At 69.6% G+C, this 51,830-nt stretch carries 47 protein-coding genes; 20 read left to right on the top strand and 27 right to left on the bottom strand.

Annotated elements, in window-relative coordinates; genetic code table 11:
* Window positions 1-90: 90 nt before the first annotated feature.
* The 3 genes from FOY91_RS07150 to FOY91_RS07140 are packed head-to-tail and all read right to left on the bottom strand — an operon-like array spanning window position 91 to window position 2,535.
* Window positions 91-891 (bottom strand): LysR family transcriptional regulator, encoded by an 801-nt coding sequence (locus FOY91_RS07150; protein ID WP_145149538.1) that lies wholly within the window; start codon window positions 889-891, stop codon window positions 91-93.
* Between the two features lie 25 nt (window positions 892-916).
* A complete protein-coding gene (apaG, locus tag FOY91_RS07145; protein ID WP_145149536.1) occupies window positions 917-1,315 on the bottom strand; it encodes a Co2+/Mg2+ efflux protein ApaG in 399 nt (132 codons plus the stop codon).
* Window positions 1,316-1,326: 11 nt separating this feature from the next.
* Window positions 1,327-2,535, bottom strand: coding sequence for a trans-sulfuration enzyme family protein (locus tag FOY91_RS07140; protein ID WP_145149535.1), 1,209 nt, complete (start codon window positions 2,533-2,535; stop codon window positions 1,327-1,329).
* 124 nt (window positions 2,536-2,659) lie between these two features.
* Between FOY91_RS07140 and FOY91_RS07135 the strand changes: the two genes are divergently transcribed.
* Window positions 2,660-3,211: a glutathione peroxidase gene (locus FOY91_RS07135; RefSeq protein ID WP_145149533.1), complete on the top strand. Its 552-nt coding sequence runs from the start codon at window positions 2,660-2,662 to the stop codon at window positions 3,209-3,211.
* Between the two features lie 157 nt (window positions 3,212-3,368).
* On the opposite strand, the gene leuB is transcribed toward FOY91_RS07135, so the two are convergent.
* Window positions 3,369-4,412 carry a 3-isopropylmalate dehydrogenase gene (gene leuB / locus FOY91_RS07130; RefSeq protein ID WP_145149531.1) on the bottom strand — a complete coding sequence of 348 codons (1,044 nt, stop codon included), beginning with the start codon at window positions 4,410-4,412 and terminating at the stop codon, window positions 3,369-3,371.
* Window positions 4,413-4,465: 53 nt separating this feature from the next.
* Complete coding sequence (gene recO / locus FOY91_RS07125) at window positions 4,466-5,197, bottom strand: DNA repair protein RecO (protein WP_145149529.1); 732 nt, start codon at window positions 5,195-5,197, stop codon at window positions 4,466-4,468.
* 84 nt (window positions 5,198-5,281) lie between these two features.
* Here recO and FOY91_RS07120 point away from each other — a divergent pair, with 84 nt between their 5' ends.
* The gene (locus tag FOY91_RS07120) at window positions 5,282-5,542 is read left to right on the top strand and encodes a SemiSWEET family transporter (RefSeq protein WP_145149527.1); all 261 of its coding nucleotides are present in this window, start codon (window positions 5,282-5,284) and stop codon (window positions 5,540-5,542) included.
* A 6-nt stretch (window positions 5,543-5,548) separates the two neighbouring features.
* On the opposite strand, the gene uvrC is transcribed toward FOY91_RS07120, so the two are convergent.
* Complete coding sequence (gene uvrC, locus FOY91_RS07115; protein WP_145149525.1) at window positions 5,549-7,471, bottom strand: excinuclease ABC subunit UvrC; 1,923 nt, start codon at window positions 7,469-7,471, stop codon at window positions 5,549-5,551.
* Window positions 7,472-7,566: 95 nt separating this feature from the next.
* Here uvrC and FOY91_RS07110 point away from each other — a divergent pair, with 95 nt between their 5' ends.
* The gene (locus FOY91_RS07110; RefSeq protein ID WP_145149523.1) at window positions 7,567-8,118 is read left to right on the top strand and encodes a DUF4337 family protein; all 552 of its coding nucleotides are present in this window, start codon (window positions 7,567-7,569) and stop codon (window positions 8,116-8,118) included.
* A 69-nt stretch (window positions 8,119-8,187) separates the two neighbouring features.
* Here FOY91_RS07110 and FOY91_RS07105 read toward each other — a convergent pair whose 3' ends face one another.
* From FOY91_RS07105 to FOY91_RS07070, 8 genes are all read right to left on the bottom strand, one after another.
* Window positions 8,188-8,808 (bottom strand): F0F1 ATP synthase subunit B family protein, encoded by a 621-nt coding sequence (locus FOY91_RS07105; protein ID WP_145149555.1) that lies wholly within the window; start codon window positions 8,806-8,808, stop codon window positions 8,188-8,190.
* 27 nt (window positions 8,809-8,835) lie between these two features.
* The gene (locus FOY91_RS07100; protein WP_145149521.1) at window positions 8,836-9,333 is read right to left on the bottom strand and encodes a F0F1 ATP synthase subunit B family protein; all 498 of its coding nucleotides are present in this window, start codon (window positions 9,331-9,333) and stop codon (window positions 8,836-8,838) included.
* Window positions 9,334-9,395: 62 nt separating this feature from the next.
* Window positions 9,396-9,623 (bottom strand): F0F1 ATP synthase subunit C, encoded by a 228-nt coding sequence (locus FOY91_RS07095; RefSeq protein ID WP_012050658.1) that lies wholly within the window; start codon window positions 9,621-9,623, stop codon window positions 9,396-9,398.
* 43 nt (window positions 9,624-9,666) lie between these two features.
* Window positions 9,667-10,452 carry a F0F1 ATP synthase subunit A gene (locus FOY91_RS07090; protein ID WP_145149519.1) on the bottom strand — a complete coding sequence of 262 codons (786 nt, stop codon included), beginning with the start codon at window positions 10,450-10,452 and terminating at the stop codon, window positions 9,667-9,669.
* A 38-nt stretch (window positions 10,453-10,490) separates the two neighbouring features.
* Window positions 10,491-10,811 (bottom strand): AtpZ/AtpI family protein, encoded by a 321-nt coding sequence (locus FOY91_RS07085; protein WP_145149517.1) that lies wholly within the window; start codon window positions 10,809-10,811, stop codon window positions 10,491-10,493.
* 136 nt (window positions 10,812-10,947) lie between these two features.
* Window positions 10,948-11,334 (bottom strand): YdbL family probable chaperone protein, encoded by a 387-nt coding sequence (locus tag FOY91_RS07080; RefSeq protein ID WP_145149515.1) that lies wholly within the window; start codon window positions 11,332-11,334, stop codon window positions 10,948-10,950.
* A complete protein-coding gene (locus FOY91_RS07075; protein WP_145149513.1) occupies window positions 11,331-11,516 on the bottom strand; it encodes a YnbE family lipoprotein in 186 nt (61 codons plus the stop codon). The genes FOY91_RS07080 and FOY91_RS07075 overlap by 4 nt, the downstream gene beginning before the upstream one ends.
* 47 nt (window positions 11,517-11,563) lie before the next feature.
* A complete protein-coding gene (locus FOY91_RS07070; RefSeq protein ID WP_145149511.1) occupies window positions 11,564-14,707 on the bottom strand; it encodes an intermembrane phospholipid transport protein YdbH family protein in 3,144 nt (1,047 codons plus the stop codon).
* Between the two features lie 102 nt (window positions 14,708-14,809).
* Here FOY91_RS07070 and radC point away from each other — a divergent pair, with 102 nt between their 5' ends.
* A complete protein-coding gene (gene radC / locus FOY91_RS07065) occupies window positions 14,810-15,532 on the top strand; it encodes a RadC family protein (RefSeq protein ID WP_145149509.1) in 723 nt (240 codons plus the stop codon).
* A 2-nt stretch (window positions 15,533-15,534) separates the two neighbouring features.
* On the opposite strand, the gene FOY91_RS07060 is transcribed toward radC, so the two are convergent.
* The 8 genes from FOY91_RS07060 to FOY91_RS07025 form a co-directional block, all read right to left on the bottom strand.
* Window positions 15,535-16,596 carry an SDR family oxidoreductase gene (locus FOY91_RS07060; RefSeq protein WP_145149553.1) on the bottom strand — a complete coding sequence of 354 codons (1,062 nt, stop codon included), beginning with the start codon at window positions 16,594-16,596 and terminating at the stop codon, window positions 15,535-15,537.
* A gap of 130 nt (window positions 16,597-16,726) precedes the next feature.
* Window positions 16,727-17,851 carry a dihydropteroate synthase gene (gene folP / locus FOY91_RS07055; protein WP_203234514.1) on the bottom strand — a complete coding sequence of 375 codons (1,125 nt, stop codon included), beginning with the start codon at window positions 17,849-17,851 and terminating at the stop codon, window positions 16,727-16,729.
* Window positions 17,852-17,875: 24 nt separating this feature from the next.
* Window positions 17,876-19,030, bottom strand: a complete 1,155-nt coding sequence (locus FOY91_RS07050; protein ID WP_145149507.1) for a site-specific DNA-methyltransferase — start codon at window positions 19,028-19,030, stop codon at window positions 17,876-17,878.
* Window positions 19,031-19,182: 152 nt separating this feature from the next.
* Window positions 19,183-19,821 (bottom strand): ribonuclease HII, encoded by a 639-nt coding sequence (locus FOY91_RS07045; protein WP_145149505.1) that lies wholly within the window; start codon window positions 19,819-19,821, stop codon window positions 19,183-19,185.
* A 44-nt stretch (window positions 19,822-19,865) separates the two neighbouring features.
* Window positions 19,866-23,051, bottom strand: coding sequence for an efflux RND transporter permease subunit (locus FOY91_RS07040; protein WP_145149548.1), 3,186 nt, complete (start codon window positions 23,049-23,051; stop codon window positions 19,866-19,868).
* Window positions 23,052-23,076: 25 nt separating this feature from the next.
* Window positions 23,077-24,270 (bottom strand): efflux RND transporter periplasmic adaptor subunit, encoded by a 1,194-nt coding sequence (locus FOY91_RS07035; protein WP_145149503.1) that lies wholly within the window; start codon window positions 24,268-24,270, stop codon window positions 23,077-23,079.
* Complete coding sequence (locus tag FOY91_RS07030; RefSeq protein WP_145149501.1) at window positions 24,267-25,541, bottom strand: TolC family protein; 1,275 nt, start codon at window positions 25,539-25,541, stop codon at window positions 24,267-24,269. The genes FOY91_RS07035 and FOY91_RS07030 overlap by 4 nt, the downstream gene beginning before the upstream one ends.
* 64 nt (window positions 25,542-25,605) lie before the next feature.
* Window positions 25,606-25,917, bottom strand: a complete 312-nt coding sequence (locus tag FOY91_RS07025; RefSeq protein WP_145149500.1) for a hypothetical protein — start codon at window positions 25,915-25,917, stop codon at window positions 25,606-25,608.
* Between the two features lie 146 nt (window positions 25,918-26,063).
* On the opposite strand from FOY91_RS07025, the gene FOY91_RS07020 reads away from it, so the two are divergent.
* Both FOY91_RS07020 and FOY91_RS07015 read left to right on the top strand, forming a co-directional pair.
* Window positions 26,064-26,975, top strand: a complete 912-nt coding sequence (locus tag FOY91_RS07020) for a tetratricopeptide repeat protein (RefSeq protein WP_420822863.1) — start codon at window positions 26,064-26,066, stop codon at window positions 26,973-26,975.
* A complete protein-coding gene (locus FOY91_RS07015) occupies window positions 26,975-27,601 on the top strand; it encodes an LON peptidase substrate-binding domain-containing protein (protein WP_145149498.1) in 627 nt (208 codons plus the stop codon). Before FOY91_RS07020 ends, FOY91_RS07015 begins: the two co-directional genes overlap by 1 nt.
* 17 nt (window positions 27,602-27,618) lie before the next feature.
* Here FOY91_RS07015 and FOY91_RS07010 read toward each other — a convergent pair whose 3' ends face one another.
* The 3 genes from FOY91_RS07010 to FOY91_RS06995 all read right to left on the bottom strand — a co-directional run bounded on the left by FOY91_RS07010 (window position 27,619) and on the right by FOY91_RS06995 (window position 30,715).
* Window positions 27,619-28,851 (bottom strand): S1 family peptidase, encoded by a 1,233-nt coding sequence (locus FOY91_RS07010; RefSeq protein WP_238995290.1) that lies wholly within the window; start codon window positions 28,849-28,851, stop codon window positions 27,619-27,621.
* Between the two features lie 14 nt (window positions 28,852-28,865).
* The gene (locus FOY91_RS07000; protein ID WP_145149496.1) at window positions 28,866-29,990 is read right to left on the bottom strand and encodes a zinc-binding dehydrogenase; all 1,125 of its coding nucleotides are present in this window, start codon (window positions 29,988-29,990) and stop codon (window positions 28,866-28,868) included.
* A 101-nt stretch (window positions 29,991-30,091) separates the two neighbouring features.
* The gene (locus tag FOY91_RS06995; protein WP_145149494.1) at window positions 30,092-30,715 is read right to left on the bottom strand and encodes a hypothetical protein; all 624 of its coding nucleotides are present in this window, start codon (window positions 30,713-30,715) and stop codon (window positions 30,092-30,094) included.
* Between the two features lie 152 nt (window positions 30,716-30,867).
* On the opposite strand from FOY91_RS06995, the gene FOY91_RS06990 reads away from it, so the two are divergent.
* Both FOY91_RS06990 and FOY91_RS06985 read left to right on the top strand, forming a co-directional pair.
* Window positions 30,868-31,875, top strand: a complete 1,008-nt coding sequence (locus FOY91_RS06990) for a zinc-dependent alcohol dehydrogenase family protein (protein WP_145149492.1) — start codon at window positions 30,868-30,870, stop codon at window positions 31,873-31,875.
* Window positions 31,876-32,144: 269 nt separating this feature from the next.
* Window positions 32,145-34,010 (top strand): phosphoenolpyruvate carboxykinase (GTP), encoded by a 1,866-nt coding sequence (locus FOY91_RS06985; protein ID WP_145149489.1) that lies wholly within the window; start codon window positions 32,145-32,147, stop codon window positions 34,008-34,010.
* Window positions 34,011-34,099: 89 nt separating this feature from the next.
* On the opposite strand, the gene FOY91_RS06980 is transcribed toward FOY91_RS06985, so the two are convergent.
* Both FOY91_RS06980 and FOY91_RS06975 read right to left on the bottom strand, forming a co-directional pair.
* Complete coding sequence (locus FOY91_RS06980) at window positions 34,100-36,499, bottom strand: TonB-dependent receptor (protein ID WP_238995289.1); 2,400 nt, start codon at window positions 36,497-36,499, stop codon at window positions 34,100-34,102.
* A gap of 180 nt (window positions 36,500-36,679) precedes the next feature.
* Entirely contained in the window at window positions 36,680-36,937 is a 258-nt protein-coding gene (locus FOY91_RS06975; RefSeq protein ID WP_145149487.1) for a hypothetical protein, read from the bottom strand.
* Window positions 36,938-37,345: 408 nt separating this feature from the next.
* Here FOY91_RS06975 and FOY91_RS06970 point away from each other — a divergent pair, with 408 nt between their 5' ends.
* The 12 genes from FOY91_RS06970 to FOY91_RS06915 all read left to right on the top strand — a co-directional run.
* Complete coding sequence (locus tag FOY91_RS06970) at window positions 37,346-38,503, top strand: epoxide hydrolase family protein (RefSeq protein WP_145149485.1); 1,158 nt, start codon at window positions 37,346-37,348, stop codon at window positions 38,501-38,503.
* Between the two features lie 94 nt (window positions 38,504-38,597).
* Complete coding sequence (locus FOY91_RS06965; protein WP_162527168.1) at window positions 38,598-39,251, top strand: TetR/AcrR family transcriptional regulator; 654 nt, start codon at window positions 38,598-38,600, stop codon at window positions 39,249-39,251.
* 44 nt (window positions 39,252-39,295) lie between these two features.
* Window positions 39,296-41,002 carry a flavin-containing monooxygenase gene (locus FOY91_RS06960; protein ID WP_238995288.1) on the top strand — a complete coding sequence of 569 codons (1,707 nt, stop codon included), beginning with the start codon at window positions 39,296-39,298 and terminating at the stop codon, window positions 41,000-41,002.
* Entirely contained in the window at window positions 41,002-41,928 is a 927-nt protein-coding gene (locus FOY91_RS06955; protein ID WP_145149482.1) for an SDR family NAD(P)-dependent oxidoreductase, read from the top strand. The genes FOY91_RS06960 and FOY91_RS06955 overlap by 1 nt, the downstream gene beginning before the upstream one ends.
* 13 nt (window positions 41,929-41,941) lie before the next feature.
* The gene (locus FOY91_RS06950; protein WP_145149480.1) at window positions 41,942-43,693 is read left to right on the top strand and encodes an N-acyl-D-amino-acid deacylase family protein; all 1,752 of its coding nucleotides are present in this window, start codon (window positions 41,942-41,944) and stop codon (window positions 43,691-43,693) included.
* Between the two features lie 25 nt (window positions 43,694-43,718).
* Window positions 43,719-44,804 carry a Zn-dependent alcohol dehydrogenase gene (locus tag FOY91_RS06945; protein WP_145149478.1) on the top strand — a complete coding sequence of 362 codons (1,086 nt, stop codon included), beginning with the start codon at window positions 43,719-43,721 and terminating at the stop codon, window positions 44,802-44,804.
* 78 nt (window positions 44,805-44,882) lie between these two features.
* Window positions 44,883-46,367, top strand: a complete 1,485-nt coding sequence (locus FOY91_RS06940; protein WP_145149476.1) for an aldehyde dehydrogenase — start codon at window positions 44,883-44,885, stop codon at window positions 46,365-46,367.
* An 82-nt stretch (window positions 46,368-46,449) separates the two neighbouring features.
* Window positions 46,450-47,580: an acyl-CoA dehydrogenase family protein gene (locus tag FOY91_RS06935; RefSeq protein ID WP_145149474.1), complete on the top strand. Its 1,131-nt coding sequence runs from the start codon at window positions 46,450-46,452 to the stop codon at window positions 47,578-47,580.
* Window positions 47,577-48,830, top strand: a complete 1,254-nt coding sequence (locus tag FOY91_RS06930) for an acyl-CoA dehydrogenase family protein (protein WP_145149472.1) — start codon at window positions 47,577-47,579, stop codon at window positions 48,828-48,830. Before FOY91_RS06935 ends, FOY91_RS06930 begins: the two co-directional genes overlap by 4 nt.
* Before the next feature lie 151 nt (window positions 48,831-48,981).
* Window positions 48,982-49,770, top strand: coding sequence for a FadR/GntR family transcriptional regulator (locus tag FOY91_RS06925; RefSeq protein WP_420822864.1), 789 nt, complete (start codon window positions 48,982-48,984; stop codon window positions 49,768-49,770).
* Between the two features lie 201 nt (window positions 49,771-49,971).
* A complete protein-coding gene (locus FOY91_RS06920; protein WP_145149468.1) occupies window positions 49,972-51,117 on the top strand; it encodes an aldose epimerase family protein in 1,146 nt (381 codons plus the stop codon).
* Between the two features lie 10 nt (window positions 51,118-51,127).
* Window positions 51,128-51,830, top strand: a 703-nt coding sequence (locus tag FOY91_RS06915) for a dihydroxy-acid dehydratase domain-containing protein (protein WP_203234513.1), incomplete at its 3' end; no start/stop codon positions are given.

Raw genomic sequence — 51,830 nt, 5'->3', positions numbered from 1 at the left:
GGTCAGGGGGCGGGACAAGAGATCGGCGGCTCCTTGCTGGTCATGTCCTCGTGCCAGCAACAAGTTAACATTTGAGGCAGTCGCAAGGACTTAGCTGGTAATCCCAGCCCCCAGTGCCGCCACCAGCGCCCGCACCTTCTTTTGCCGCCACTGCGGCAGGGGCGCGATCAGCCAGTAGCCGAGCGCGGACGGGTGGCACCCGCCCAGATCGACCACGCGCCCCGCCGCGATATCGGCCTCCGCCAGCAGCGCGGGCACGCAGGCGCGGCCGAAGCCGGCGGCGGCGGCATCGATCGCCAGCCCCGCATCGGCGACGGTCAGGATCGGTGCCGCGTCCTCGTCGGGAAAGCCGGGCCAGCCGATCGTCGCATCCGGCGCATCCGGCCCGGCCACCATCACATGGCCGCCCGCGCCCAGCGCCACGCCCTCATGCTCACCCGGTCCGTCCGCCATGCGGATCGCCAGATCGAGGTTGGCCTGGGTGAAATCCAGTTCGTCGTCCCCGCCAAGCAGCACGAAGCGCAGTTCCGGATCGGTGCGACCGTAGGCCGCCAGGCGTGGCCCGAGCCATTTGGCGGTGAAGTCGCGCGGGGCGGCAATGGTCAGCGTCTTGGAGGACTGGCCCGCCTGCATGGCCCGCACTGCCTCCTCGAACTGGAGGAAGCCGGCCCGCAGCGCATCGAGCCCGGCGCCGCCCTCCGGCGTCAGTTCCAGCCCCTTGGCGGTGCGGCGGAACAGCACGACGCCCAGCGTATCCTCGAGCGCACGAATCTGCTGGCCGACCGCCGCCGGCGTCACGGCCAGTTCGTCCGCTGCGCGGGTGAAGGACAGGTGGCGCGCGGCGGCATCGAGCACGCGCAGCCCGTTGAGCGGCAGGTGGGTGCGCTTCATGCCCGCGCCGCCGCTGCCACGCGCCTCATCGCGCCACCGCCGGTCCGATCAGCGAGAAGCGCGGGATCTGCGCCTCGAAGCTGGATCCGTCCTCGCTCACCATCACGTAGCTGCCCTCCATCACCCCGGTGGGCGTCTGCAGCGGGCAGCCGGAGACGTAATCGTAGCTGGCACCCGGCTCGATCACCGGCTGCTCGCCCACCACGCCCTCGCCGCGTACCTCGTGCCGGGCGCCGCGCCCGTCGGTGATCGTCCACTGGCGATGGAGCAACTGCACCGCCGCCGCCCCCGTGTTCTCCAGCCGGATATGGTAGGCCCAGAACCAGCGGCCCTTCCCCGGCTCGGACTGCTCGGGCAGGAAGCTGACTGATACCCGCACCGTCACCCCGCGCGTGGTGGCGGCGTGCGGGAACAGCATCTTCATCACCGCATCGGTCACAGCCCGGCCGCTTTCAGCGCGCGGTCGAAATCGTCGATCACGTCCTGCGGATCTTCCAGCCCCACGTTCAGCCGCAGCATCCCCTCTTCCACACCCATCTCGGCACGGACCTCGGCAGAGAGGCCGGCGTGGGTGGTGGAAGCCGGGTGCGTCATCAGCGAGCGCGAATCGCCGATGTTGTTCGAGATGTCGACCAGCTCCAGCGCGTCCAGCAACGCGTGCGCCTGCGCCCTGCCGCCATCGAGGAACAGCGACATGATCGTGCCGCCCGCGCGCATCTGCTGCATCGCCAGCGCATGCTGCGGGTGGCTTTTCAGGCCGGGATACAGCAGCCGGGGCACGCGACGGTCGAGGAAGGACGCCACCTTCAGCGCATTCTCGCTCTGCCGCATGATCCGCAGGTCCAGCGTCTCCAGCCCCTTCAGCACCACCCAGGCATTGAACGGGGAGAGCGTGGGGCCGGTGTTGCGGGTGAAGGCCAGCAGCGTCTCGTCGATGAACTTGCTCGTGCCGCACACCGCGCCCGCCAGTACGCGGCCCTGCCCGTCCATCATCTTCGTGGCGGAATAGGCGACCACGTCGGCGCCGTAATCCATCGGCCGTTGCAGCAGTGGCGTGGCGAAGGCGTTGTCCACCACGCTGGTGACGCCGTTCTCCCGCGCGATGGCGCACACCGCGGCGATATCGACGATGTCGAGCGTGGGGTTGGCCGGCGTCTCGAAGAAGAACACCTTGGTGTTCGCCTCCACCCCCCGCCGCCACGCCTCGGTATCGCGTGCGTCGATGATGGTCGATTCGATGCCGAGGCGGGGCAGCAGCTTATCGGTGAGCCGGCGGCGCGAGCCGAACGCCGCGCGCCCCGCCACGATATGATCGCCCTGCGAGAGCTGGCAGAGCAGCGCCGCCGTCATCGCCGCCATGCCGCTGGCCATGCACCGCGTGGCCTCGGCGCCCTCCATCAGGCTGATACGCTCCTCCAGCATCTCCACGGTGGGATTCTGGAGGCGCGAGTATGTCATGCCCTTCTGCTCGCCGGCAAAGCGCGCGGCGGCATCGGCGGCGCAATCGTAGGCGTAGCCGGAGGTGAGGAACATGGCCTCGCTCGTCTCGCCGTAATGCGAGCGGGCGGTGCCGCCACGGATCGCCTGCGTGGCGGGCCGCCACGTGCTGGTGATGGTGCGATCCTGTCCGGCGAGCTTCTTCATGACGGTTCCTCGGGCGTTAGCGCCCGCTTTGCCGTGCGGAGGCGCGGGCCGTCAATGCGGGCGCACCGATTGACAGGGCGTTGCGCGATGGAAAGATTAGACGAAATGATGGGCGAGGACAGTGATGAGCGCGATCCGGGACATTCCGCTGAAGACGATCAGGGGCGGACAGACCAGCCTCGGCGATCATGCCGGCACGGTCCTGCTGATCGTCAACACCGCCAGCAAGTGCGGCCTCACCCCGCAATATGCCGCGCTGGAGGCCACGCACGAGAAATACCGCGACCTTGGGTTCAGCGTGCTCGGTTTCCCCGCCAACGATTTCGGCGCGCAGGAGCCGGGGACCGACGAGGAGATCGCCGAGTTCTGCCTCGCCAACTTCGACATCGCCTTCCCGATGTTTGCCAAGATCGTCGCGACCGGCGCGGACAAGCACCCGCTCTACGCCGCGCTGACGGCCGCCCGGCCCGAGGCGACGGCACATGATTCGGCGTTCCGGGACAAGCTGGAACGCTACGGCATCCCGCCCAAGGGGCCGGGCGAGGTGCTGTGGAACTTCGAGAAGTTCCTCGTCGGCCGCGACGGCGAGGTCGTCGGCCGCTTCTCGCCCGAGATGACGCCCGACGATCCGGTGATCGTCGCGGCGATCGAGGCCGAGCTGGCTAAACCGCTCTGAACCCGTTCCGGGGGAAGGAGGCGCCAGCCTGACGCCTCTTGTCCCGAGCGCCATCGAGGATCTGATCGAGCGGCGCCGAACTCGCCACCCCGGGCTTCTCGACTTCGCTCGACGACGTACCTCGACTGCGCTCGGCACATGGAACGCGTTACGCGCCTTACAGCGCCGCCAGCACCGCCTCGCCCATCTGCGCGGTGGTGAGCGCGCCGCCGAGATCGGGCGAGCGCGCGCCGCCGGCCAGCGCCTTCGCCACCGCCGCCTCGATGCGATCGGCATCGGCCGGGCGGTTCAGCGAATAACGCAGCATCATCGCCGCCGACAGGATCGTTGCCAGCGGATTGGCCTTGCCCTGCCCAGCGATATCGGGCGCGGAGCCGTGGATCGGCTCGTACAGGCCCTTGCCGGCGCTATCCAGCGAGGCGGACGGCAGCATCCCGATCGACCCGGCACACATCGACGCCTGATCGGACAAAATGTCGCCGAACAGGTTGCCGGTCACGATCACGTCGAACTGGCCCGGGTTGCGGACCAGCTGCATCGCGCAATTGTCGACATACATGTGGCTCAGCGCGATATCGGGATAGTCCGCCGAAATCTCGATCACCACGTCGCGCCACAGCTGCGAGGTTTCCAGCACGTTGGCCTTGTCGACCGAGCACAGCCGGCCCTTCCGCGCGCGTGCCGTCTCGAAGCCGACGCGGGCGATGCGCGCCACCTCGTCCTCGTCGTAGCTCATCACGTCATAGCCCTGACGGCGCCCGGCGGGGGTGGTGCGCATGCCCTTCTCGCCGAAATACACGTCGCCGTTCAGCTCGCGCACGATCACCATGTCGATCGCCGCCGCCACCTCGGGCCGCAACGCGGAGGCATCGGCCAGCTCGGCGAACAGTTTCGCCGGCCGCAGGTTGGCGAACAGCCCCAGCTCCTTGCGCAGGCCCAGGATCGCCTGCTCCGGTCGCAGGCGCCGCTCCAGCGCATCGCAATCGGGATCGCCGACCGCGCCGAACAGGATCGCATCGGCCCGCTTCGCCAGATCCAGCGTCGCGTCCGGCAGCGGGTGGCCGCTCGCCTTGTAGGCAGCCCCCCCGACGGGCGCCTCCTCGAAGGTCAGCGCGTCGCCGCACACCGCGTGCAGCACGCGCACCGTCTGTTCGATCACTTCCGGGCCGATCCCGTCTCCGGGCAGCAGCGCTACGAGCATGTGAAATCCCCTTGGCTTGTCGCCGCAGCCCATGCCCGCCGCGCCGCCGCGCATCAAGCCGTCACCCGCCGCAACCGCTCCACCAGCCGCTCGCGCGCGGCCAGCACCGCGCCGCGCCGGTCGGCAAGGATGTCGCGCGCGAGGAAGTGGCCGGTCAGCGCCAGCCCGTCGAGGATATCCCCCCAGCCCGCCTCGCCGCCTGCCAGCAGGAACGGCGGCAGCCGCAAAAGGCGCGCGGCATAGGGCGCCCCCGCCCCGCCGCTCACCGCCGCGCCGCTCCTGGGGCTGACGAACGCCAGATCGTCGCGCGTGCCGGTGGCGATGCAGCCGGAGAGGTCGAGGCCGAATCCCAGCTCGGAAAGCAGCAGCAACTCATAGCGCACTAGCGCCGCCGCCCATCCGCGCGCGGCCGGCGCCGCCTCCACCGCAGACAGCACGCCGTCGAGCGCGGCGTGGACATGCGGATACGCCTGCGATTCGGGCAATGCGACGGCAGCGAGGGCCGTCGCCCAGTCGATCGCAACGGCGGGCAGCGGCTCGCCGTGCAGCGGCGCGCGGCTGTGGACCAGTTCCACCGTCAGCGCCGGCAACTGGTCCTCGGTGCGCGCGCGATACTCGGCCTGCACCACGTTGCCGGCCAGCAGGACCGGCCGCAGCCGCCGCGACCGTCCGCCGCGCACATAGCCGGCGCGCAGACCGTCCGCCGGCGTCAGCAGCCGGACGATCGCGCCATGCTCGCCATGCGCCAGCACCGCGCAGACGATCGCTTCGGTGGAGAGATGCATTGCGTCAGCCTAGCCCCGCGCGCGCCCTGATGCCATTGCCGTGCTGGCCGATACGCCGTCGGCCGACCGAACCCGGAGTGAACGATGAACGAACGGGCGATACTCACCCTCGGCTGGATCGCCACGCTCACGGCGATCGCGATGTACCTGTCCTATGTCGACCAGATCCTGCGCAACCTCGCCGGCGAGAAGGGCTCGTTCATCCAGCCGCTCGCCACCGTGCTGAACTGCAGCCTGTGGGTCGCCTACGGGTGGATCAAGCCGAAGCGCGACTGGCCGATCATGGTCGCCAACGCGCCCGGCGTGGTGCTGGGCACGGTGGCGTTCGCGACGGCGATCGGCTGACGCGCCTCACCCGCCGGGGTGGAAATAATCCCACACCGTGCGGGCCACCGCCGTCGACACCCCCGGCGCGCGCTCCAGATCCTCCAGCGCCGCGCCGCGCACCGCCTTGGCCGTGCCGAAATGCATCAGCAGCGCCTTCTTCCGCGCCGGGCCGATGCCGGGCACCTCGTCCAGCGGACTGGCGGTGAACGCCTTGGCGCGCTTGGCCCGGTGCGCGCCGATGGCGAAGCGGTGCGCCTCATCGCGGATGCGCTGAAGGAAGAACAATACCGGCGAGTTGAGCGGCAGCATCGATTCGCGCCCGTCCGGCGTATGGAAATGCTCGCGCCCGGCGTTCCGGTCCGGCCCCTTGCTGATGCCGACGATCGGCACGTCCTGCACGCCCATCTCCTCCAGCGTGGCCGCCACCGCCGACACCTGCCCCTTGCCGCCGTCGATCAGCAGCAGGTCCGGCCATTCGCCGCCCTTGCGATCGGGGTCTTCCTTCTCCAGCCGCTCGAACCGGCGTTGCAACACCTCCCGCATCATGCCGAAATCGTCGCCGGCGATCGTATCGGGCCGCTTGATGTTGAACTTGCGATAGGCGTTCTTGCGCAGCCCCTCCGCCCCCATCACGATCATCGCGCCGACCATGTTGGTGCCCATGATGTGGCTGTTGTCGTAGCATTCGATGCGGCCGGGTGGCCCGTCCAGCTCGAACAGGTCGGCCACCTCCTGCATCAGCTTGCCTTGCGTCGTGGACTCCGCCAGCCGCCGGTCGAGCGCCTCCACGGCGTTGCGCTGCGCCTGCGCCAGCAGCTTCTTCTGGTCGCCGCGCTGCGGCTGCTTCAGGCTCACCTTGCGGCCGGCGCGTTCGCTCAGCGCCTCGCACAGCAGATCCGCTTCGGGGAGTTCGCGGTCGAGCAGGATCAGCCGGGCGGGCGGCACCTCCTCGTAGAACTGCATCAGGAAGCTCGCCAGCACCTCATCCTCGGGCACCTCGGCGGTATGTGCGGGGAAGAAGCTGCGGTGCCCCCAGTTCTGCCCGCCGCGGATGAAGAACGCCTGGATGCCCATCGTGCCCGACCGGCACGCCAGGGCGAACACGTCGGCATCCCCGATCCCCTCGGCGTTGATCGCCTGCGTGCCCTGAATATAGGTGAGCGCGCGGAGCCGGTCGCGGAAGACCGTGGCCAGTTCGAAATCCATCGCCTCGGCCGCCGCCGTCATCGCCTCGCCCAGCTTGGCCTGCACCTGCGTGGACTTGCCGCCGAGGAACGCCTTCGCATCCGCGACCAGCTCGGCATAATCCTCCTTCGTCACGCGGTCGACGCAGGGCGCCGAGCAGCGCTTGATCTGGTGCAGCAGGCACGGCCGCGAGCGATTGGCGAAGAAGCTGTCGGTGCAGGAGCGCAGCAGGAACAGCTTCTGCAGCGCGTTCAGCGTGCGGGTGACGGAGCCCGCGCTTGCGAACGGCCCGTAATATTGCCCCTTCGCCCGCCGCGCCCCGCGATGCTTCTGCACGCGCGGAAAGGCATGGTCCTCGCGCAGCAGGATGAACGGGAAGCTCTTGTCGTCGCGCAAAAGCACATTGTACGGCGGGCGATACCGCTTGATGAGCTGCGCCTCCAGCAGCAGCGCCTCCGCCTCCGTATTGGTGGTCACGATCGTCATTGATCGCGTCTGCGCCACCATCCGCACCAGCCGCTTCGTCATGCGCGCGACCTGCGTGTAATTCGCCACGCGGTTCTTCAGCGCGCGCGCCTTGCCGACGTACAGCACCTCGCCCTTCGCATCGTGCATCCGGTACACGCCCGGCCGCAACGGCAGCGTGGCGAGCACGTTGCGGATCGCGGCCACGCCCTGCTCGATGTCGGGCTTGCCTTCGCCGCGCACGGTGTAGGCGGATTTTTCCTCGTGGAAGCGGTCGGTGGTGGGGCTGTCTGTCACGTCCGCGATTTAGGACGCGCGGGGCCGCCGCGCCACCCCGCCGGATGACGCGGAATTCACCTGCGTTCCGCTGGGCGCCGGCATAAAACGCCCCGATGGAAGCGAACGACATCCCCGGCACCGGCAGCCGCCGGCTCAACCGGGCGATCGCCCTCACGGTGGTGATCCTGAGCGTCAGCATGGCGCTGACCAAGATCAAGGACGACAACATCGTCCAGGCCATGCAGGCCGACACCGCCGCGAAGGTGGACGGCTGGGACGAGTATCAGGCGACGCGGGTGAAGCTGCATATCGAGGAGGTCGCCGCCACCGGCTATCGCCTCCTCCCCGGCCCGCCGGCAGCCGGCGCGGCGCGGGCGGCCGAGGCGAACGTCGCGCGGTATAGCCGCGAGACGGTCGCGCTGAAGGCGCAGGCGGCGGCAGCGGCGGCCGACTATGACCGGCAGGGCTATCGCGACGACCAGTTCGACCTGGCCGACGGCTTCGCCTCGATCGCCTTGGCGGTGACGGCGATCGCGACCCTGCTGGAAAGCTGGGGCCTGCTCGGGCTGGCGTGGACGGCGGGGGCGGCCGGCATCGCGTTCAGCATGGCGGGCTTCGTCGGCTGGGCGCTGCACCCGGGCGCGCTCGTCGCCTTCCTGACCTGACCGGGAGTATCGACAAAGCGAAAGGGCGCGGCGGTCGCCCGCCACGCCCGTCTTTTCCTGTCCGTACGATCAGTTGAGGCGGGTCGTGCCCAGACCGGCGATCGTCTGGTCCACCAGCGCGCGATCGGCCGACGCATCGTGACGCGATCCGATGATCGACGCAGCGGCGGTGGCGGCGGCGCGCGCGGCGGTGGCGCGGACGTCGGCGATGGCGGCGCGCTCGGCGGCGCCGATCTTGTCCTCGGCCATGCGGCCACGGCGCTCGATCAGCGCGGCGGCATTGGTGCGCGCCTGCTCGACGATGGTCGCGGCTTCCTCACGGGCGTGGGTCACGATGGCCTCGGCCTCGCCGGCGGCGGCGGCGGACTTCGCCTGATACTCGGCACGCAGCGCCTCCGCCTCGGCACGCAGCCGGCTGGCCTCGTCGAGCTGTGCTCGGATGCCGGCGATCTTCTTGTCCAGCCCGCGGCCGACGATGCCCGGCACCTTCTTCCACACCATCAGCACGATCACGGCGATCATCGCCAGCGACACCCAGGCGGTGGCGGTCATGCCCCATGCGGCGGGATCGAGATGTTCCGGGCCGCTGTGGGCGGCGGTGGAGGCGGTGCCGTGCATCCCCTCCAGCTTATCGGCATCGGCGAGGTTCGCCGCGACCTGTGCGGAGTCGGCGTCGGTTTGGGGAGCCATGGTCATGATCGGATCCTCGACAGGCGCTTAGGCGACGGGGGCAAGCGCAGCGCGGACGGCGCCCGCTGCTTCGCTGCGATCGACCGTCACGCCGGAAATACGGGCGACGATGTCCTGCGCGGCCTCGGCGGCGACATCCTCGATGCTGGCCAGTGCCTGGCCACGCGAGGCGGCGATACGCTGCTCGGCGGCGTCATACTGCGCGGTCAGCTCGACGTCGCGCGCCTTGACGCGGACCTCGGCATCGCGCGCGGCCTGCGCCTTGGCATCCTGGGTGGACTTGAGCGCGGCGGCGCGGGCGGCGTCCATCGCCGAGCGATAGGCTTCCTCGGTGCGATCCGCCTCGGCGCGCGCGCTCTGGGCGGCGACGAGGTCGTCGGCGATCTTCCGGTCGCGGGCGTCCACGGTCGCTTCGATCTTGGGCAGCATCGACTTGCCGATCCCGAAATAGATCAGGCCGAAGACGATCAGCAGCCAGAAGATCTGCGATGCATAGGTAGCGGCGATCTGGGCGATCTGAGGCATCGAGGAGTCCCGGAAATAAGGTCGGGGCCGGCGCGGAACGGCCGGCCCCGAAGATAGTCAGTTCAGGCGACGAACAGCAGGATCATCGCGACGACGAACGCCAGCAGACCGAGAAGCTCGGCGGCGGCGAAGCCGATGAAGAGGCGGCCCTGCTGGCCATCGGCCGCGGCCGGGTTGCGCAGCGCGCTCTCGAGGAACGAGCCGAAGACGTTGCCGACGCCCAGTGCGGCCATGCCCACGCCGATCGCGGCGAGACCGGCACCAATCAGCTTTGCGGCTTCTGCGTCCATGATAAACTCCCTTGTGAAACGTATGAGATGGTTGATGAAAGTCTTAGTGAAGGTTGATCGCGTCGTTCAGGTACAGCGAGGTGAGCAGCGCGAACACATACGCCTGGATCGCACATACCAGCAGTTCCAGCAGGGTGATGCCGATCATCAGCACGAAGCTGGGGATCGAGACGATCGCGGCGATACCCGGGCCGGCGTTCAGCCCGTTGATGACGAACCCGGCGAGCACCTTCAGCAGGATGTGCCCCGCCGTCATCGCCACGAACAGTCGCAGACCGAGCGAGAAGGGGCGGACGAGGAACGACAGCAGCTCGACGAGGAAGATCAGCGGGATCATCACCACCGGCGTACCGTGCGGCACGAACAGCGAGAAAAAGTGCAGCTTGTGCTTGGCGAAACCCACGATCAGCACGATCGAGAAGCTGAGGACGGCGAGGACGCCGGTCACGGTCAGGTGGCTCGTCACGGTGAAGGCGTGGAGGCCGACCACCCCGATCGGCAGCATGCCGAGGATGTTGGCGAACAGGATGAACATGAACAGCGAGAAGACATAAGGCGTGAACGCCTTGCCCTTCGGCCCGATGTTGGCGTCCATCATGTTGCCGACGAAGCCGGTCAGGCTTTCCACCGCGGCCTGCCAGCGGCCGGGCACCAGTTCGCGCTTCATGCCACCGAGCATGAATACCCACAGCACACCCAGCGTCAGCACCATCCACAAGGCGGAATTGGTGAACGAGATATCATAGCCACCGACCACCAGGTGCTGGCCGAACAGCGGCTCGACCAGGAACTGGTGCATCGGATCGATCTTGCCTGATTCGGCCGCCACGCTGCCAATCCCCCTGCTATGCGCCGAGCGCCCCGAAACTACTCAGGGCGCTCGTTTGAAATCCGGATGATGTTCCTGAACGCGACCACTATTCCACCGAACAGCAATCCCATCAGGAGCCACGGGGAGGTTCCCAGCCAGCGGTCCAGCAGCCAGCCGATCAACGCTCCACCGGCAGGGCCCGCGATCAGTTCGGCCAGCACGCGATTACCCTGGGAATATCCCTTCCCGGGCTTCGCCTGCTTCGTGCCGGTCCTGACCTTCTCCGCGTGATGTGCGGCCGCCAGTCGCTCGTCGAGCGACGTGAGGCGCGCATCTTCCCCGCTTCGAGGATCCTGCCCGAGATCGTCCTTCGCCACATCCGCTCCCTGCCCTTTTGGACGAGGAGGAACATGCCGGTGAGCGACCCCGCCGAGGCCCGGTCCCTTTAGGAAGGGGGTATGCCCAAGTCAACACATCGCGTCGCGGCATCGCCCCGGCGCGGGGGCGTGCGCCTCAGCCGCAGCTTGCAGGAAGGGCGATCGGGCCGGACTTGGTACGCCACACGCCGTCCGGCAGCTGGTACGCCTGCCCGTCGGCCACGCGCCCGGCGAGCGTCTTGCAGCCGATGGCGGCGGCCCACTCCTCCAGCGTCACGCCGCGCCGGACCGCTTCGGGGGTGAAGGCGGCGCGACGCTTGATGTTGATCGCGTCGACCTTCGCCTTGATCTCGCCAGAGGCGGGCTTGGCGAGGCCCATATAGCCATCGGCCTTCTCGCCCACGATCCCTTGCGCGATCGCGGCCTGAAGGTCGGCATCCTGGGCGTAGGCCGCTCCGGCGATACCGGCCGCGAGCGCGGCACCGAGGGCCATGGTCAGCAGTCGTTTCGTCGAGCGGGTCATTGCGGGAATAGCTCCGGGTTCTTGGAGATGAAGTCGCCGGCATCCTTCTGGAGCTTCACGACCACCTCCTGCCTGACATTGACGTTGAGGTTGATCTCGATCGGCTTCTCCGGCGCCTTCACCGTGATGCACCCCCCCAGCACGAGGCCGGCCGCGAGCAGCGGGATGAACGGCGTTCTCATACGCGGAAAAGTCTCACTCGATCGTTCCAACGTCAATCTCCTGCACTTCATCGCTTATCCTCGCTGAGCGGGGGCTGAACGGCCGGGGCGGCGGGGGTATCGGCAGGCACGGCGGGCGCCACCGCATCGCCGAGCAGGCTGCCCGGATTGGCGAACGCCTCGGCCGAACTGGTCAACCCGCGGAACGGCGCGCGGATGACGATATTGAACCGGAACGGCAGCCCCGTCAGGTTCTTCAGCAGCCCCTTCGCCTCCTTGCCCGGCGCCGGGTTCTCGTTGATCCCGGTGAACAGGATGCGGCTGACGATCTCGCTGTCCAGCGCGCCGTCCAGCTCGATCGCCAGATTGTCGTAGCGGATCGCCTTCAGCGCATCGAAGGCCAGCTTGCCGAACATGCCGAGATCCTCGTTGGTCAGCTCCCCCACATAGGCCAGCGTGCCGCCGCCCTTGCGTACCACCAGCCGCCCGCCGCTGATCCGCCCGCCGCGCTCGTCGAAGATCATCGGCAGCGTTCCGTCGAACACGCCGGTCGCCTCGATGTTCTTGAACTCGAACCGGGAGATGAAGGCGCCCGCCTGCATCCCCTCGACGCGGAAAGTCATCCGCCGCTCCACCGGCTGGCCAAAATCGAGCACGGTCGGTTCGAGGATCAGCGAACCGCCCGAGAACGGCCACTTGCCGCCGCCCACCGCCACCTTCAGGCCGGGCAGCAGCTGATAGCCGATCACCCCGCCCTCCACGGCGATGCCCGGGTTGAACGATGCCACCGTCACGAGCTGGCCCGGCGGGGTGACGAGGCCGAGCAGGTCGGAGAAGTGGATCTTTCCCCTGATCCCAGTCACCGGGCCGAACACGGCGGCCAGATCGATCCCGTCGGTGGCGAAGTCGCCGGTGCTGGTCACGCCTTCGCGATTCCAGTCGATCCGGCCCTTTCCGGCGACCGTGCCGGAAACGTTGGCGACGACGCCCAGCGTCAGCCGGGTCAACATCTCGGGCTGGAACGCGGGGCCGAAGGTGAGGCCGGGCACGTCCAGCGTCGCATGCCCCTGCCCGTCATGCAGATCATGAATGATGGCGACGTTGGTGACGGGCACGTTGTTCGACGGGAGCCGCAGCGTGCCCGTCACGCGGATCAAGCCGCCGGTCAGTTTTAGCGCGATGTCGTGCGCAACCAGCGGCACGAAGCGGGGATTTGCATCGGCATCGGCCACGGTTGCACGCGCCTCGATCCCCAGCCGCCCCTGTGCCAGCCGCCAGGTGCCCTCGCCGCCGGACAGCAGCAGCGGTACCTTGGCGATGGCCCCCGCCGCCCCGGTAAAGCGCCCGGCGATGCCGCCGGGGCCGGTGCGCCCGTCCAGCCGCGCCAGATCCAGCCGGGTGCCGTTCTCGCCACCCAGCCGGATCGCGACCGTATCGGCGGTGAAGCCCGCACGGGCGACATCGACGCGCAGATCGGCGGCAGCGATCGTCAGCGGCTGGCTGCCGACCCGGCCGGCAAGGCGCGGGCGCGGCACGGCCATGCCGCCGGTCAGGCGGCCGTTCGCCACCCTCAGCATCGCGCCGCCGACGGGGCACAGCGGCAGCCGCGTCGCGCCCAGATCCATGCCGGCGATCGACAGAGACGCGAAGGTGAGCGGCACGCACGCCTCGTTCACGCGCAACGTCTTCTCAAAGGTGGCGGCCAGCGGCAGCGTCAGCCCGCGCACCCGCCCGTCGCCGAGCGGTCCGTCGATCGTGGCGACGGTGGCGAGGCGCAACCGCCCCCCCTCCAGCGAAAAACGCGATGGCGCCAGCGCAAGCCGGGCGCCGTCGACCGTATAGGGTGCAACCGTGGCGGTGCCGCTCATCGACGCCCCGGCGGCGGCCTGTTTCAATATGACGCGCGCGGCAGGCAGCCCGCCCCCGCCCGTCGTCACCAGACCGTCGAGTCGCGTGCCGCCGGTCGTCGCGACTGTCAGCCCCGCCCCGCCACCGAACGCGATCCGCGCGCCGGAGCGGCTCGCCAGCCCGATCGCGCTCGCCTGTACCTCCCCCGCGATCGGCGCGGCACGGCCGCCGATATCGCCGTCGAACGCCAGCCGTGCGGTCAGGTTCGCGTCACGCCCGGCCGCCACGATGGCACCGGCGAGCGCCTGCCCGATCGGCTCCAGCGGCGAGCCTGCCAGCGCCCGGGCATGATCGCCGGCCACGCGTGTGGCGAGGATATCCGCGCCGTCGATCGCGAGGTCGCCCGATGCGCGCAACGGTCGCACGCCGCCCGGCCCCACCGCGGCGCCGATACGGTACGGCCCCTGCCAGCGGAAAGCGCGCGCCGTGCCATAGCGGGTCCGCAGCGCCTGCCCGGCCAGTTCCAGCCGGCCGTGGCGATCTCGCGGATCGGTGGCGTCGTAGCTGATCCGCCCCCGCACCGCCCCCACCTGCTCGCTGCCGTGAGCCAGCCGCCCGCCGACGAACGTCGCCTGGGCGGTACGCGGGGCGAGATCGGGGGCAAGCACCGTCGCAAGATCGATCCGTGGCCGTTCCAGGGTGATACCCGCACAACGCAGACTTTCCGTCCCCAGCGGGCCGGACAAACGCGGCTGGCGATCCTCGATCCGGACGGCAAGCGTCGCCGAAACCGCGCGCGCCGTGCAATCGCCCGACGCGAGACGCGGCGCGTTCGCCACCACCCGCCCGACGAAGCCGTCGGCGAGGTTGCCCGCCCCGCTGACCCCAAGATCGACCGCGCCGAACGCGCTCTCCACCCGTATCCGCGCATCGGCCAGATCCACCGCGACATCGGGCAGGTTGAACGGCGCGCCGTCCGACGCCGGCAGCAACCGGTCGATCGCCCCGAACGAGAGCTTGCCCTCCACCAGCCGCCCGCGCAGCCGTACGCCGCGCCCCTCGATCGTGCCGACGGTCGGCAGGCCCAAGCCGTAGCGCAGCCGCAGCACCAGTTCGTCGGCGGTCAGGTCGGGGGAGGCCGGATCGCCGATCACCACGTTGGTCAGCCGCTGCACGCCCGGCCCCAGATCGGCGATGCGGTAGCGCGCCGGCACGTTGCGCGCGCGCAGTTCGCGATCGACGATGCCCCGGGCGATCGGCTTGCGCTGGCTCCACAGGCCCAGGAGCGCGAGCAGCAGCACCGCCACCAGCACCGCCACCGCCTTGCGCCATCGTCGCGGCCGCCGCACCGTCTCTTCGTCCATCGCCGTGGTCTAGCCCCGGGCCGCCGCGCGCGGCGAATGGAATTTGGCGGCCGTCATCGCTTTTCCTTGTCTTGCTCGCCCCCCAACGCCCAAATGGCGCGAATGGACCACCTCTTTCCCGAACGCCCGCACCCCAAGCCTCCGGGCGATCCGGGCCACGACGCCAGCGGCCATCGCGGCCGCCTGCGTCGCCGGCTGATCGAGCAGGGGCCGGATGCGCTGCAGGATCACGAGCTGGTCGAATATCTGCTCGCCCTCGCCATCCCGCGCCGCGATACCAAGCCGCTCGCCCGCCGCCTGCTCGCCGCGTTCGGCAGCTACGGCGCGCTGCTCCACGCCGATCCGGAGGCGCTGGCGCGGATCGGCGGGCTGACCGAAGGCGTGATCGGCGCGATCAAGATCGTCGAGGCGTCCGCCGTGCGGATGCGCCGCGCGCGGGTGACCGCCCAGCCGATCCTGTCGAGCTGGGATGCGCTGCTCGAGTATCCCCACGTCGACATGGCCGATCGCGGGGTGGAGCGGGTGCGTGCGCTTCACCTGAACAGCCGCAACGAACTGATCCGCGACGATCTGATGTCCGAAGGCTCGATCGACCAGGCGGCGCTCCATCTACGCGAGGTGATCCGCAAGGCGATCGATTACGGCAGCGCCTCGCTGATCCTCGTCCACAACCACCCCAGCGGCGACCCTAAGCCCAGCAAGGCCGACATCGGCCTGACGCGCGAAATCGTGGAGGCCGGGCGGCTGTTCGGCATCGGCGTCCACGATCACGTCATCATCGGGCGCGACGGCCATTCGAGCATGAAGGCGCTGGGGCTGCTGTAGCCTCAGGGGATCAGCCGGTCCGCGCGCAGCCGCTCGAACAGCGCGAAGAAGGCGTCGTCGGTCGGCCGGTAGCCGGTGAAGCCCAGCCGCCGGCTCTTCGACATGTCCGTCACCACCTCGATCGGGCGGCCGAGATCGGCGTCGGTGTGCCACGGCGATGCCAGCCGGGCGAGGTCCGGTTCGGCCAGTCCCTCGCGTTCCGCGATGGCCCGCCACGTCCCGGCGTCGTCGGCCATCTGCTGCTCCAGCGGGCGGACGGTCCCGTCGAACGGTGCCGCCTCCAGCCCGAACCATTCGGCGATCCGGCCCCACATCCACTGCCAGCGAAAGATATCGCCGTTGACGACGTTGAATTCCTCGTCATGCGCCGCCCCGGTCTCCGCCGCCCACAACAGATGGTCCGCCAGCTGCCCAGCGTCGGTCATGTCGGTCAGCCCGGACCACTGCATCGCCGATCCGGGGAAGGTGAACAACCGGCCCGCCTCGCGGCACAGCGTGGCATAGACGGCGAGCGTGGTGCCCATGTTCATCGCATTGCCCACCGCCTTGCCGATCACCGTGTGCGGGCGGTGGACGCTCCAGCTGAAGCCGTCGCGTGCCGCCGCGGCGAACACCTCGTCCTCCTGCGCGTAATAGAAGTTCTCGATGTCGAGCCGGCCCTGCTCCTCGCGGAACGGCGTCTGCGGCAGTGTGCCTTTGCCATAGGCCTCGAACGGCCCGAGATAATGCTTCAAACCCGTCACCAGCGCGACATGGCGCGGTCCGGTCGGTTTCGGCAGGCCGTCGAGCAGGTTGCGCACCATCGCGGCGTTGACGCGGATGTTCTCGGCCTCGCTGTCCTGCCGCAGCCATGTGGTGATGAACACGGCGTCGGGATCGATCCCGGCAAGCGCCGTGGCGGTGCCGGCGGCGTCGAGCAGGTCCGCCGCAACGGGGGATACGCCCGATTGCACGGAAGGCCGCCGGGCCAGCCCGTGAACCTTCCAGCCCTTGTCCACGAGCAACGCCGCGGTCGCGCTACCCACGATGCCGCTGGCGCCCACCACCAATGCCGTTTTCGTCATCATCATGCTCCGATCGGGGTCGATACGCCGGCCGATCCGATCGGTATCCGGGGGCATGAACGGTCCGCGCGCCGTCGGTGTCCACCGGATCGACGCAATCGTTTCGATCCGCCGCGTGGCCGTGTCGCCTTCAGCCCGGCGTCAGCGCCTGATCGCGCAGGCCGCGCCACCCCCGAACCGCCTGCACCGTCTCCACCACGTCGTGAACGCGCAGCAGCTGCACGCCCTGCGCCACCCCCGCCAGCGCCAGCGCGATCGAACCGCCGAGGCGCTGCTCCACCGGCGCCTCGTTCGAGAGCGCGCCGATCACCCGCTTGCGACTGGCGCCCAGCACGATCGGGCAGCCGAGGCCGTGGAGGAGCGACAGCCCGTTCACCAGCATCAGGCTATGCGCCACCTTCTTGCCGAAGCCGATGCCAGGATCGATCAGGATGCGATCGTGCGATATGCCCGCCGCCACCGCCGCCTCGATCCGCGCCTCCAGCCAGTCGTACACCTCGATCAGCGCGTCGGCGTAGCGGGGCGCATCCTGCATCGTTTCCGGCGTGCCCTGGTGGTGCATCAGCACGACCGGGCATCCCGCATGCGCCACCACCCCCGCCGATCGCGGATCGTAAAGCAGCGCCGACACGTCGTTGACCAGATGCGCGCCCGCCCCCAGCGCCGCCTCCATCACCGCCGCCTTGCGCGTGTCGATCGAGACGGCGGTGCCGCTGCGCGCGAGCCGCTCGATCACCGGCAGGGTGCGGGCGATCTCGTCGCCCTCCCACACCGTCTCCGCGCGCGGGCGGGTCGATTCGCCGCCCACGTCGATGATCGCGGCCCCCGCCGCCGCCATCGCCACCGCCGATGCCGCCGCGCCTTCCGGGTCGGTCTCGAAGCGGCCGCCATCGGAGAAGCTGTCAGGCGTCATGTTGAGGATCGCCATCACCTGCGGCTGGTCGAGCCGCACCGTCCGCTCACCGAGGCGGAGCGGCGGGCGTGCCGCCACGATCCGCGCGATCGTCCGCTCTGCCGCCTCGCGCTGCGGCGGGGACAGTGCCCCGATCAGCGCGGGCAGCGCCTCCACGGCCAGCAGATCGGTTGCGACGCGTCGCCCGCCCGCCACCGCGATCACCTCGACGGCGGAAAACCACAGCAGCCCACCGGCCAGCCGCAGCACCCGCCCGTCCAGCCCGAACGGCGCATCGACGAAGCCGGTCGGGCGGAAATACAGGCGCGCGTCGCGGTGATCGCCCAACGCAGCCAGGATCATGAGGTAGCGATCATACGATGGGGATCATGCGGTAGCCGCAAGGTGGCGCTGGCGCAGCGTGTCGATCGGCAGCAGCACGCCGGCTTCCTCGTAATGCCAGAAAGTCCAGCCGTTGCACGACGGCGCGCCCTGCACAGCGGCACCGATCTTGTGGATCGAGCCTGCGGCCGCCCCCTCCGTCAGCAGTGTGCCGTCGGCGCGCACTTCCGCCCGCCAGCGGCGCTTCGCGTCGGTCAGGACGCAGCCGGGGGCGAGGTGCCCGAGTTCCACGATCACGCCGAAGGCCACGCGCGGGGCGGCGCGTTTCTCGGGCATCAGCACCATCGCGCTTTCGTCGAGCGGCAGGGTGGAGGCGATGCGCGCCTCGGCCACCTTCACATAGGCCGATTCCCGCTCGATCCCGATCCAGCGCCGCCGCAGCCGTGCCGCCACCGCGCCGGTGGTGCCGGTGCCGAAGAACGGATCGAGCACCACGTCGCCAGGCTGCGTGCAGGCCAGCAGCACGCGGTAGAGCAAGGCCTCGGGCTTCTGCGTCGGGTGCGCCTTGTGGCCGTCGTCATCCTTCAGCCGCTCCGCGCCGGAACAGATCGGCAGCGACCAGTCCGATCGCATCTGCAGATCGTCGTTCAGCGCCTTCATCACGCGGTAGTTGAAGCGGTAGCGCGCCTTCTCGCTCTTGGCGCACCAGATCATCGTCTCGTGCGCGTTTGTGAAGCGGGTGCCCTTGAAGTTCGGCATCGGGTTGGCCTTGCGCCACACGATGTCGTTGAGGATCCAGTAGCCCTCGTCCTGCAGGGCAGCCCCCACGCGGAAGATGTTGTGATAGCTGCCGATCACCCAGATCGAGCCGTCGTCCTTCAGGATGCGCCGCGCCTCGCGCAGCCAGTCCCGCGTGAAACGATCATAGGCGGCGAATGTCTCGAACTTGTCCCAGTGGTCGTCCACCGCATCCACCCGCCCGCCCTCCGGCCGGTAGAGGTCGCCGCCAAGCTGAAGGTTGTAGGGCGGATCGGCGAAGATCATGTCCACCGACCTGTCCGGCAGGCGCGCCATCGCGGCGATGCAGTCGTCCTGGATGATCTGGTTGACCGGCAGGTCGTGCGGCACCGAGACGACCAGCTTGGGCCGGGCGGGGATAAGCGGCAGCGGCGCCGTCTCGATCCGTTTCAACACGCCCATCGCCATTATCCCCGCCAAAATCGAGCCGCAGGGTGAGTCCTCGGGACTCCGGGGTCAAGCGGAAAGTGCCGGAATCCGGCGAGTCGCGGCCCTTCGGACAGGTCGATGGGCGTGCTTGGAACCACATGTTGAGTCCCGCCGCCGACGCGGACTCAACCGCTGGTGGTGTTGCCGAAAAGACTCGGCGCCGCCAGCATTCGCGCCACCGGTCCGAAGCTGCGACGATGGAGCGGGCTCGGCCCCAGCCGCACCAGCGCCTCATGGTGGTCGCGCGTGCCATAGCCCTTGTTGCGCGCCCAGCCATAGCCGGGGTGGGTCGCGTCATAGGCATGCATCATCCGGTCCCGCTCGTGCTTGGCGACGATCGAGGCGGCCGCGATCGACAGGCACAGCGCATCGCCCGAGACGACCGCCTGGCTGGGGTGCGCCCATTTCGGGCAGCGGTTGCCGTCCACCAGGATCATCGCCGGCAGCGTGCCCGCATCGATCAGCGCGCCGACCGCGCGCTCCATCGCCAGCATGGTCGCCCACAGGATGTTGATGTCGTCGATCTCCTCGACGGTGGCGATGCCGACACCGACCGAGGCCACCGCGCGAATCTCCCCGCACAGATCCTCGCGGGCGGTCGCGCACAGCTTCTTGGAATCATCGATGCCCTTGGGCACCTTGCGCCGGTTCAGCACCACGGCGGCGGCGACGACCGGCCCGGCCAGCGGCCCCCGCCCCGCCTCGTCCACCCCGGCCAGCGGCAGCGGGTGGGCGCGTTCGAGCTTGAAGGAGGGGCCGGGCATGGCGTGCCTCTAGCGTAGATGACGGGGGCAGCGGAAGGGGCGGATCAGACCGCCGCTGCCTCCCGCCGTCCGCCGAACCGCGCGTACAGGATTGGCAGGACGAACAGCGTGAGCAGCGTCGCCGAGACGAGGCCGCCGATCACCACCGTCGCCAGCGGCTTCTGCACCTCCGCCCCCGCGCCGCTGCCCAGCGCCATCGGCACGAAGCCGAGCGAGGCGACCAGCGCCGTCATCGCCACGGGCCGCAGCCGCGCCAGCGCGCCCTCGCGTGCCGCCGTCGCGCGGGGCCGGCCGGCGGCCACCAGTTGCTGGATCGAGGTGACCATCACCAGCCCGTTCAGCACCGCCACCCCCGACAGCGCGATGAAGCCGACCGCCGCCGAGATCGAGAAGGGCATCCCCCGCAGCAGCAGGGCCAGCACGCCCCCCACCAGCGCCAGCGGAACGCCGGTAAACACGATCGCCGCATCCCGCACCGATCCCAGCGCGCCGAACAGCAGCGCGAGGATCGCCACGAAGCACAGCGGCACCACCAGCGCCAGCCGTGCGCGGGCCGAGGCGAGGTTCTCGAACTGGCCGCCCCATTCCAGATAGAAGCCGGCGGGCAACCGCACGTCGCGCGCGATGGCGGCCTTCGCATCGCCCACTACGCTTGCCACGTCGCGCCCGCGCACGTTGGCCTGCACCACGATGCGGCGCTTGCCGTTCTCGCGCCCGATCTGGTTCGGCCCGTCCACCACGCGCAGCTCCGCCACGGTGGAGAGCGGCACGAACGCGCCGGACGGCGTCGGCACCGGCACCTGTCCCAGCGTCTCGAAATCGGCACGATCCTCGTCCGACAGGCGGATCACCACCGGAAAGCGGCGATCCCCCTCGAAGATCATCCCCGCCTCGCGCCCGCCCACGGCGGCGGCGACCACATCCTGTACGTCGCGCGCGGAAAGCCCCAGCCGCGCCATCGCCGCGCGATCGGGCTTGATGTCCAGCATCGGCAGCCCCTCGGTCTGCTCCACCTTCACGTCGGTGGCGCCTTCGGTCTTGCGCAGGATGTCGGCGATGCGCTCGGCGGTGTCGCCCATCGCCGCGTAATCGTCGCCGAAGACCTTGACCGCCACGTCGCCGCGGACGCCGGCGATCAGCTCGTTGAAGCGCATCTGGATCGGCTGGCTGATCTCGTACACGTTGCCCGGCAGCGTCGCCAACCGACGCTCCAGCGCCTCGACGAGTTCAGCCTTCGGCAGCGCCCGATCGGGCCATTGCGCACGCGGTTTCAGGATCACGAAGGTGTCGGTGGCATTGGGCGGCATCGGATCGGAGGCGAGTTCCGCCGTACCCGTCTTGGAAAAGACGAAGCGCACCTGCGGCATCGCCGAGATCACCCGCTCCACCTGGAACTGCATCGCCTGCGCCTGATCCACCGAGGTGCCCGGCACGCGCACCGCCTGCACCGAGAGGTCGCCCTCGTCCAGCTGCGGCAGAAACTCCTGCCCCAGCATCATGAAGGCGGCGATGGCGAGCGCGAAGGTGGCGGCGGCGATGCCCATCACCGCATTGGGGCGGCGGAACGCGCGGCCGAGGCCCGGCTCGTAGCGGCGCTTCAGCCAGCTTATCGCGCGGCTCTCCTCCTCCGCCACGGGTCGGCTCAGCAGCACCGCGATGGCCGCCGGCACCGCCGTCAGCGACAGCATGAACGCGAATACCAGCGCGATGATGACGGTGAGCGCCATCGGGTGGAACGTCTTGCCCTCCACGCCGGAAAGCGTGAGCATCGGCGCATAGACGAGGATGATGATCGCCTGCCCGTACACCGATGGCCGGATCATCTCGCGCGCAGAGGTGGCGACCACCGCCAGCCGCTCGTCCAGCCGCAACGGGCGCGCGGCCTCGTGCTGCCGTTCCGCCAGCCGGCGCAACGCATTCTCCACGATGATGACCGCGCCATCGACGATCAGCCCGAAATCGAGCGCGCCCAGACTCATCAGATTGGCCGAGACGCCCGCCTGCAACATTCCGAACGCGGTGAGCAGCATCGTGACCGGGATCACCAGCGCCGCGATCAGCGCCGCACGGAAGTTGCCGAGCAGCAGGAACAGGATGACGATGACGAGCAGCGCCCCCTCGCCGAGATTCTTCGCCACCGTGCCGATCGTCGCCTTCACCAGCGCCGTGCGATCGAGCACCGGCTGGATCACGATGTCGCGCGGCAGCGACGGGCCGATCTCCGCCAGCCGCGCGGCCACGGCGGAGGCGACGGTGCGGCTGTTCTCGCCCACCCGCATCACCGCGGTCCCGACCACCACCTCGCGCCCGTTCTCGGACGCCGAGCCCATGCGGATCGCCTGCCCGGTGCGCACCTGCGCCACCTGATCGAGCAGGATCGGCACGCCCTCCCGCGTCGCGATCACGGTGCGGGCGAGGTCGGCGGCATCGGCGATGCGGGCATCGGCGCGCACCGCCAACCCCTCGCCGTTGCGGTCGATCGTGCCCGCGCCCACGCTGGCGTTGTTGCGCTCGATCGCATCGGCCAGCGCGCTTAAGGACAGCCCCATGCTGGCGAGGCGCGCGGTATCGGGCACGACCAGATATTGCTTGGTATAGCCGCCGATCGAATCGATTCCGGCCAGCCCCGCCGTGTTCTTCAGCAGCGGGGTGACGATCCAGTCCTGCACCGTGCGCAGGTACGTCGCCTGATCGGCCTGGCTGACGAGGTGATCGCCCTCGGGCGTGATGTAGCTGCCGTCCTTCTGCAGCCCCGGCTCGCCATCCTTGTGGACGCCTTCGCCCAGCTCGCCGATGCGGACGGTCCACATATAGACCTCGCCGAGGCCGGTGGCGATCGGCCCCATCTCGGGCCGTGCGCCCTCCGGCAGCGCCTCCTCCGCGCCGCGCAGCCGCTCGGCCACCTGCGCGCGGGCGAAATAGATGTCGGTCGCATCGGCGAACACCGCCGTCACCTGCGCGAAACCGTTGCGGCTGAGCGAGCGCGTGCGTTCCAGCCCCGGGATGCCGGCCAGCGCCGTCTCGATCGGGAAGGCGACCTGCTTCTCAACCTGTTCCGGCGAGAGCGCGGGGGCGCGGATGTTGATCTGCACCTGATTGTTCGTGATGTCCGGCACCGCGTCGATCGGCAGCCGCCACAGCGCGGCGGCCCCGACCAGCGCGGCGGCGAGGGTGATCGCGAGGACCAGCCAGCGCCGCGCCACCGCGAAGGTGACGATGCGGGCGATCAGGCCGGTCGTCTCCACGTGCTGCGCCTCAATGCTCATGGCTGGCGCCGGCCTTGCCGAGTTCGGCCTTCAGCGTGAAGCTGTTGGCCGCCGCGATCGTCTCGCGGCCCGCCAGCCCCTGCGTGATCGCCACCATGTTGCCGTTGCGCGCGCCCAGCTTCACCGGCACCGCGCGGAAACCGGTGGCGGTGCGGACGAACACGGTCGGCGCATCCTCCACCGATTGCACCGCCGTGGTGGGCACCGCGATGGTCGACGGCCCCGGTCCGCCCTCGATCAGCACGGCGGCCGTCACCATCTCGCCCACCCGCCACTGGCCGGCGGGGTTTGGCAAGGTGGCGATCACCGGCACCATGCGGCTCGTCTCGTCCAGCACCGGCGACACGAAGCGCACGCGCGCCGTGCCGGTGCGGCCCGGCGCCGTCACCTCCACCCGCGCCCCGGGGCGGACCCGGCCGGCGTCGGCGGCGGTCAGCGCCAGCGACAGCGACACGGTGGAGAGGTTGGCGACGCGGAACAGTTCGGCATCGGCGGCCACCGTCTGCCCGAGCAGCGCGTTGCGCGCGATCACCTGACCCGCGATCGGCGAGACGATGGCGATGCGGTTCAGCCCGCCGGCCGATCGCCCGCCGCCCGCCGCCGCGCGTTGCTGGCGGGCGAGGCGCAGCGCGATATTCGCCTCGGTAGCGGCGGTGCGCGCCTCGATCAGGTCGCGTTCGGGCGAGACGCGCGCGGCGAACAGCCGCTGCTCGCGCCGCAGCGTCGCCTGCGCCAGCCCGGCGCGGGCGGCGGCGGCCTCCGTCTCGGCATTCAGCGTCGCCGCCTCGCGGCTTTCGAGGATCGCCAGCGTCTGCCCCGCCCCCACGCTTTCGCCGAGGTTGCGGGTAAGCGCCACCACCCGCCCGCCGATCGCGGCGGAGACGACACGCATCCCCTGCGGATCGCCCTGCACGTTGGCGGAGACGCGGATCGCCCCCGATGCGCCGCCCAGCGTCGGCTGGATCAGCACGATGCCGGCCGCCGTGATCTGCTCCGGCGTGATGGCGATGCTGCCGGCGGGCGTTTCGGCATGGCCCGCCTCGCCGCCCGCCTCGTGACCGCCTTCCTCGTGACCGTCCTCCTTGTGACCGGCTTCCTCGTGGCCGGCCTCGGTCGCCGGCTTGGTGCCGCCGCAGCCGGCCAGCAGCAGCGCCAGCGTGGCGGCGCAGATCAGGCGGCTCATCGGCTCGTCTCCACCGGCACGGCGGCGGTCAACCGGTCCAGCCGGGCGCGCGCCTCGTGATAGGCCGCCAGCGCATCGACCGCGGCCAGGCGGGTTTCGGTCAGCGATCGCTCGACATCGAGCAGCGCCGTCTGGTCGAACTTGCCCTCGCGATAGCCGATCCGGGCGATCCGGGCGGCCTCGCGCGCCACCGCGATGGCCGGGCCGTTGGCGGTGCGCGCGGTGGTGGCGGCGTTGGCGACCTCGGCCTGCACGTCCGCGATCGCCTGCTCGGCCTGGATCAGCGCGAGGCGTCGTTGGGCGACGGCCTTGTCCCGCTCGGCGCTGGCCTGGGCGATTGCCGCCGTGCCGCTGGTCCGCACCGGGATCGGCAGCGAGAGGCTGACGACCGCCACCGTATCGTTGGTCTGCGCCAGCCGTCGTGCGCCGGCGCCGATCGCCAGATCGGGCACCCGCAGCGATCGTGCCAGCCGCACCTGCGCCTCGGCGGTCTCGCTGTCGGCGGTGGCGGCGGCGAGCGCGAGCGTGCCCTCCGCGTCGATCGGCCGCGCCGGCCCCGCCGGCTCGAAATGGTGGAACCATGCCAGGTCGAACGCGCCCGCCACCGGCCGGCCGAGCAGCCGGGCCAGGTTGCCGCGCGCCGTCAGCGCCAGCCGCTCCAGCTTCTCCACATCCGCCTCGGCGTTGATCCGCAGCAGGTCCGCGCGCTGGTCGTCGATCGGCGAGGCCTCGCCCGCGCTCACCCGCACGCGCGCAGCCTTTTCGGTCTGCGTGGCGATCACGGACTGGGTGCGCGCGGCGGCCAGCCGGCGCTCGGCGGCGATCGCGGCGATATAGGCCTGCGCCACCATCAGGCGCATGTCGGCGCGGGCGACCGCGGCATCCACCTGCGCACGGTGCGCCAGCGCGCCCGCCAGCGCCATGCGCGCGCCGCGCTTGCCGCCAAGCTCGATCGGCACGTCAACGCTCACCGTCGTCTCGGCGCTGTCGAAGCCGCGATACTGGCCGTTGCCGGCGAAGTTCTCGCTGGCGATGCCGATGCTCGGGTTCGGCCGCAGCCCGGCCACCCGCCGCCCCGCCACCGCGCCGCGCAGGCCGGCCTCGGCAAGCCCCCGCGCCGGGGACGAGTCGTCCGCCTGCAGCATCGCCTGGTCCAGCGTGAAGGACGGTCCCTGCGGGATCGCGTCGTCCAGTTCGGGCAGGGGCGGCACCTGCGCCGGCGCGGCGGCGCACACGGTAGCGGCAAGCAAGGCCGCGATGATGCTCTTCATCGACTGTCTCCGGACGGACATGGGGGTGCCGGGCCGCAACTGAGGCGGCCGGCGCATGGCGGCGTCAGGCTTGCGGCGGCCGGAGATGCGGCGGCGGGACGCCCGAGAGGAGCAGCGATCCCTGCCACGCGGCGGCGACACGCGGCCCCGCCACCGGCCCGCGCGGAAATGCCGGCGCGCGCGCGATATCGAGGAAATGGCCGTGGCAGCCGCCATGCTGGTGGACGAGCGCATGGTCCTCCCCGGCGGGGTTGTCATGATCCGCCGTCGCCGAGGCGACGCTTGCCACGACCGGGCGCTCGGCGGCGTGGGCCGCCACCGTCCAGGCGGTCAGCATCAGCATCAGGCTGGCGAACAGGGGCAGGATCGCGCGCATCGTCGGGCACCGGCCTAGCATATCGCCACCGCACCGTAAGCTTTCCCGCGGCCCCGCTGCGGCATCTTGTGCGGCGGCGTCGCGGGGGCTTGGCACGGCCGGCTTTCGGCCCACATAAGGCGGCACACAGCGACGGGAGTTCACGAGTGGCGACATTGGGTATGGGAGCGGCCGAGCGCGAGGCGATCGAGGCGTTCAAGCGCGATGTCGTTGAGCCGTCGATGACCTCGCTGGTCATCCTCGATTTCTGGGCGGAATGGTGCGGCCCGTGCAAGCAGTTCGGCCCGGTGCTGGACAAGGTGGCCGCCGACTACGCCGCCAAGGGCGTGAAGCTGGTGAAGATCGATGTCGACAAGGACAAGATCATCGCCGCGCAGTTCCGCGTGCAGTCCATCCCCACCGTCTATGCGCTGTTCCAGGGCCAGCTCGTCGCCGATCTCACGCAGGCCCGCACCGAGGGGCAGCTCAAGGCCACCCTCGACCAGATCCTGAAGCAGATCCCGGTAGAGAGCGAGGCCGGCGCGATCGAGCAGGACATCGCCCCGCTGCTGGCGATGGGCGAGGAGGTGCTGGAGAGCGGCGATGCCGAGCGCGCCCTGTCGATCTTCTTCCAGATCGTCGAGATCGCGCCGGACAATCCCGCCGTAGTCGCCGGACTGGCGCGCGCCTTGCTGATGGCGGGGCAGGTGGACGAGGCCGAAGCCGCGCTTGCCGCGCTGCCGCCCGAGGCCGCCAAGGATACCGCCGTCGCCCGCGCTCGTGCCGCCATCTCGCTGGCGCGCGATGCGAAGCCGGTCGACGATCTCGACGGCGTGCGCGCGCGGGTGGCGGCTGATCCCGACGATCATGCCGCCCGGTTCGAGCTGGCCGGCGGCCTGATGGCGAACGGCGACCGCGAGGGCGCGGCCGACGCATTGCTGGAGATCATCGGCCGCGACCGTGAGTGGAACGAGGGTGCCGCCCGCGCCCAGTTGCTCAAGCTGTTCGAGGCGGTGGGGCTGGCCGATCCGTGGGTGAGCGCGCAGCGCCGCCGCCTTTCCGCCGTGCTGTTCACCTGATGGCCGGCACGCGCCTTTCCGTCTTTCCGCTCGCGGGGGCGCTGCTGTTTCCGCGCATGCATCTGCCGCTTCATATCTTCGAGCCGCGCTATCGCGCGCTGGTGAGCGATTCGCTGGCGCGTGACCGGCGGATCGCCATGATCCAGCCGCGCGCCGACGGCCCCCGCCCGCCGCTGTTCGACGTTGGCTGCGTCGGCCGCATCGCGCAGGTGGATGCGCTGGAGGACGGTCGGTTCAATGTCGTCCTGGAAGGGCTGACCCGCTTCCGCCTGATCGCGGAGATCGATGCCTCGACGCCGTTCCGCCAGATCGAGGCATCGTTCGACGCGTTCGACGACGCCGCCCCGGCCGAACCGCTGCCGATGATCGTGCGCGCCGAGCTGGAGCGTGAATCGCGTCGCTTCGCCGAGGCGCGCGGCTATGCGGTGGACTGGGATGCGGTGAGCCGGCTCGATGACGAATCGCTGGTCAACGGCATCGCCCAGATCGCCCCGTTCGATATCGCCGCCAAGCAGGCGCTGCTGGAGACGCCCACCGTGGCCGATCGCGCCGACCTGCTCGTGCAGTTCCTGCTGTTCTTCGGTCGCGACCGGGACGGCGGCGACGGCGGATCGACCATGCAGTAACCGGAATTCGCCCGTCGTCAGTGGAGCAGCGTCCAGCCGGCCGGCAGATAGTCCGTCGACATATAATAATAGCGCCGGCAGGTGCCGTCCGTGGTGTAGCTGCTGCCCTTGACGATCCCGAAGGCCACCGTGCCGCTGAACACCGGCCCGCCGCTGTCGCCGCCCCGGCACGTCGGCCCCTTCACCGCCACCCAGACCGGATCGCACGCGCCCGCGCACAGGTCGCCGGGCGGGACGTAGTCGACGAACTCGACCTCGGCGCAGCTGTAGCCGGTCCGCTCCCCGCGGTGGCAGACGTAATCGCCCACCCGCGTGCTCGCACGGTTGCGCCAGCTCGTCAGGCGGCGCGGGTGGCCATCGACCGCGTCGGCCCGAAACAGCGGTTCGAGCGGCGGGGCCGGGTCGAGCGGCTCATGAATCTGTACATCCTGATAGCGCGCCCCCCATGCGCCGATCATCCGCAACGGCGTGGCGCCCCCGGTCGCGTCGATGTGTCTCATCTCGTCGGGGCAGTGCGCGGCCGTGGTGATGGCGGTGCGTGCGCCGTCCGTCACCACGAAGCCTGACGTACAGAGGAAGCGCCGCTTCTCCCCCGCGTTGCTGCCCAGCAGCCGCGATCCGCCCTCGATGGCGGAATTGCTGTCCACCCCGGCGGCGCTCCTGATTTCCACCGGCACGCCGGCGATCGCGCCAAGCCGCGTGGCGAGTGCCGCCGCCCCCTCGGACGCGATCTCGCCCGAGCGGACCACCACCACCAGCATCCCGCTGCGCGGGTTGGCCCCCATGCCCGGCGGGTAGGACATGGCGGCGCGAATGTCCCCGGCGCGGGTGGACAGCGCGGCCAGCACCGCCGCGCGGGTGGCCGGCGCACCGGTGCGATATTCGACGGTCAGCGTCAGGTCGGCGATGGCGATGCGTTCGTCGGGAATCGGCGGGATGCCGGTCAGCAGCAGCACCACGCGATAATCGGGCACATGCTCGATGAAGATGCCCGCCAGCCGGTCGGCATGCGCCAGCGCCAGCGCGTCGACCGCCGCCACGCTCTCCTGCTGCAATCGCAGCCGCCGCATCGCCTCGACCAACGTGACGCCATATTGAGCGGCATAAAGCGCCCCGTCCCGCGCGAGTGCCTCGACGGGGGCTTCCGGGATCGCCGCCAAAGCCGCCGACGATGACGACACTTGCGCCGGCAGCACGGCCGGCCATACCGCCAGCAGCGCCGCCAGCGCGGTCGCGGGCCGTCCGAACATCGCCGGGTTGCCGGTCAGCGGCTCGGATCGACCAGATATTTGGTGCCGGTCGCCTTGCGGGTGTAATCGGCCGCGATCTTCGGATCGAGCATGTCGGCCAGCCCGATCGTCGCGGTGTAGCGGCTGGCGAAGGTCGTGCGATACTCGTCCAGCACACGCTTGCGCAGCCGGTCGCCCGTTTCCGCCCCGACGCGTTGCAGGAACGGGAACAGCAGCCACCCGCCCATGCCCCAGCTGAAACCGAAACGGCGCTCCAGCACGGTCGGTCCGGTATCCAGCATGCCGTAGATGTACACCTGCTTGGGCGTGGTCGATCCGTAGCGGGTGAAGCCGTCCAGCGAACGCGAGGCAACCGTCTCCATCGCGTTCAGGATATCGCCGGCCAGCGTGCCGCCGCCGATCGCGTCGAAGGCGATCGTCGCGCCGGTGTCCGCGATCGCCTCGACCAGACGGTCGCGGAAGTCGGCGGCGGTGCTGTCCACCACATGCGTCGCGCCGATGTCGCGCAGCAGCGCCGCCTGCGCCGCGCTACGCACCACGTTCACCAGCGGCACCCCGTCGGCGAGGCAGATCCGCACGAGCATCTGCCCCAGGTTGGAGGCGGCGGCGGTGTGGATGATCGCCGAGTGCCCCTCCAGCCGCATCGTTTCGACGAAGGCGAGCGCGGTCAGCGGATTGACCGTCAGCGCCGCGCCCTCTGCCGCCGTGGCGTCCTCGGGCAGCACGGTGCAGGCCTTTGCCGGCAGCACGCGATACTGGGTGTAGACCGGCCCGCCGAGCAGGGCGACCTTGCGGCCGACCAGATGCACGACGTCGGCACCGGCGCGGATCACCGTCCCGGCGCCTTCGTTGCCCACGCCGAGCGACTGACCGATACGCGCGGCCACCGATGCCGGCGCCGGCCGGGGAATATCGGCGATCAGCACGGGCGACCCGACCTCGCCACCGGCGCGGAACGTCGCCGGGTCCGCCGGACCGAGCAGCAGGCCGAGATCGGACGGATTGATCGGCGCCGCCTCCATACGCACGACGACCTCCCCCGGCGCGGGATCGGCCACGGGCACCTGTTCGAGCGACACGCGCAGTTCGCCGTCCACCGTTATCAGTGATCGCAGTTCCAGCCCGGTCAACGCATCCATATCTGCTCGCCTTCGCTTCGGGGCGAGACAGCCGCCCGCCGTACCATGAGGGGAGAGCCGCCCCGCCGGAGCGCCCTCCCCCGATAACCGTCGTTCGCGCCTTAGCGGGTGGTGACGGTCGTCGTCGTCTTTTCAACCACGGCAGCGCGCGGCTTCGTGGTCGTCGTCCTGGCGACCACCTTGCGCACCGGGCGCTTGACCGCGGCCCTGGCGGGGGCGGCGGTCTTCACCGTCTCGGTGGTCACGGTCGTGGTCGCGGGCGCAGCGACGACGACGGGCGGCGCATTGCGCGCGGCCTGTGCATCGGCGGCGGCGCTGGCGGCTGCCTGCTCGGCGGCATCGGCGCGCACGTTGGCGGCGACGGCCTGCTGTTGCGCATCGACGGTGGTCGCCGCCTGTGCCTGCACGGCGGCATCGTTGCGCTGCTGGGTGCGGCCGATCGCGGTGTCGGCGAACTGCTGCGCCTCGATCGCGGCCTGGATCGCCTTCTGCTCGTGGCCGCTCTTGATCTCCTCCTGCGCCAGGCGGAGCGAGGCCTGCGCCTTGGCGATGGCATCCGGCGTCACCTCGCCTGCCTTCATCCGGCCGGCGGCGTCGATCTTGCCCTGCGCCTCGGCGATGGCGGCGCGCGCGCGCTCCTCATCGCCGGCCAGCGCGGGGGTGGCCGCAAGCATCAGCACAGAGGCGGCGATGGCACCGCGCATCCTGAACCCGAGATTCCGCATACACACTCCTGTCAAAACGTAACGGCGGCTAAACGACCGCCCGATGCGGGAGTTCCGACGCCCGGGTCGCCGGGCTGCCGCGCATACCCCGCGGCATTTTCGGTTTAAGGACGATGCGAACATCGCCTATCGATCGATCAGGGAGAGACGACATGACGAAGATGCTGGGCGCGACGGCCGTGGGCGGGGCCGGGATCGAGGGATTGCGCCTCGTCGAAGGCGAGATGCCGACGCCCGGCGCAGGCGAGGCACTGGTGCGGCTGAATGCGGCGACGCTCAACTACCGCGACCTGCTGTTCGCCACCGGCCGCCTGCCGGGCATGACGAAGACGCCGGATTACGTGCCGCTTTCGTGTGCGGCCGGCGTGGTCGCAGCGGTCGGCGGCGGGGTGGAGCGGGTGGCGCCCGGCGACCGCGTCAGCCCGATCTTCGCACTGGGCTGGATCGAGGGGCAGCAGACCTCGCTGGCGATGCTCGGCGGCCAGGCCGATGGCGTGGCGCGCCAATATGCCGTGTTCCCGGCCGAAAGCCTTGTCCACAACCCCGCCACGATGAGCGATCTGGAAGCCGCGACGATGACCTGCGCCGGACTCACCGCGTGGAACGCGCTGTTCGCCCCGCGCCCGCTACGGGCCGGGGAATGGGTGTTGTGCCAGGGCACCGGCGGCGTCTCGATCGCGGCGTTGCAGTTCGCCAAGGCGGCGGGCGCGCATGTCGCCATCACCTCATCGTCGGACGACAAGCTGGCCCGCGCCCGCGCGCTCGGGGCGGACATCACCGTCAACTACCGGCGGGAGACGGACTGGGCGGCAGCGGTGCGGCGCGAGCTTGGTGGCGCCCGGATCGACATCCTTGTCGACGTCGTGGGATCCAGCGAGGTGGAGGCGGCGGCCGGGCTGCTCGCCCCCGGCGGCGTCATTTCGGCGATCGGGATGCTGGGGGACGATTTCAGCTGGGAGCGGCAGGAGATCGGCGGCCACCCCGTCGCGCCGATCACGGTGGGCCACCGCACCGACCATGAAACGATGCTCGCCTTCTGCGCGCGACATGCCGTGCGGCCGGTGGTGGATGTCGTCTACGATCTGTCGCGTATCGACGACGCCTACCGTCATCTCGAAAGCGGTCGCTTCTTCGGCAAGGTGGGGATCACCCTGCTCTGAGCATCGCCCGGGCGGCAGGCGTTTATCATCGAGATCGGCGCGACCGGCACCGGACGGGGCGACTCCACATCGTCCCGGCATGGTGCTAAAGTCCCGAAAAATGGGTAAACGTCGGCGGCGACGTTGAATTGATCTCGCCGAACGGCATCGATTTGTGCGATGCAGCCCTTCTGCCGGTCCCATCGGGATCGGAATCATTGTGGCCCGGCGTGGCCGATATTCAGGCTCGCCGGCAAGCGGCGGCAGCGCCGGTGATGAACAGGATCGCCATGACAGACTCGACTACCATGCCCGTGTTGCATTCCGATACCACCAAGGCCGATACCACCCCCGCCCCGACCGGCCATCGCGCCCTGGTCGCCTGGGTCGAGGAGGTCGCTGCGCTGACCAAGCCCGATCAGGTCGTCTGGTGCGACGGTTCGCAGGAGGAATGGGACCGGCTGACCGCCCAGCTGGTCGATGCGGGCACGCTGACCCAGCTCGATCCGGCCAAGCGGCCGAACAGCTTCTATGCTCGTTCCGATCCGCGCGACGTCGCCCGTGTCGAGAGCCGCACCTTCATCTGCTCGGCGCAGGAATCGGATGCCGGGCCGACCAACAACTGGCGCGACCCCGCCGACACCCGCACCAAGATGGACGGGCTGTTCGACGGTGCGATGCGCGGCCGCACGATGTATGTCGTGCCGTTCTGCATGGGGCCGATCGGCTCCGACAAGAGCGCGATCGGCGTGGAGCTGACCGACAGCGCCTATGTCGTCCTGTCGATGAAGATCATGACGCGGATGGGCACCCAGGCGCTCGACATGCTCGGCGACGACGGCTTCTTCGTGCGCTGCATCCACTCGGTCGGCGCGCCGCTGGCCGCTGGTGCCAAGGACGTGGCGTGGCCGTGCAACGACGAGAAGTGGATCGTCCACTATCCCGAGACGCGCGAGATCTGGTCCTACGGCTCGGGCTACGGCGGCAACGCGCTACTCGGCAAGAAGTGCTTCGCGCTGCGTATCGCCAGCGTGATGGCGCGTGACGGCGGCTGGCTGGCCGAGCACATGCTCATCCTCAAGCTGACCTCGCCCGAGGGCAAGACGCACTTCGTCGCCGCCGCCTTCCCGTCCGCCTGCGGCAAGACCAACCTGGCCATGCTGGAGCCGACGATCCCCGGCTGGAAGGCCGAGACGGTCGGCGACGACATCGCGTGGATGCGCTTTGGCACCGACGGACGGCTGTATGCGGTGAACCCGGAAGCGGGCTTCTTCGGCGTCGCGCCCGGCACCGGCCCCGGCACCAACCGCAACGCGGTGGAAACGCTGCACGCCAACGCGATCTACACCAACACCGCACTGACCGCCGATGGCGACGTGTGGTGGGAAGGCCTGAGCGACACCGCGCCCGAGGGCATGACCGACTGGCAGGGCAACCCCTACGATCCGGCCAGCGGCAAGCCGGCCGCGCACCCCAACGCCCGCTTCACCGTGCCTGCCTCGCAGTGCCCGGCGATCGCGGACGAGTGGGATTCGCCCGAAGGCGTGCCGATCTCGGCGATCCTGTTCGGCGGCCGTCGCGCCACGGCGGTGCCGCTGGTGGTGGAATCGTTCGACTGGACGCACGGCGTTTACCTTGCCGCCAACATCGCCTCGGAAGGCACGGCGGCGGCGGAGAATGCGGTGGGCGCGCTGCGCCGCGATCCGTTCGCCATGCTGCCGTTCTGCGGTTACGACATGGCGGACTACTTCACCCACTGGCTGCGGATCGGCGCCTCGGCGTCGAGCGATGCCGGCGTGCTGCCGCGCATCTTCCTCGTCAACTGGTTCCGCAAGGGGCCGGACGGCAAGTTCCTGTGGCCGGGCTTCGGCGAGAACGTGCGCGTGCTGAAGTGGATCGTGGAGCGGTGCGAAGGCACGGCGGACGCGGTGGACAGCCCGATCGGCCGCCTGCCGGTGCCGGGCGGCATTGACCTTGACGGCCTGAACCTCGATCCGGCGGCGCTGAAGGAGCTATTCTCGGTCGATCCGGCGGTCTGGGCGCGCGAGGCGGAGTCGAGCGCGGCCGACCTGAAGAAGTTCGGCAACGTGCCGCCTGCGCTCTGGACCGAGCAGCGAGCGCTGGAAGAGCGGCTGGGCGTCTCCGCCGCCGCCTGACCCGATGGACCGGCCCCGTACCATGCGGGGCCGGCCTTTTTCTTATATCGGCAGGATCCGGCGGCCACGAGGGCCGCCCCCTCCCCGCCTCAGAGCCGCGCGCGCAGCGTCGCGCCGATCGTGCGCGGGTCGTTCGGCGTGCCGAGGACCAGGCCGGAATTGCCTGCCTGGATCGTCAGGTTCTGGATGTAGTTCTTGTCGAACAGGTTGCGGCTGAACACCGCCACCTCCAGCCCCTCGGCGAACCGCAGGCCGATGCTGCCGTTCACTATCGTGTAGCCGCCGATGATCGTGAACGCCGATGCGGTGGGATCGCCGAAGGTGCGGCTGCGCGTATTCGAACTGACATGCAGCAGGATCGCCCCGTCACGCCCCAGCCCGTCCAGCGGATGGGCATAGTCCGCCCCCAGCGTGACCGACCATTTCGGCAGACCGGACAATCCCCGCCCGCTCAGGTCGCACGCGCTGGTGCCGGTGCCGATCCGCTCGATCGGGCATGGGCCGTTGGGGTAGGAGACGTACCTGCCCCGGCTGTAGGCGCCGGACGCGCGCAGCTGGAAATCGCGCGTCACCTGCGCGATCGCATCCGCCTCGATCCCCTTCACCCGCACCTCGGGGATGTTCGCCAGATAGGTGCGCAGCGCCACCGCCGCGCCGGTATCCGTCACGTTGGCCTGGAAATCGCGCACCGTGGTGTGGAACGCATCGATGTTCAGGGTCAGCCGGCGATCGAACAGTTGCGTCTTCAGCCCCACCTCCCAGGCGGTATTCTTCTCCGGCTTCACCACCGCGGTGTTCAGCGCGGGCTGGCCGTTGTTGTCCAGCGGCAGGCCGGACATGTTGATGCCGCCCGATTTCGCCCCGCGCGCATAGCTGACGTAGCCGCGCACCTCGTCGGTCAGCGCATAGGAGATGTTGGCGCGCCCCGTGACATCGCCGTTCCTGTCGCTGGCGGCATAGCTCTGCCCGTTCAGGATCGTGCGCTGGCTGGCGCGCTGTGCCGCCGTCACCACCGCCGGGCCGCCGAAGGTGAAGGTGTCGTAGGTGCCTTCCTTCTCCTCATAGGTGTAGCGCAAGCCCCCGGTCAGCGTCAGCCCCGGGAGCGGGCGCCAGTTCGCCTCGCCGAACGCGGCATAGCTGTCGGAACGGAAATCGGTGCGGCCGTCGCTGCCATAGCCGTCGAGCAGGTTGCTGTCGGCGAACAGCAGCCAGTAGGCGCCGCGCGGCCCGTAGATCGAGATCGGCCGGCCGGTGATCCTCTGGCGGAAGAAATACAGCCCGCCGACATAGCTGACCGGCCCGTCGCCGTTCGAGGCGACGCGCAGTTCCTGGCTGTACTGATCCTGCCGGCTCGGGATGTGCTGGGTGACCTGGATCGGGATGCCGGTATAGTCGCGGTCGTTGGCCGCATCCCAGTTCCAGAAACGACATGCCGTCACGGAGGTGAGCGTCGCGCCGCCGAAATCCCAGTCGACGATGCCGGAGACGCCGCCCTCGCTGGTGCTCACGCCCAGTTCGGCGTCGATGTCGGTCACGCGGTCATAGGGGTTCAGGCTCGGCGGGCGGTACGGGCCACCGGGCAGGTTGGCCGCCAGCGCCGGATATTGCCGCGCGGCCGCCTTCAGCGTCGGTGCGACGCGGACGTACACCTGCGTGCAGCATTCGTTCTGGAAATTGGCGAAATCGGCGATCAGGCGCACCTGCAACGCCTCCGACGGCTTGTAGAGCAACTGCCCGCGCACCGCCTGATTGCCGAGCGTGTTCTGGTCCCGCCCAACCGTCAAGTTGCGGATCACGCCGTCGCGCCGGGTGGAGAGGGCGGAGATGCGGAACGCCAGCGTATCGGTGATCGGTCCCGAGCCGGATGCCTTGGCTTGCAGGAAATTGTCGCTGCCGAACGACACCTCACCGCGCATCTCCGGCATGAAGCTGGGTAGGCGGCTGGTGATGTTGATCGCACCGGCCGTGCTGTTCTTGCCGAACAACGTGCCCTGCGGCCCGCGCAGCACCTCGATCTGCTCGATGTCGGTGAAGTCGAACGCGGCGGTGGCCGGGCGCGCGTGATACACCTGATCGACGTAGAAGCCGACGCCCGGCTCCAGCCCGTCGTTCGCCTGGCTGACCGCCACCACGCTGCTGCCCAGGCCGCGGATGGTGAAGGCGGTGTTGCGCGGATTGGCCGAGCTGTAGTTGAGGCTGGGCACGAGCTGGCTCAGCTGCGACGTGTTGACCGTATAGGAGCGGTCGATCAGCGCCGCCCCCACCACCGACAGTCCGCCCGGCACCGCCTGCGCATCCTCGGCCCGGCGGCGCGCGGTGACGATGATCTCGGGCACGCCGCCGCCCCCGTCCGTGGTCGCGCGGACCGTTGCCGGCTGCACCGCCTTTGCGGAAACGGGCAACGGCACGCCCGACCCTGCCTGCGCCAGTGCCGGCGACGCCGCCAGCGTCAGCCCGGCCGTCATCATCACCCCGATTGGTCCCCGCATCAGATCCCCCTGCAAGCCCGTGATCTCGCCCGGCTTCTCCGAGTCGATATATCCGGCGGTATACAGAGAAGATGAGTGGCGGGAAGCGCCCCCAATGACAACAAGGTCGGCGAGATCCACCCGGTGCAGAGGGGGCCGTTCGCCCTCCCCGACAGAATGCCCGGCCTGTCGCCGGTTCCGCTAGAGGCCCACCTTGTCCAGTGCCGCGCTGAGTTCCGCGCTCATCGCCTTGTCGTCCTTCGGCGTCATTCGGCCCAGAACGGTGTGGATGCGCTTCTGCGCCACCTGCAGCGTCTTGTGGCGGACCTCGCGGATCGCGTTGGTGCGCCATGAGGGGCTTTCGCCCAGCAGCGCCGCCCATTTCGCTTCCTCCGCCGCCAGCACGGCCAGCGCCAGACGGAGGCCGTCGCGGCGGCCGTGGGCATAATCATCGGACATCGGCGCCTCTCCGGGCCACGGCTACAGGAGGTCGTGCCCTAGCGGACCGCGCCCGACGTGGCGACATCGGCGATCAGTGCCCCTTTGCCGGCGAGGCCTTGCTTGACGCTCATGTCCTTGCCGCGCTCGTAACGATCGCGCCATGCGCCATAACAGGCCGGCACGCGTCTGCGATCGGGATTGTGCCAGGGAAGCTGGGTTCGAGGATGCCGCCGACCATCCGGACGAAGTCGACACCCTCGAAGTCGAACGGTATCCTGCGCAGCATCGGAGCGCTCATGCCAGCCGATCGCCTATGCGCGAGCGATCGCCTTGGCGAGACGGCACCGTTGCAACGATCGACGGCATGTGAGACACCCAGTATCACTTGTTCGATTCTGCGTGAATAAAGATAATACGGAGAGCGGAATGACGGCCGGTTTGATCGAAGACTTCCACCTCGACGTGCCCGAGGCCGCGCTGGACGACCTGCGCGATCGGCTCGCCCGGACGCGCTGGCCGGAGCGGGAGACGGTGATGGACGCCACGCAAGGCGTGCCTCTCGCCGACGCGCAGGCGTTGTGCGCCTACTGGCGCGACAGCTACGACTGGCGGCGCTGCGAGGCCCGGCTGAACGCGCTGGGCCAGTTCCGCACCACGATCGACGGGCTGGGCATCCACTTCCTTCACATCCGCTCGCCCGAACCGGATGCGCTGCCGCTGATCCTCACCCACGGCTGGCCGGGATCGGTGATCGAGTTCCTGAAGGTGATCGGGCCGCTCAGCGATCCGGCGGCGCATGGCGGCGATCGCGGGCAGGCGTTCCACCTCGTCATTCCCAGCCTGCCCGGCTACGGTTTTTCGGACAAGCCGGCCGAACACGGCTGGTCGGTCGAGCGGATCGCCGCCGCCTGGATCGAGCTGATGCGGCGCCTGGGCTATGATCGTTTCGTGGCGCAGGGCGGCGACTGGGGCTCGGCCGTCACCAGCGCGATGGCGGTGATCCGGCCGCCCGAGCTTGCAGCCATCCACCTCAACTTCGTGGTCGCGACCCCGACGGCGGACGATCTGGCGACCCTGAACGACCGCGAGAAAACGGCGATCGCAGACATGCAGCAGGTCAGCACACAGGGCCGGGCCTATGCCGAACTGCAGCGCACGCGCCCGCAGACGCTCGGCTATTCGCTGGTCGATTCGCCGGCGGGCCAGGCGGCGTGGATCTACGAGAAGCTGGCCGCGTGGACCGACAGCGGGGGCGATCCGACGACGGTGCTGAGCTACGACGAGATGCTCGACAACATCATGCTCTACTGGCTGCCCGCCGCGGGCGCGTCCTCGGCGCGGCTCTATTGGGAAAGCATGGCCGGGTTCGGTGCCGGCACGACCGACCTGCCCGTCGGGTGCAGCATCTTCCCCGGCGAGATGACCCGCCCCTCGCGGCGCTGGGCCGCGCGCAAGTACAGCAACATCGTCCACTGGGGCGAGCCGGCGCGCGGCGGCCATTTCGCCGCGTTCGAGCAACCCGCCCTGTTCGTGGACGAGCTTCGCGCCGCCTTCGCGACGATCCGCGATCGGGCACCGGCCTGATCGTATGGTTTACGCCCGGCATAACGTCTGATACCGAATGTACCATCGGTCAGGGCAACTCATGCGAAGTCGCCGTCCGATGCGGAGAGCCTGCATGAACGACGAGGAGACTGACGGCAGCGATCCACGCATGGCCGGCCTTCTCGCCTTCAACCAGCAGCGCAAGCAGGACAGTCGGGAGAAGCTGCTCGCGGCCTCGGTGCGGCTGTTCTGCAAACATGGCTACGGCGCGGTGTCGATCGACGACATCACGGCGGAAGCGGCCGTCAGCCGGATCACCTTCTATCGCCATTTCACCGGCAAGGCCGCCTTGGCGCTGGAGCTTTTCCAGCAGGCGGCGGCGGATGGCGCGCCCCGGATGCTGGCGATCGCCACGCGCGATTATCGCGACCGGGCGACGGTGGTGGAGTGGCTCCGCGAGTTCTTCGAGGGCGACCGGGTGCTCGGCGGCATCCTGCGCGTACTGGCGCAGGCCAACGTCGAGGAAGCCGGCTTCACCCAGCAGGTACAGCCTTATCTGTATCAGCTGGTCGGCTCGCTCGGGCGCAAGATCCCCGCCTTCGATCTGGAACCGGCGCTGCCCGCCGACCAGAAGCGATGGGTGAAGGCCTGGCTGCTGGTGTACACGATCATGGACCAGAGCAACCACGCCGCCTCCGACGCCGGGGTCGCCCGCAATCCGATGATGATCGAGGTGCTGGCGGACAATTTTCTCGATTTCGTCCTCACGAACGATCGGCACGGCTGAATATTCGGCCTGTCCCGCAACCGACAAGATAATTGGAGAGGCATTTGGCCCATTCTGATCTCGCAAGCGCCGACCGTGACCGGACAGACCGGGCCGTGCCGCCGTCGGTCGATGTCGTCGTCGTTGGTGCGGGCTTCGCCGGGCTGTACGCGCATTACCGCTTCCGCGAGCTCGGCCTGACCGCCTTCGGCTTCGAGGCCGCGCCCGAAATCGGCGGCACCTGGTTCTGGAACCGCTACCCCGGCGCGCGCTGCGACGTGGAGAGCCTGGACTACGCCTATTCGTTCGCGCCCGAAGTGCTGGACGGCTGGCGCTGGAGCGAACGCTTCGCCACCCAGCCGGAGATATTGCAATACGCCAACCATGTCGCCGACAGGTTCGATCTGCGCCGCGAGATCGCCTTCGAGACACGCGTGACCTCGGCCGATTTAGACGAGAGCGCCAACGAGTGGCTCGTCCGCACCGATCGCGGAGACACCGTGCGCTGCAGATACCTGATGACGGCGGTCGGCAGCCTCTCGCTGCCCAAGCCACCGGAAATCGATGGCCTCGACGACTATCGGGGCCGCTGGGTGCAGACCGGCGCCTGGCCGCGCGAGCCGGTGGACGTGGCGGGCAAGCGGGTCGCGGTGATCGGCACCGGCTCGTCGGGCATTCAGTCGATCCCGATTCTTGCCGAGCAGGCAGCGCACCTCACCGTCTTCCAGCGCACGCCCAACTTCAGCGTGCCGGCGCACAACGGCCCGGTCGATCCGGCCTACGAAGCCGAGGTCCGCGCCGATCATGCCGCGCACCACAAGCGCAACCGCCGCACCAAGGGCGGCGTGCCGTCGCGTATCAACACCGGCCTGCCGGCGATGTCGGTATCGGAGGAGGAGCGCCGCGCCCGGTTCGAGGAGGCGTGGGGCTTCGGCACGTTCAGCCTGCAATCGGTGTTCAGCGACATTTCAAGCAATCCGGATTCGAACGCCGCCGCCGCCGCCTTCGTCCATGAAAAGATCCGCAGCGTCGTCAAGGATCCCGCGACCGCCGAGACGCTGATGCCGAAGAGCTTCCCGTTCGGCACCAAGCGGCTGTGCCTCGACACCGGCTATTATGCGACGTTCAACCGCGACAACGTGGATCTGGTCGATATCCGCGAGACGCCGATCGAGCGCATCACGGCGGACGGCATCCGGACGACGGAGCAGGAGTATCCGTTCGACCTGATCGTGTTCGCCACCGGCTTCGATGCCGTCACCGGGCCGCTGCTGGCGCTGAACATCACCGGCGTGAACGGCGTCACCCTGCGCGAAGCGTGGGCGGACGGGCCACAGAGCTACCTCGGGCTGATGATCGCGGGGTTTCCCAACCTGTTCACGGTCAACGGCCCGTCCAGCCCCTCGGTGCTGGCCAACATGCTCCAGACGATCGAGCATCACGTCGACTGGATCGCCGACACCATCGACCATCTGGAAAAGAACGGCCTCACCCGGATAGAGGCCGATGCCGACGCGCAGGTCGCCTGGGCTCACGAGGTGGCGAACATGGCGGAAAAGACGCTCTATACCAAGGCCAACAGCTGGTACATGGGCGCCAACGTGCCGGGCAAGCCGCGCGTGTTCCTGATGTATATCGGCGGGCTGGACCGCTACGTCGAGCGGGTCGAGTCGATCGTCGCGGACGATTATGCCGGCTTCACGCTGTCGGCCGGCGGCGACAGGATGCCCGCCGTTCGCACGCCGGCCACCGCCGCCGCAGGAGCGCACTGATGGAGTTCCGGGGATCGGTGGCCGCCATCACGGGGGCGGCCGGCGGCATCGGCTTCGCGCTGGCGCAGGAAGCCGTCCGTCGCGGGATGGCGGTCGTCCTTTCGGACATCCGGGAGGATGCGCTGGAGGCGGCGCGAAAGTCCCTTTCCGAGTTGGGCGGAGATGTGCTGGCCGTGCGGGCCGACGTCACCAGCTCCGCCGAGGTTGAGGCGCTGGCGTCGGCCGCCGTCGAACGCTTCGGCAAGGTCAATCTGCTCATCAACAATGCCGGCGCGTTCGTCGCCAGCCTGGCGTGGGAGACGCCCGAGGCGCAGCTCGACTGGATTCTCGACCTCAACGTCAAGAGCATCGCGCACGGCATCCGCGCGTTCGTGCCACGCATGATCGCGCAGGGGGATCCGTGCCACGTCGTCACCGTCGCCTCGGCGGCGGCGATCACCGTCTATCCGGGCTACGCCACCTATTCGACGAGCAAGCATGCCGCGCTGGCGCTGACGGAGGCGCTGTACATGGATCTGGCGGCGGAGGAGATCGACAGCATCGGCGTCACCATCGCGATGCCGACGATCATCCAGACCGACATCATGTCCCCCGAAAAGGCCAGCCCCGCCGCGCTGGCGCTGGCCGAGGGCGCGCGGTTCAGGCATCGCACGGTGCGCGCGATGGAGCAGATGATGCGCAACCATGTCGCCAGCGGCCACGCGATGGGCGCCGACGAGGTGGCCCGCCAGACGTTCGACGCGATCGCCGGGCGGCGGCTCTACGTGCTGCCCGGCCATGACGGCGAGGCGGACGTCGCCAAGGCGACCTCGATCGCCGTCGGTCGCGCATCGGGCACGAACCCCTATCCGCCGATCCTGGACGCCATCCTGCAATCGATCGGGCGCGCGGAGACGACCGCCGCCCCCGGCCACGCCCCTGCCTGAGAGGAGAACCGCAATGACGGCGCGTTACGACATCATCGTCCGGGGCGGCCTCGTCGTCGACGGCACCGGCGCCGAACCGAAGCACGCCGATATCGCGATCGCGGGCGGGATCATCCGGGCGGTCGGCACGGTCGACGGCACGGCGGCCGAGGAGATCGACGCCACCGGCCTGCTGGTGACGCCGGGCTTCATCGACCTGCACACCCATTACGACGGACAGGCCGTCTGGTCGCAGCGGATGAACCCGTCGTCATCGCATGGCGTGTCGACGGTGATCCTCGGCAACTGCGGCGTCGGCTTCGCGCCGTGCCGCCCGGGCGACCGCGAACTGCTGTGCGCCACGATGGAGGGTGTCGAGGACATTCCCGGCGTGGTGATGAAGGAAGGGCTGACCTGGGACTGGGAGACCTTCCCCGAATATATGGACGTGATCGGCGCCCGGCCGCGCGACATCGACATCGGCGTCTTCGCGCCGCATTCGCCGGTGCGGGTGAACGTGATGGGGGAGCGCGGCGCCAACCGCGAGGTGCCGACCCGCGCGGACCTCGCCGGCATGCAGGCGATCGTGAAGGAAGCGGTGGAGATCGGCGCGCTCGGCTTCGCCACCTCGCGCACGGCGGTGGACCGGCGCAGCGACGGCGCGCTGATCCCCAGCTTCGACGCCGGCGAGAACGAGCTGGTCGCCGCCGCACAGGCGGTGAAGGACGCTGGCGGCGGGCTGATCCAGCTGATCCCCGAGCTCGGCATGACCGGACTGACGCCGGCGGAGGAATTCGCGCTCATCAAGGGGGTCAGCGATGCCGTAGGCCTGCCGATCACCTACACCATCGTGATGTCGCGCAAGAACCCGGCGTTCGGGCAGGAGTTGCTGCGGCTGACGCAGGCGCACAACCGCGATGGCGGCGCACCGATCCACGCGCAATATTTCCCCCGGCCGGTGGGGATGATGGCCAGCTTCGATCTGACCAGCAACCCGTGGGTCAACACCCCGGCCTACAAGGCGATCGCCCACCTGCCGCTGGCGGAACGCGTCGTGGAACTGCGCAAGCCGGAGGTGCGGGCGCGCATCCTGGCGGACGAGCCGGACGAGGCGCTGCTGCCGCTGACCACGATGACCCGGCAGTATGACGTGATGTTCGAGTTGCCCGATCCGCCCTGCTACGAGCCGGCGCGCGGCACCAGCATCGCCGACCGGGCCGCGCGCGAGGGCCGTCCCGCCGCCGAACTGGCCTACGACCTGCTGCTGGAGAACGACGGCAAGGGCATGCTGCTGGTCGCGTTCGGCAATTTCGCCAACGACAGCCTCGATTTCATGTTCGACTTCTTCGACGATCCCCACGCCGTCATGGGGCTGGGCGACGGCGGCGCGCATTACGGGCTGATCTGCGATTCCAGCTACCCCACCTTCGTGCTCACCCACTGGACGCGCGACCGCCAGGGCCGCAGGCTCGCCATCGAGGAGGCCGTGCGCCTGATGACCTCGCATCCGGCCGCCATCGTCGGCTTCCGCGATCGCGGCGTGATCGCGCCGGGCTACAAGGCGGACGTCAACGTCATCGACTACGACGGCCTGACCCTGCACGCGCCAGAGATCGCCGACGACCTGCCCGGCGGCGGCCGCCGGCTGGACCAGCGCGCCAACGGCTATCGCTACATGATCGTCGCGGGCGAGATCATCACCCGCGACGACCGGCCGACCGGCGCGCTGCCCGGCAAGCTGGTGCGCGGGGCGCAGGCCGCCCCCGCCCCGGCGCTCGCCGCCTGAATTCCCCCGAAAACGAGGATACCCGATGAAAGCTGCCATTCTTCGCGCCGCCCGTGAACCCCTGACGATCGAGACGGTGGAACTCGACGGCCCCCGCCCGGAAGAGGTTCGCATCCGCGTGGCGGGAAGCGGCCTGTGCCACAGCGACTATCACGTGATGTCGGGCGACCTTGGTTCCCCCTTCCCGATCGTGCTCGGCCACGAGGCGTCGGGCATCGTCGAGGCGGTGGGCAGCGACGTGCGCGGGCTGGCCCCCGGCGACCGCGTCGTCACCTGCACCTCGATCTACTGCGGCCATTGCGGCGATTGCCAGGATGGCCACAACCACCTGTGCAGCGACAAGCCCGTCCGCCCGCAGCCGCAGACGAACTCGCCGATCCGCCAGAACGGCGAGGCCATCCAGCAGTTCTGCAACCTGGGCGCGTTCGCCGAGGAGATGATCGTCCACCGCAGCGCCGTCTCGAAACTGCCGGAGGGGATGCCGCTGGATGTCGCGGCGGTGCTCGGCTGCGCGGTGCTCACCGGGATCGGCTCGGTCACGGCGGGCGCGGACGTGAAGCCCGGCAGCAAGGTCGTGGTGCTCGGCTGCGGCGGCGTCGGCCTTAACGTGGTGCAGGGCGCGCGGCTGGCCGGCGCGGCGCAGATCATCGCGGTCGATCTCAACCCCGCCAAGCTCGAACTCGCCCGCGCGTTCGGCGCGACCGACGTGGTGCTGGGCGGCGAAGGGGCGGTCGAGCGGGTGATCGAGGCGACCGGCGGCGGCGCGGACTATGCCTTCGAGGTGATCGGCATTCCGGCGGTGCAGCGGCAGGCCTTCATGATGCTGCGCAAGCGCGGCACGCTGATGATCGTCGGCATCACCAGGATGGACGCCGAACTGAGCGTTCCCGCGCTGGCGCTGCTCGGCAAGGAGATCCGCATCATCGGCTCGAACATGGGATCGGTGCCGTTCCAGCGCGTGATCCCCACCTATGCGCAGCTCTACCTAGACGGTCGTCTGACGCTCGATCCCCTGATCTCGCAACGTATCGCGCTGGAGCAGATCAACGAGGGGTACGAGCAGTTGATCGCGGGTGAGACGGCGCGTAGCGTGATCGTCTTCGATCATTGATCCGGATCGCCGCCGACAGAGACCGACCGGACGCCGCCGCATGACGCCGGCAGGCCCCCATTACAGGAAGAGGTTATCATGAGCACTATCGCCCCCCGCGCCAGCCATGTCCGCCAGCCGCGCGCGCTGTTCATCGGCGGGGACTGGATCGAGCCGTCCGCCTCCACCACGTTCGACGTGGTGGACAGCACCAGCGAGGAGACGTTCCTCACCGTCGCCGAGGCGCAGGCGCCCGATATCGAGCGGGCGGTGGCCGCCGCACGCAACGCCTTCGACAATGGCCCGTGGCCGCGGATGAGCCCCGCCGAGCGCGGCGCGTTCCTCACCCGCATCGCCGATGCGTGGGAACAGAAGCGCGAGGCGCTGGCCGATACCTGGGCATCTGAATCGGGCGTGCTGCGCTCGATGTCGATCCACTCGGCCAAGGGCGTCGCCGATGTGTTCCGTTATTACGCCGGCCTCGGCGAGACCTTCGCCTGGGAGGAGAAGCACACGTCCGCCTCGGGCCTGCCCGCGCTGCTGGTGCGCGAGCCGGTCGGCGTGGTCGCCGCGATCATCCCGTGGAACGCGCCGCATTCGCTGATGTCGTACAAGGTGGCCGCCGCGCTGATCGCCGGCTGCACGGTGATCGTCAAGGCCTCGCCCGAGGCGCCGGCCGCGCCCTATTTCCTCGCGGAAATCTGCGAGGAGGTCGGCCTGCCCGCCGGTGTCGTCAACGTGCTGACCGCCGAGCGCGAAGTGTCCGAACTGCTCGTTCGCAACCCGGGCGTGGACAAGGTGAGCTTCACCGGCTCGACCGCCGCCGGGCGCAAGATCGCCTCGATCTGCGGGGAGCGGGTCGCGCGGGTCACGCTGGAACTGGGCGGAAAGTCCCCGGCCGTGATCCTCGACGACTATGACATCGCCAAGGCGGCGACCACGATCGCGCGCATGGCGCCGCTGATGACCGGGCAGGTCTGCTCCTCGCTCACCCGCATCATCGTCAGCGACAAGCGGCACGACGACTTCGTCGACGCGCTCTCCGCCTCGTTCGGCGGCATCAAGGTCGGCGACCCGTTCGATGCGTCGAGCCAGATGGGGCCGCTGGCGATGGGCCGGCAGCGCGACCGGGTGGAGGGCCTGATCGCGCAGGCCAAATCGGAAGGATCGCGGCTGGCCACCGGCGGCGGGCGCCCCGCGCACCTCAACCGCGGTTATTTCATCGAGCCGACGGTGTTCGCCAACGTGGACAACAACTCCACCATCGCGCGCGAGGAGATCTTCGGCCCGGTGCTGAGCGTGATCGCCGCCTCCAGCGAGGAGCATGCGATCGAACTCGCCAACGATACCATCTACGGCCTCAACAGCAGCGTATTCACCAACGATCCCGAGCGCGCCTATGCGGTCGGCCGCCGGCTGCGCGCGGGCACCGTGGGGCACAACAGCTTCCGCTCCGATTTCGGCATCGCGTTCGGCGGGTTCAAGCAGTCGGGCATCGGCCGTGAGGGCGGCGTCGAGGGGCTGCACCCCTATCTCGAAGCCAAGACGATGATCTTCGAGACGGCGCCCGAAGCCGCCGCCTGACGGATCAAGACGACGGCGCCGCCGCCCGCAGCCCGGGTGACGGCGCCGTCCAAACCGCTGCCGTCAGGGGAGAAGCGCGCGCATGTGGCATGACCTCACCGCCGATCAGGCGCTGTTCCGCGACACGACCGCACGGTTCCTGGGCGAGCGCGTGCCGCTGGCCCGCCTGCGCGAGAACCGGAACGATCCGGCCGGTTTCGACCCGGGCTATTGGGCCGACGGCGCGGCGCTCGGCTGGACCATGCCGCTGGTCGACGAAGCGGACGGCGGCGGCAGCGTCAGCGGCCGGGGTACGGTCGATCTCGCGCTGATCGCCTACGAGTTCGGCCGTCACGCCGCCCCCGGCCCGCTCGTGGACTGCAACGTGGTGGCCTCGGCCCTGTCCGGCCAGCCGGGTGACCTGCCCCGCGCCGTGCTCGACGGACTGATCGCCGGCACGACCATCGCCACCGCCTGCCTCGGCGCCGCGCCCTGGCAGGAGCCGGACGTGACGATCCGCCGCGACGGCGACGATTTCGTGATCGACGGATCGGTCCGCCCCGTGGAGGCCGCCGGGCAGGCCGCGTATTTGCTGGTCAGCGGGCGGAGCGAGAGCGGCGGCGCGACCCAGCTTCTCGTCCCCACCGGCGAGGCCGGTGTCGGGATACGGGCGCTGAAGGGCCTCGACGTCAGCCGCCGCTTCGCCGCCGTGACGTTCGATTCCGTTCGCGCGCCGGCGGCAGCGCTCGTCGGCGATCATGGTCGCGCGGACGATCAGATCGCGCGGCAGGTGCGGCATGCCGCCGTCATGCTCTCGGCGGAATCGGTCGGGGCGATGGACGCGGCCTTTGCGATGACGCTCGACTGGGCGTTCGATCGCTACGCCTTCGGCCGCGCCCTCGCTTCCTATCAGGCGCTCAAGCACCGCTTTGCCGACATGAAGAGCTGGCTGGAGGCGAGCCATGCGATCAGCGATGCCGCAGCGGACGCGGTGGCGGACGACACGCCGCTGGCCGCCGACACCGCCAGCGCCGCCAAGGCCTATATCGGCCACCACGGCCCCGAACTCGCGCAGGAATGCGTGCAGATGCACGGCGGCATCGGCGTGACCTACGAGCACGACCTCCACTTTTTCCTGCGGCGGGTCACCCTCAACCGGCTGCTGTACGGCACGCCGGCGGACCACAGGCGGCTGCTGGCCGCCATGCAGATCGGGCGGGAGACGCGGGCATGAGCGACAGCGGGGAAAGCGTCGAGGATTTTCGCCACCGCGCGCGCGGCTGGATCGCGGCGAACCTGGGGCCGGTGCAGCCCTGGGATCTGGATCAGGATTGCGCGGACGACGCCGCCGAACTGGTTGCCGTCGCGCGCGATCGCGCATTGCAGCGCAAATTGTACGACGGCGGTTTCGCGGGCATCTGCTTTCCGCGTGAATATGGCGGGCTGGGCCTGTCGCCCGACCACCAGCGCGCGTTCAACGAGGAACTGGCCGGGCACGAATTCCCCTCGCGCTTCATGGTGCCCACCTTCACGCCCTGCGCCGCGATCCTGCTGGAATTCGGCACGCCGGAGCAGAAGGCGAGGCACATTCCGCCGATCCTGAAGGGCGATGCCTTCTGGGTGCAGATGCTGTCCGAGCCGGGCGGCGGATCGGACGTGGCGGGCGCCACCACGGCGGCGGTCCGCGACGGCGACGACTGGATCCTCAACGGATCGAAGGTGTGGACCTCGCGCGCCTATTGGGCGGACTGGGGCCTGTGCCTCGCCCGGACCGACTGGAACGTGCCGAAGCATCAGGGCCTCACCGTCTTCATGCTGCCGTTGCGCCAGCCCGGCATCGAGATTCGCCGGATCGAGCGGCTGAATGGCGAATCAGAAGCCTGTCAGGAATTCTTCACCGATGTCCGCATACCCGACAGCGATCGCGTGGGCGCCGTCAACGGCGGCTGGACGGTCGGCAGCCGCTGGATGTTCCACGAGCGGATGGCCGCCAACTCGCCCTACGTCACCCGGCCGACCGGACTGAGCGGCGGGGGCACGAGGGGGTCGCCGCTGGTGGCGATGGCCGCCACTGCCGGGCGCCTCGACGACCCCATCGCGCGGGAGCTGATCGGCGAGGCCCGCGCGCTCGATATCGTCACCCATTCGCTCAACCGCCGGCTCGCCGCCGCGGCCGCCTCCGGCACCGCGAACGTGGATGGATCGGCGATCGGCCGGCTGTTCCACGGCATGGCGGCCGTCCGCCGCACGACGATCGCATTCGATCTGGCCGGATCGGACGCCGCCGCATGGAGCGAGGCGGACGAGGCGGAAAACGGGGCGCCGGGCATGGACTTCCTGCTGCGCCAGGTGGCCTGCATCGGCGGCGGCACGACGGAGATCGCGCGCAACGTGGTGAGCGAGCGCATTCTGGGGATGCCGCGCGAGCCATCGGGCGACCACGGCGTGGCGTTTCGCGATGTGCCGCGCGGGCCGAGCCGCTGAACCGGGCACGGCCTTCCCCGCTTGCACGACCGCGCGCCGCCGTCGTGGCAACCGCAGTAGTCGGAGTAACGCGGCCTCCGGAACGGGTCGTTCCCCATTCCCCGATCGGCGCCGCGCTGATAGCGGTGCGCGAGGAGGGCCTTAACCGATGATCGACGCCGACGACCAGCAAGCCGGCGATGCGTCCGTTTCTCCCGCAACCGGGGAAGACGACGCACTGCCCGCCGGCAAGCGCCCCGCGCGTGGGACCGGGCGGCGGCTGCACGGCGCGATCGCCCGCAAACTCGGCACCGCCATCCTGGCCGGCGAGTTTGCCCCGGGCAGCCTGCTGTCGAGCGAGGTCGAGTTCTCCGAGGCGCTCGGCGTATCGCGCGGCGCCTATCGCGAGGCGGTGCAGGTGCTCACCGCCAAGGGTCTGGTCGAAAGCCGCCCGAAGGCCGGCACCCGCATCCTCCCGCGCGAACGCTGGAACCTGCTCGATCCCGAAGTCCTCGCCTGGGCCTTTGCCGGGGAGCCGGACGTGCATTTCGTGCACAACCTGTTCGAACTTCGCGCGGTCGTGGAACCGGCCGCCGCCGCCTTCGCCGCCGAGCGCCGCAATCGCGACGACCTCAAGCTGATGAAGGACGCGCTGGCCAACATGCGGCGGCACTCGCTGGCGACGGATGCCGGCCGCGCCGCCGATCGCGACTTTCACGATGCGATCCTCCGGGCGACGGGAAACGACGCGATGATGGCGCTGAGCGCCAGTATCGGCGCGGCGGTGAACTGGACGACCCAGTACAAGCAGCGCGCGCGTGGCCTGCCCCGCAACGCGATTCCCGATCATGCGAAGGTCTACGAGGCGATCCTGGCGGGCGATGCCGCGGCGGCGAGCGCGGCGATGCGCATCCTCGTCGATCTGGCGCTGGAGGATACCAGCAACGCCATGCAGGGCTGAGCCCGCCCGGGACTCGATCCCTGCCGGGCGGTGATCGGTCGTCGCGTTCATTTCATTCACGGTGGGGCAATTTTTCGACGCTGCACGAATCGCACCTGAACCCTCACCGCCCACCGACAGATGCCTTGCCCTCCACCGGAATGTCGGACTAAACAGGTGTAAGGCGCGGGAACGACACCCGGAAAAGCCAGGGGGCGGAACATGCGGAAGACGGTGCGCGCAGGATTGATTGCGGCGGCCACGGTCGCGCTTTGCGCGGGAACGGCGGCGGGCGCTGCGGTCGCCAGGCGGATGCCGGCGGGCAAGCTGGCGGACGGCACCACCGTGGAGGCGAGCACGCTCTCCAACCAGCATGGCGTCTCGGCTCGGGGCCTCACCTACGGCGCGACGCTCCAGTCCCTGATCGGCCCCGATCGCAACGGCCGGCCGGCCGACGTGATCCTCGGCTACGACGATACGACCGCCTATGAGGCGCACCCCAATTATTTCGGCGTCACGGTGGGGCGCTATGCCAACCGCATCGCCGGCGGCAAGTTCGTGTTGGATGGCAAGACGTACCAGCTGCCGCTGAACGACAAGGTCAATTCGCTTCACGGCGGCGGCAAGGGCTTCGACAAGCAGAATTGGTCGGTCGCCTCCGTCACCAGCGGTGCATCCGCCAGCGTGGTTCTCGCCCACCGCAGCCCGGACGGCGCCTCGGGCTATCCGGGCGCGCTCGACGCGACCGTCACGTATGCGCTGGACGAGAGCAACGCGCTCACCATCACCTTCGCCGCGACGACGACAAAGCCGACCGTGGTCAACATGACCAATCACGCGATCTTCAACCTGGCCGGCGAGGGATCGAGCGAAGGCGCGACCTTCCACCACCTGACGATCCCCGCCGCGGCCTACACCCCGATCGACTTCGCCCTCATCCCCACCGGGGAACGTCGTCCGGTCACGGGCACCGTCTTCGACTTCCGCGCCCCCCGCGTGATCGCCGACGGCATCCGCGACGGGCGCGACGAGCAGATCCGTTTCGGGCGCGGTTACGACCATAACTTCGCGCTCGACAAGGGGCTTACCGCCACGCCGCAGCTGGCGGCACGGCTGGAGGACCCGAAATCCGGCCGGGTGCTGGAAGTGCTGAGCACCGAGCCGGGCCTGCAATTCTACACCGGCAATTTTCTCGACGGGACGTTCATCGGCAAGCAGGGCCACGTCTACCGGATGGGCGACGGCATCGCGCTGGAGCCGCAGAAATTTCCGGACGCGCCGAACCAGCCCGCGTTCGTCTCCTCCCGTGTCGATCCCGGCAAGCCCTACCGGCATGTCATGATCTACCGCCTCACCACCGCCCGCTGACGGAACCCCGATGACCGATATGCCTTCCGCCGCGCCCAAGCTCCGCTCGCGCGCCTGGTTCGACAACCCCGACAACATCGACATGACCGCGCTTTATCTGGAGCGTTACCTCAACTTCGGTATCAGCCTCGAGGAGTTGCAATCCGGCCGCCCGATCATCGGTATCGCACAGACCGGCAGCGATCTTTCCCCCTGCAACCGCCACCATCTCGTGCTGGCCGAGCGGGTGCGCGAGGGCATCCGCGAAATGGGCGGCATCCCGCTCGAATTCCCCGTCCACCCGATCCAGGAGACGGGCAAGCGCCCCACCGCCGGGCTTGACCGCAACCTCGCCTATCTCGGCCTCGTTGAGGTGCTGTACGGCTACCCGCTCGACGGCGTGGTGCTGACGATCGGCTGCGACAAGACGACGCCGGCCTGCCTGATGGCGGCCGCCACGGTAAACATCCCGGCGATCGCGCTGTCGGTCGGCCCGATGCTGAACGGCTGGCACAAGGGCGAGCGCACCGGATCGGGCACGATCGTGTGGAAGGCGCGGCAGATGATGGCGGCCGGCGAACTCGACCAGTCCGGCTTCATCAAGCTCGTCGCCTCGTCCGCGCCCTCCACCGGCTATTGCAACACGATGGGCACCGCCACGACGATGAACTCGCTGGCCGAGGCGCTGGGCATGTCGCTGCCCGGCTCGGCGGCGATCCCCGCGCCCTATCGCG

Source organism: Alterirhizorhabdus solaris (assembly GCF_007785815.1).
GTDB classification, from domain to species: domain Bacteria; phylum Pseudomonadota; class Alphaproteobacteria; order Sphingomonadales; family Sphingomonadaceae; genus Alterirhizorhabdus; species Alterirhizorhabdus solaris.
This window is presented reverse-complemented; position numbering and strand designations above follow the sequence as displayed.

Excerpts from the sequence above, each read along its gene's own strand:
- FOY91_RS07025 (WP_145149500.1), bottom strand. The coding sequence starts at position 25,917 with ATGCGCGCGATCCTGCCCCTGTTCGCCAGCCTGATGCTGATGCTGACC.
- recO (WP_145149529.1), bottom strand. The coding sequence starts at position 5,197 with ATGCATCTCTCCACCGAAGCGATCGTCTGCGCGGTGCTGGCGCATGGC.
- FOY91_RS07050 (WP_145149507.1), bottom strand. The coding sequence starts at position 19,030 with ATGGGCGTGTTGAAACGGATCGAGACGGCGCCGCTGCCGCTTATCCCC.
- FOY91_RS06955 (WP_145149482.1), top strand. The coding sequence starts at position 41,002 with ATGGAGTTCCGGGGATCGGTGGCCGCCATCACGGGGGCGGCCGGCGGC.
- FOY91_RS07080 (WP_145149515.1), bottom strand. The coding sequence starts at position 11,334 with ATGACCCGCTCGACGAAACGACTGCTGACCATGGCCCTCGGTGCCGCG.
- FOY91_RS06995 (WP_145149494.1), bottom strand. The coding sequence starts at position 30,715 with ATGCGGAATCTCGGGTTCAGGATGCGCGGTGCCATCGCCGCCTCTGTG.
- apaG (WP_145149536.1), bottom strand. The coding sequence starts at position 1,315 with ATGAAGATGCTGTTCCCGCACGCCGCCACCACGCGCGGGGTGACGGTG.
- FOY91_RS07035 (WP_145149503.1), bottom strand. The coding sequence starts at position 24,270 with ATGAGCCGCCTGATCTGCGCCGCCACGCTGGCGCTGCTGCTGGCCGGC.
- FOY91_RS06980 (WP_238995289.1), bottom strand. The coding sequence starts at position 36,499 with ATGCGGGGACCAATCGGGGTGATGATGACGGCCGGGCTGACGCTGGCG.
- FOY91_RS07135 (WP_145149533.1), top strand. The coding sequence starts at position 2,660 with ATGAGCGCGATCCGGGACATTCCGCTGAAGACGATCAGGGGCGGACAG.
- FOY91_RS07140 (WP_145149535.1), bottom strand. The coding sequence starts at position 2,535 with ATGAAGAAGCTCGCCGGACAGGATCGCACCATCACCAGCACGTGGCGG.
- FOY91_RS06970 (WP_145149485.1), top strand. The coding sequence starts at position 37,346 with ATGACGGCCGGTTTGATCGAAGACTTCCACCTCGACGTGCCCGAGGCC.
- FOY91_RS07030 (WP_145149501.1), bottom strand. The coding sequence starts at position 25,541 with ATGAAGAGCATCATCGCGGCCTTGCTTGCCGCTACCGTGTGCGCCGCC.
- radC (WP_145149509.1), top strand. The coding sequence starts at position 14,810 with ATGGACCACCTCTTTCCCGAACGCCCGCACCCCAAGCCTCCGGGCGAT.
- FOY91_RS06930 (WP_145149472.1), top strand. The coding sequence starts at position 47,577 with ATGAGCGACAGCGGGGAAAGCGTCGAGGATTTTCGCCACCGCGCGCGC.
- FOY91_RS07010 (WP_238995290.1), bottom strand. The coding sequence starts at position 28,851 with ATGTTCGGACGGCCCGCGACCGCGCTGGCGGCGCTGCTGGCGGTATGG.
- FOY91_RS07070 (WP_145149511.1), bottom strand. The coding sequence starts at position 14,707 with ATGGACGAAGAGACGGTGCGGCGGCCGCGACGATGGCGCAAGGCGGTG.
- FOY91_RS06935 (WP_145149474.1), top strand. The coding sequence starts at position 46,450 with ATGTGGCATGACCTCACCGCCGATCAGGCGCTGTTCCGCGACACGACC.
- FOY91_RS06990 (WP_145149492.1), top strand. The coding sequence starts at position 30,868 with ATGACGAAGATGCTGGGCGCGACGGCCGTGGGCGGGGCCGGGATCGAG.
- FOY91_RS07015 (WP_145149498.1), top strand. The coding sequence starts at position 26,975 with ATGGCCGGCACGCGCCTTTCCGTCTTTCCGCTCGCGGGGGCGCTGCTG.
- FOY91_RS07045 (WP_145149505.1), bottom strand. The coding sequence starts at position 19,821 with ATGCCCGGCCCCTCCTTCAAGCTCGAACGCGCCCACCCGCTGCCGCTG.
- leuB (WP_145149531.1), bottom strand. The coding sequence starts at position 4,412 with ATGCTCGTAGCGCTGCTGCCCGGAGACGGGATCGGCCCGGAAGTGATC.
- FOY91_RS07095 (WP_012050658.1), bottom strand. The coding sequence starts at position 9,623 with ATGGACGCAGAAGCCGCAAAGCTGATTGGTGCCGGTCTCGCCGCGATC.
- FOY91_RS06985 (WP_145149489.1), top strand. The coding sequence starts at position 32,145 with ATGACAGACTCGACTACCATGCCCGTGTTGCATTCCGATACCACCAAG.
- FOY91_RS06975 (WP_145149487.1), bottom strand. The coding sequence starts at position 36,937 with ATGTCCGATGATTATGCCCACGGCCGCCGCGACGGCCTCCGTCTGGCG.
- FOY91_RS06965 (WP_162527168.1), top strand. The coding sequence starts at position 38,598 with ATGAACGACGAGGAGACTGACGGCAGCGATCCACGCATGGCCGGCCTT.
- FOY91_RS07110 (WP_145149523.1), top strand. The coding sequence starts at position 7,567 with ATGGAAGCGAACGACATCCCCGGCACCGGCAGCCGCCGGCTCAACCGG.
- FOY91_RS07120 (WP_145149527.1), top strand. The coding sequence starts at position 5,282 with ATGAACGAACGGGCGATACTCACCCTCGGCTGGATCGCCACGCTCACG.
- FOY91_RS06940 (WP_145149476.1), top strand. The coding sequence starts at position 44,883 with ATGAGCACTATCGCCCCCCGCGCCAGCCATGTCCGCCAGCCGCGCGCG.
- FOY91_RS07060 (WP_145149553.1), bottom strand. The coding sequence starts at position 16,596 with ATGACGAAAACGGCATTGGTGGTGGGCGCCAGCGGCATCGTGGGTAGC.
- folP (WP_203234514.1), bottom strand. The coding sequence starts at position 17,851 with ATGATCCTGGCTGCGTTGGGCGATCACCGCGACGCGCGCCTGTATTTC.
- FOY91_RS07075 (WP_145149513.1), bottom strand. The coding sequence starts at position 11,516 with ATGAGAACGCCGTTCATCCCGCTGCTCGCGGCCGGCCTCGTGCTGGGG.
- FOY91_RS07105 (WP_145149555.1), bottom strand. The coding sequence starts at position 8,808 with ATGGCTCCCCAAACCGACGCCGACTCCGCACAGGTCGCGGCGAACCTC.
- FOY91_RS07100 (WP_145149521.1), bottom strand. The coding sequence starts at position 9,333 with ATGCCTCAGATCGCCCAGATCGCCGCTACCTATGCATCGCAGATCTTC.
- FOY91_RS07000 (WP_145149496.1), bottom strand. The coding sequence starts at position 29,990 with ATGGATGCGTTGACCGGGCTGGAACTGCGATCACTGATAACGGTGGAC.
- FOY91_RS06950 (WP_145149480.1), top strand. The coding sequence starts at position 41,942 with ATGACGGCGCGTTACGACATCATCGTCCGGGGCGGCCTCGTCGTCGAC.
- FOY91_RS07150 (WP_145149538.1), bottom strand. The coding sequence starts at position 891 with ATGAAGCGCACCCACCTGCCGCTCAACGGGCTGCGCGTGCTCGATGCC.
- FOY91_RS06945 (WP_145149478.1), top strand. The coding sequence starts at position 43,719 with ATGAAAGCTGCCATTCTTCGCGCCGCCCGTGAACCCCTGACGATCGAG.
- FOY91_RS06920 (WP_145149468.1), top strand. The coding sequence starts at position 49,972 with ATGCGGAAGACGGTGCGCGCAGGATTGATTGCGGCGGCCACGGTCGCG.